At 65.4% G+C, this 56,255-nt stretch carries 51 protein-coding genes and 2 pseudogenes (2 of these 53 cut by a window edge); 37 read left to right on the top strand and 16 right to left on the bottom strand.

The annotated features are described in order from the left end of the window. From cobN to cobJ, 5 genes and pseudogenes are all read left to right on the top strand, one after another. Window positions 1–2,148 (top strand): annotated as a pseudogene (gene cobN / locus ACVW1C_RS05680) (cobaltochelatase subunit CobN) (it extends 1,103 nt beyond the left edge of the window). After that, complete coding sequence (gene cobG / locus ACVW1C_RS05675) at window positions 2,145–3,308, top strand: precorrin-3B synthase (protein ID WP_456757561.1); 1,164 nt, start codon at window positions 2,145–2,147, stop codon at window positions 3,306–3,308. The pseudogene cobN and the gene cobG overlap by 4 nt, the downstream one beginning before the upstream one ends. Continuing rightward, window positions 3,308–3,938: pseudogene (locus ACVW1C_RS05670) on the top strand (precorrin-8X methylmutase). The gene cobG and the pseudogene ACVW1C_RS05670 overlap by 1 nt, the downstream one beginning before the upstream one ends. Window positions 3,939–3,940: 2 nt before the next feature. Beyond that, entirely contained in the window at window positions 3,941–4,672 is a 732-nt protein-coding gene (locus ACVW1C_RS05665; RefSeq protein WP_456757560.1) for a precorrin-2 C(20)-methyltransferase, read from the top strand. Then, window positions 4,669–5,403 carry a precorrin-3B C(17)-methyltransferase gene (cobJ, locus tag ACVW1C_RS05660; RefSeq protein WP_456757559.1) on the top strand — a complete coding sequence of 245 codons (735 nt, stop codon included), beginning with the start codon at window positions 4,669–4,671 and terminating at the stop codon, window positions 5,401–5,403. Before ACVW1C_RS05665 ends, cobJ begins: the two co-directional genes overlap by 4 nt. On the opposite strand, the gene ACVW1C_RS05655 is transcribed toward cobJ, so the two are convergent. Then, on the bottom strand, window positions 5,379–6,128 hold the full coding sequence (locus tag ACVW1C_RS05655; RefSeq protein WP_456757558.1) for a cobalt-precorrin-6A reductase: 750 nt from the start codon (window positions 6,126–6,128) through the stop codon (window positions 5,379–5,381). The genes cobJ and ACVW1C_RS05655 overlap by 25 nt on opposite strands. On the opposite strand from ACVW1C_RS05655, the gene cbiE reads away from it, so the two are divergent. From cbiE to cobF, 6 genes are read left to right on the top strand one after another with little or no spacing between them, the layout of a single operon-like run. After that, window positions 6,127–7,308: a precorrin-6y C5,15-methyltransferase (decarboxylating) subunit CbiE gene (gene cbiE, locus ACVW1C_RS05650; protein WP_456757557.1), complete on the top strand. Its 1,182-nt coding sequence runs from the start codon at window positions 6,127–6,129 to the stop codon at window positions 7,306–7,308. The genes ACVW1C_RS05655 and cbiE overlap by 2 nt on opposite strands. Then, complete coding sequence (locus tag ACVW1C_RS05645; protein ID WP_456757556.1) at window positions 7,305–7,673, top strand: cobalamin biosynthesis protein; 369 nt, start codon at window positions 7,305–7,307, stop codon at window positions 7,671–7,673. The genes cbiE and ACVW1C_RS05645 overlap by 4 nt, the downstream gene beginning before the upstream one ends. Then, window positions 7,670–8,455: a precorrin-4 C(11)-methyltransferase gene (cobM, locus tag ACVW1C_RS05640; protein WP_456757555.1), complete on the top strand. Its 786-nt coding sequence runs from the start codon at window positions 7,670–7,672 to the stop codon at window positions 8,453–8,455. The genes ACVW1C_RS05645 and cobM overlap by 4 nt, the downstream gene beginning before the upstream one ends. Continuing rightward, window positions 8,452–9,762 (top strand): cobyrinate a,c-diamide synthase, encoded by a 1,311-nt coding sequence (locus ACVW1C_RS05635; RefSeq protein ID WP_456757554.1) that lies wholly within the window; start codon window positions 8,452–8,454, stop codon window positions 9,760–9,762. Before cobM ends, ACVW1C_RS05635 begins: the two co-directional genes overlap by 4 nt. Beyond that, window positions 9,759–10,487, top strand: coding sequence for a uroporphyrinogen-III C-methyltransferase (gene cobA, locus ACVW1C_RS05630; protein ID WP_456757553.1), 729 nt, complete (start codon window positions 9,759–9,761; stop codon window positions 10,485–10,487). Before ACVW1C_RS05635 ends, cobA begins: the two co-directional genes overlap by 4 nt. Window positions 10,488–10,494: 7 nt before the next feature. Next, entirely contained in the window at window positions 10,495–11,244 is a 750-nt protein-coding gene (gene cobF / locus ACVW1C_RS05625; RefSeq protein WP_456757552.1) for a precorrin-6A synthase (deacetylating), read from the top strand. Window positions 11,245–11,281: 37 nt separating this feature from the next. Here the strand turns inward: cobF and ACVW1C_RS05620 are convergent, their stop codons facing one another. From ACVW1C_RS05620 to ACVW1C_RS05610, 3 genes are all read right to left on the bottom strand, one after another. Then, window positions 11,282–11,476: a hypothetical protein gene (locus ACVW1C_RS05620; protein WP_456757551.1), complete on the bottom strand. Its 195-nt coding sequence runs from the start codon at window positions 11,474–11,476 to the stop codon at window positions 11,282–11,284. A gap of 84 nt (window positions 11,477–11,560) precedes the next feature. Beyond that, a complete protein-coding gene (locus ACVW1C_RS05615; protein ID WP_456757550.1) occupies window positions 11,561–12,334 on the bottom strand; it encodes a YkgB family protein in 774 nt (257 codons plus the stop codon). Between the two features lie 36 nt (window positions 12,335–12,370). Further along, window positions 12,371–12,907 (bottom strand): carboxymuconolactone decarboxylase family protein, encoded by a 537-nt coding sequence (locus tag ACVW1C_RS05610; protein WP_456757549.1) that lies wholly within the window; start codon window positions 12,905–12,907, stop codon window positions 12,371–12,373. 130 nt (window positions 12,908–13,037) lie between these two features. On the opposite strand from ACVW1C_RS05610, the gene ACVW1C_RS05605 reads away from it, so the two are divergent. Further along, complete coding sequence (locus tag ACVW1C_RS05605) at window positions 13,038–14,024, top strand: AraC family transcriptional regulator (protein ID WP_456757548.1); 987 nt, start codon at window positions 13,038–13,040, stop codon at window positions 14,022–14,024. Between the two features lie 54 nt (window positions 14,025–14,078). On the opposite strand, the gene ACVW1C_RS05600 is transcribed toward ACVW1C_RS05605, so the two are convergent. The 4 genes from ACVW1C_RS05600 to ACVW1C_RS05585 form a co-directional block, all read right to left on the bottom strand. Beyond that, window positions 14,079–14,753: a peroxiredoxin-like family protein gene (locus ACVW1C_RS05600; protein ID WP_456660457.1), complete on the bottom strand. Its 675-nt coding sequence runs from the start codon at window positions 14,751–14,753 to the stop codon at window positions 14,079–14,081. A gap of 166 nt (window positions 14,754–14,919) precedes the next feature. Next, complete coding sequence (locus ACVW1C_RS05595) at window positions 14,920–15,798, bottom strand: LysR family transcriptional regulator (RefSeq protein ID WP_456757547.1); 879 nt, start codon at window positions 15,796–15,798, stop codon at window positions 14,920–14,922. A 98-nt stretch (window positions 15,799–15,896) separates the two neighbouring features. Next, entirely contained in the window at window positions 15,897–16,823 is a 927-nt protein-coding gene (locus ACVW1C_RS05590) for a response regulator (protein WP_456757546.1), read from the bottom strand. Next, a complete protein-coding gene (locus ACVW1C_RS05585) occupies window positions 16,813–20,181 on the bottom strand; it encodes a hybrid sensor histidine kinase/response regulator (RefSeq protein ID WP_456757545.1) in 3,369 nt (1,122 codons plus the stop codon). Before ACVW1C_RS05585 ends, ACVW1C_RS05590 begins: the two co-directional genes overlap by 11 nt. Window positions 20,182–20,348: 167 nt before the next feature. Between ACVW1C_RS05585 and urtA the strand changes: the two genes are divergently transcribed. From urtA to ACVW1C_RS05540, 9 genes are all read left to right on the top strand, one after another. Further along, window positions 20,349–21,611, top strand: coding sequence for an urea ABC transporter substrate-binding protein (gene urtA / locus ACVW1C_RS05580; RefSeq protein WP_456757544.1), 1,263 nt, complete (start codon window positions 20,349–20,351; stop codon window positions 21,609–21,611). A gap of 111 nt (window positions 21,612–21,722) precedes the next feature. Continuing rightward, a complete protein-coding gene (gene urtB, locus ACVW1C_RS05575; RefSeq protein ID WP_456757543.1) occupies window positions 21,723–22,649 on the top strand; it encodes an urea ABC transporter permease subunit UrtB in 927 nt (308 codons plus the stop codon). 17 nt (window positions 22,650–22,666) lie between these two features. Then, entirely contained in the window at window positions 22,667–23,800 is a 1,134-nt protein-coding gene (urtC, locus tag ACVW1C_RS05570; RefSeq protein WP_456757542.1) for an urea ABC transporter permease subunit UrtC, read from the top strand. A gap of 12 nt (window positions 23,801–23,812) precedes the next feature. Then, window positions 23,813–24,568, top strand: a complete 756-nt coding sequence (gene urtD, locus ACVW1C_RS05565) for an urea ABC transporter ATP-binding protein UrtD (protein WP_092125365.1) — start codon at window positions 23,813–23,815, stop codon at window positions 24,566–24,568. Window positions 24,569–24,636: 68 nt separating this feature from the next. Continuing rightward, window positions 24,637–25,326 (top strand): urea ABC transporter ATP-binding subunit UrtE, encoded by a 690-nt coding sequence (urtE, locus tag ACVW1C_RS05560; RefSeq protein WP_050400072.1) that lies wholly within the window; start codon window positions 24,637–24,639, stop codon window positions 25,324–25,326. A gap of 28 nt (window positions 25,327–25,354) precedes the next feature. Beyond that, on the top strand, window positions 25,355–26,584 hold the full coding sequence (fmdA, locus tag ACVW1C_RS05555; RefSeq protein WP_456757541.1) for a formamidase: 1,230 nt from the start codon (window positions 25,355–25,357) through the stop codon (window positions 26,582–26,584). A 99-nt stretch (window positions 26,585–26,683) separates the two neighbouring features. After that, entirely contained in the window at window positions 26,684–27,031 is a 348-nt protein-coding gene (locus ACVW1C_RS05550) for an FmdB family zinc ribbon protein (RefSeq protein ID WP_092125367.1), read from the top strand. 76 nt (window positions 27,032–27,107) lie between these two features. Then, window positions 27,108–28,193 carry an IS5 family transposase gene (locus tag ACVW1C_RS05545; RefSeq protein WP_456757540.1) on the top strand — a complete coding sequence of 362 codons (1,086 nt, stop codon included), beginning with the start codon at window positions 27,108–27,110 and terminating at the stop codon, window positions 28,191–28,193. A 304-nt stretch (window positions 28,194–28,497) separates the two neighbouring features. Beyond that, window positions 28,498–29,583, top strand: coding sequence for an IS5 family transposase (locus tag ACVW1C_RS05540; RefSeq protein ID WP_456757539.1), 1,086 nt, complete (start codon window positions 28,498–28,500; stop codon window positions 29,581–29,583). Window positions 29,584–29,724: 141 nt separating this feature from the next. Here ACVW1C_RS05540 and ACVW1C_RS05535 read toward each other — a convergent pair whose 3' ends face one another. From ACVW1C_RS05535 to ACVW1C_RS05515, 5 genes are all read right to left on the bottom strand, one after another. Further along, complete coding sequence (locus tag ACVW1C_RS05535) at window positions 29,725–30,510, bottom strand: ABC transporter ATP-binding protein (RefSeq protein WP_456757538.1); 786 nt, start codon at window positions 30,508–30,510, stop codon at window positions 29,725–29,727. Continuing rightward, on the bottom strand, window positions 30,507–31,280 hold the full coding sequence (locus tag ACVW1C_RS05530; RefSeq protein ID WP_456757537.1) for an ABC transporter permease: 774 nt from the start codon (window positions 31,278–31,280) through the stop codon (window positions 30,507–30,509). Before ACVW1C_RS05530 ends, ACVW1C_RS05535 begins: the two co-directional genes overlap by 4 nt. A 78-nt stretch (window positions 31,281–31,358) precedes the next feature. Further along, on the bottom strand, window positions 31,359–32,303 hold the full coding sequence (locus ACVW1C_RS05525) for an ABC transporter substrate-binding protein (RefSeq protein ID WP_456757536.1): 945 nt from the start codon (window positions 32,301–32,303) through the stop codon (window positions 31,359–31,361). Between the two features lie 151 nt (window positions 32,304–32,454). After that, window positions 32,455–33,198, bottom strand: coding sequence for a histidine utilization repressor (gene hutC, locus ACVW1C_RS05520; protein WP_092125371.1), 744 nt, complete (start codon window positions 33,196–33,198; stop codon window positions 32,455–32,457). Next, a complete protein-coding gene (locus ACVW1C_RS05515) occupies window positions 33,195–34,553 on the bottom strand; it encodes a formimidoylglutamate deiminase (RefSeq protein ID WP_456757535.1) in 1,359 nt (452 codons plus the stop codon). The genes hutC and ACVW1C_RS05515 overlap by 4 nt, the downstream gene beginning before the upstream one ends. Window positions 34,554–34,638: 85 nt before the next feature. Here ACVW1C_RS05515 and hutI point away from each other — a divergent pair, with 85 nt between their 5' ends. From hutI to hutU, 3 genes are read left to right on the top strand one after another with little or no spacing between them, the layout of a single operon-like run. Then, window positions 34,639–35,853 (top strand): imidazolonepropionase, encoded by a 1,215-nt coding sequence (hutI, locus tag ACVW1C_RS05510; protein WP_456757534.1) that lies wholly within the window; start codon window positions 34,639–34,641, stop codon window positions 35,851–35,853. Further along, complete coding sequence (gene hutH / locus ACVW1C_RS05505) at window positions 35,850–37,409, top strand: histidine ammonia-lyase (RefSeq protein WP_456757533.1); 1,560 nt, start codon at window positions 35,850–35,852, stop codon at window positions 37,407–37,409. The genes hutI and hutH overlap by 4 nt, the downstream gene beginning before the upstream one ends. Before the next feature lie 18 nt (window positions 37,410–37,427). After that, a complete protein-coding gene (hutU, locus tag ACVW1C_RS05500; protein ID WP_456757532.1) occupies window positions 37,428–39,098 on the top strand; it encodes a urocanate hydratase in 1,671 nt (556 codons plus the stop codon). 47 nt (window positions 39,099–39,145) lie between these two features. Here the strand turns inward: hutU and ACVW1C_RS05495 are convergent, their stop codons facing one another. Both ACVW1C_RS05495 and ACVW1C_RS05490 read right to left on the bottom strand, forming a co-directional pair. After that, window positions 39,146–40,348: an ABC transporter substrate-binding protein gene (locus tag ACVW1C_RS05495; protein ID WP_456762999.1), complete on the bottom strand. Its 1,203-nt coding sequence runs from the start codon at window positions 40,346–40,348 to the stop codon at window positions 39,146–39,148. 54 nt (window positions 40,349–40,402) lie between these two features. Continuing rightward, window positions 40,403–41,542 carry an acyl-CoA dehydrogenase family protein gene (locus ACVW1C_RS05490; RefSeq protein WP_456757531.1) on the bottom strand — a complete coding sequence of 380 codons (1,140 nt, stop codon included), beginning with the start codon at window positions 41,540–41,542 and terminating at the stop codon, window positions 40,403–40,405. Window positions 41,543–41,623: 81 nt separating this feature from the next. Between ACVW1C_RS05490 and ACVW1C_RS05485 the strand changes: the two genes are divergently transcribed. Genes ACVW1C_RS05485 through ACVW1C_RS05470 form a run of 4 tightly spaced genes read left to right on the top strand, consistent with a single transcriptional unit; the run spans window position 41,624 to window position 46,811 of the window. Next, the gene (locus ACVW1C_RS05485; RefSeq protein ID WP_456757530.1) at window positions 41,624–42,490 is read left to right on the top strand and encodes a FadR/GntR family transcriptional regulator; all 867 of its coding nucleotides are present in this window, start codon (window positions 41,624–41,626) and stop codon (window positions 42,488–42,490) included. 54 nt (window positions 42,491–42,544) lie between these two features. Next, window positions 42,545–43,354, top strand: coding sequence for an enoyl-CoA hydratase/isomerase family protein (locus tag ACVW1C_RS05480; RefSeq protein WP_224924346.1), 810 nt, complete (start codon window positions 42,545–42,547; stop codon window positions 43,352–43,354). A 15-nt stretch (window positions 43,355–43,369) separates the two neighbouring features. Further along, window positions 43,370–45,607, top strand: coding sequence for an acyl-CoA dehydrogenase family protein (locus ACVW1C_RS05475; RefSeq protein WP_456757529.1), 2,238 nt, complete (start codon window positions 43,370–43,372; stop codon window positions 45,605–45,607). 10 nt (window positions 45,608–45,617) lie between these two features. Beyond that, complete coding sequence (locus ACVW1C_RS05470) at window positions 45,618–46,811, top strand: CaiB/BaiF CoA transferase family protein (RefSeq protein ID WP_456757528.1); 1,194 nt, start codon at window positions 45,618–45,620, stop codon at window positions 46,809–46,811. Between the two features lie 20 nt (window positions 46,812–46,831). Here the strand turns inward: ACVW1C_RS05470 and ACVW1C_RS05465 are convergent, their stop codons facing one another. After that, window positions 46,832–47,326, bottom strand: coding sequence for a MarR family winged helix-turn-helix transcriptional regulator (locus ACVW1C_RS05465; RefSeq protein WP_456757527.1), 495 nt, complete (start codon window positions 47,324–47,326; stop codon window positions 46,832–46,834). 194 nt (window positions 47,327–47,520) lie between these two features. Between ACVW1C_RS05465 and ACVW1C_RS05460 the strand changes: the two genes are divergently transcribed. The 9 genes from ACVW1C_RS05460 to ACVW1C_RS05420 form a co-directional block, all read left to right on the top strand. Beyond that, window positions 47,521–47,847, top strand: coding sequence for a hypothetical protein (locus ACVW1C_RS05460; protein WP_456757526.1), 327 nt, complete (start codon window positions 47,521–47,523; stop codon window positions 47,845–47,847). Between the two features lie 13 nt (window positions 47,848–47,860). After that, a complete protein-coding gene (locus ACVW1C_RS05455) occupies window positions 47,861–49,180 on the top strand; it encodes a Rieske 2Fe-2S domain-containing protein (protein WP_456757525.1) in 1,320 nt (439 codons plus the stop codon). Window positions 49,181–49,192: 12 nt separating this feature from the next. Continuing rightward, the gene (locus ACVW1C_RS05450) at window positions 49,193–50,149 is read left to right on the top strand and encodes a PDR/VanB family oxidoreductase (RefSeq protein WP_456757524.1); all 957 of its coding nucleotides are present in this window, start codon (window positions 49,193–49,195) and stop codon (window positions 50,147–50,149) included. A 29-nt stretch (window positions 50,150–50,178) separates the two neighbouring features. After that, complete coding sequence (locus tag ACVW1C_RS05445) at window positions 50,179–51,402, top strand: ABC transporter substrate-binding protein (protein ID WP_456757523.1); 1,224 nt, start codon at window positions 50,179–50,181, stop codon at window positions 51,400–51,402. Between the two features lie 53 nt (window positions 51,403–51,455). Then, window positions 51,456–52,739 (top strand): CaiB/BaiF CoA transferase family protein, encoded by a 1,284-nt coding sequence (locus ACVW1C_RS05440; RefSeq protein WP_456757522.1) that lies wholly within the window; start codon window positions 51,456–51,458, stop codon window positions 52,737–52,739. Continuing rightward, window positions 52,736–53,932 (top strand): thiolase C-terminal domain-containing protein, encoded by a 1,197-nt coding sequence (locus ACVW1C_RS05435; protein WP_456757521.1) that lies wholly within the window; start codon window positions 52,736–52,738, stop codon window positions 53,930–53,932. Before ACVW1C_RS05440 ends, ACVW1C_RS05435 begins: the two co-directional genes overlap by 4 nt. After that, entirely contained in the window at window positions 53,929–54,378 is a 450-nt protein-coding gene (locus ACVW1C_RS05430; protein WP_456757520.1) for a Zn-ribbon domain-containing OB-fold protein, read from the top strand. The genes ACVW1C_RS05435 and ACVW1C_RS05430 overlap by 4 nt, the downstream gene beginning before the upstream one ends. 273 nt (window positions 54,379–54,651) lie before the next feature. Beyond that, on the top strand, window positions 54,652–55,806 hold the full coding sequence (locus ACVW1C_RS05425; RefSeq protein ID WP_456757519.1) for a transporter substrate-binding domain-containing protein: 1,155 nt from the start codon (window positions 54,652–54,654) through the stop codon (window positions 55,804–55,806). Beyond that, window positions 55,803–56,255: the 5' portion of an ANTAR domain-containing response regulator gene (locus ACVW1C_RS05420; protein ID WP_456757518.1), read on the top strand. It continues 186 nt past the right edge of the window; only the first 453 of its 639 coding nucleotides appear in the window; the start codon lies at window positions 55,803–55,805; its stop codon lies beyond the right edge, outside the window. Before ACVW1C_RS05425 ends, ACVW1C_RS05420 begins: the two co-directional genes overlap by 4 nt.

The raw sequence follows: 56,255 nt of genomic DNA, 5'->3' as shown, positions 1-56,255 counted from the left end.
GCCGCCGCAGGAGAAGCAGCTCGCGCTCGTACTCTCGAACTATCCCGGTCGTCCGCATCAGATCGCGCATGCCGTTGGTCTTGATGCGCTTGCCTCGCTGGAGGTGTTGCTGACCGATCTTGCGGCCGCAGGCTTTGATCTCACGCCAGTGGGGTCCGTGGGCAATGTTCTTTTGCGCCGGACGTTGACGTGGGGCGTGGCCGAATATCGCGCGGCGATGTCCAGCCTTCCGCAGCAGCTCCAGGACGATCTTTCACGCGCATGGGGCGCGCCGGAGGATGATCCCGATTGCCGCGACGGCGCGTTTCATTTCGCGGCGATCCCGAGCGGCAAGTCGATCATCGCGGTTCAGCCGGAACGCGGTGAGGTCGGCCAGCGCGATGCCGACTATCACGATCTCTCGCGCACGCCGCGCCATGCCTATGTCGCGTTCTATCTGTGGCTCAGGCAGCAGGGCATCGATGCCGTCGTCCATATGGGCGCGCATGGAACGCTGGAATGGCTGCCCGGCAAGTCGGTTGCGCTGTCATCCGCATGCTGGCCGGAAGCGCTGATCGGCGATCTGCCGGTTGTCTATCCCTTCATCGTCAACGACCCCGGCGAGGCCGCGCAAGCCAAGCGCCGGATCGGTGCCGTGACGATCGGCCACCTGCCGCCGCCGCTGGCGCAGGCGGCGGTGCCGGAGGCCTTGCGCAGTCTCGAGCGTTTGCTCGATGAATATTCGACTGCGGACGGCCTCGATCCGGCGCGGCGGCAGCGCCTGATTGCCGCGATTCGCGAGGAAGCGCGCATCGCCGGGCTGGAGGACGATCTCGGTCTCGCGGCGTCAGTCTCCGCGGCCGAGGCCATTCCGCAGATTGATCGTTTCGTGTGCGATCTCAAGGAAAGCCAGTTCGGCGACGGCCTGCATGTGTTCGGGCAAGGTGCTTGCGGCGAGGCGGAGAGGGCGGCGCTGCGTGATGCGCTGGCCGGCCGGCGGGTTGCGCCGGGTCCGTCGGGCTCGCCCTATCGCGGACGGAGTGACGTGCTGCCGACCGGACGCAATCTGTTTGCGGTCGATCCGCGCGCGGTGCCGACGCCGTCGGCGCATGCGCAGGGCGTGAAGCTCGCCGAAGAGCTGCTGCGCCGACATTTGCAGGATCACGGCGATTGGCCGAAAGGATTGGTCGTCGATCTCTGGGGATCGTCGACGATGCGCACCGCCGGCGAGGACTTTGCGATGGCGCTGCATCTCGCCGGGATCTCGCGCCGCGCTGGGATCATGGGTCGGGCCGGGTGTCGGGCTACGACATCATCGCGCCGGCAGAGCTCGGCCGTCCGCGCATCGACGTGACGCTGCGCGTGTCGGGGCTGTTCCGCGACGTCTTCTCGGGGCTTGCGCAGTTGTTCGAAGCTGCGACCGAGGCGTTGTCCGAACGCAGCGAGGAGAGCGACGAGAATCCTTACCGGCAGCGTCTCTCGCGCGTGTTCGGGCCTCGTCCCGGACATTATGGCGCCGGCATCGCGTCCGTCCCGGACGTCTTCACGGAGGAGGCGCGCGACGCGGCCGGCGAAGCCTGGCTGTCGGCATCGTCCTGGGCCATTGCATCCGATGGCGAGATCAGGCCTCACCGCGCGGGCATCGAGGCACGGCTCGCCTCTGCCGACAGCTTCGTCCACACCCAGGACTTGCCGGAGACCGACTTGTTGCTGGCGGCGGACTATGCCGCGCATGAGGCCGGCATCGCTGCCGCGGCGCGGCGGCTCGGTGCAAAAGTCCCGTCGCTCTATCACCTCGATGCGACGCGGCCAGATCAGCCGCATGCGCGGTCGTTGACCGAGGAGATCTCGCTTGTGGTGCGGGCGCGCGCCGCCAATCCCGCGTGGATCGCCGGCATGATGCGCCACGGCTTCCGCGGCGCCGCCGAAATCTCGGCGACCCTGGAGCACATGGCGGCGTTCGCGCATCTCGCCGGCGTAGTGCCGCCGCATCTGTTCGACCTCTATTACGACGCGACGCTCGGCAATGACGACGTCCGCGGCTTCATGGCGCGCGAGAATCCGGCTGCGCTAGCCGCGATCGAAACCTGCCTCACCCGGCTGCACGAGGCGTCGCTCTGGCAGACGCGGCGCAATTCGATCGCGGCGGCGCTGCAGGAGGCCTCATGAGCGCGGTCGCGATCAAGGGCTGGTGTCCGGGCGCGCTGCGGCCGATGCTATCAGGCGATGGCCTCGTGGTGCGCATCCGTCCGCGCGGCGGGCGGCTGGACGCGGCGCAGGTGGCGGGAATTGCTGAGCTCGCTGCGCGATACGGCAACGGCCTGATCGATCTGACCAGCCGCGCCAATCTCCAGATCCGCGGCGTCGGCGATGAGGGCTATCCCGCCTTGATCGATGGGCTCGCCGAGCTCGGGTTGCTGGACACGGATTCGGATACCGAGGCGCAGCGCAACGTTCTGGTGACGCCGTTCTGGACCGCCGATGACGACACGCCTTTGCTCGCGGCCGAGCTTGAGCGAGCGCTCGCCAGCGGGTCGCTCGGTCTTCCGACCAAGTTCGGCTTCGCAATCGATGATGGCAGCGAGCGGGTGCTGGCCGGCGCGTCTGCGGATATCAGGATCGAGCGCGATCGCAACGGCGGACTGCTGGTGCGTGCCGATGGCGCGCAACTCGGGCTTTCCGTCACGCGGCGCGAGGCCATGCAAGTCGCGCTGGCGCTGGCCGAATGGTTTGTCGCCTCCGGCGGAGCCAGGGGTGAGAAGCGGCGGATGGCAGCCCACCTTGCGGGCGGCGCGAGCTTGCCCGACTGCCTTCGCGGTGATGCCGAGCCGGCGCCGCGATCAGCAGAGCCCGTGCCCGGCCTCTATCCGACTGGCGCGCTGGTTGGCCTGGCCTTCGGGCAGATGCCGCACCAGACGCTCAGCCATCTTGCCGGATCCGCGCTGGCTCTCCGCATGACGCCGTGGCGGATGGTGCTGGCGGAGGGGATGCATGAGATGCCCTGCGGCGCGGACCTGGTCACCGATCTCGATGATCCGGCGCTTCGCGTGATCGCTTGCAGCGGCGCACCGCGTTGTCGTGAGGCGCATGCCGACACGCGTGCATTGGCATCGGCGCTTGCATCCTTTGTCCCGGCGGATGCCCGGCTTCACGTGTCCGGCTGCGCCAAGGGCTGTGCCCATTCCGGTTCGGCCGACGTCACCCTGGTTGCGTCAAGCGAGGGCTTTGACCTCATCCGTTGCGGCACGACGCGGGATGCGCCGGTCCTGCGAGGGCTCACCCGTTCGGACCTCGTCGCAAATACCTCCGTGCTGATGGGAGGCCATTGATGCCGCACGTCTATGAGACCGATGGTGCGGCGATCTATCGCCAGTCCTTTGCGACGATCCGGTCGGAGGCCGACCTTGCCCGTTTCACGCCCGACGAGGAACCGGTGGTCGTGCGCATGATCCACGCGGCGGGCATGGTGGGCCTGGAAGCGCATGTCCGCTTCACGCCCGGCATGGCCGCGAGTGCACGAGCAGCCTTGCAGAACGGCGCGCCGATTCTTTGCGATGCGCGGATGGTGTCGGAGGGCATCACGCGCGCACGGCTGCCGGCCGGCAACGCCGTGATCTGCACGCTCGGTGATCCCCAGATTCCTGCACTCGTGCAGTCGATGCGCAATACGCGCTCCGCGGCGGCGCTCGAACTGTGGCGGCCGCATCTGGCCGGCGCCATCGTCGCGATCGGCAACGCGCCGACGGCGCTGTTCCACCTGCTCAACAATGCTGGAGGATGCCGACTGTCCACGGCCGGCGGCGATCATCGGCTGTCCGGTCGGCTTCGTCGGTGCCGCCGAATCCAAGGCGGCATTGATGGCTGCGCCGCCGGTGCCGGCGCTGACGGTTGAGGGACGTCTCGGTGGTTCGGCGATCACGGTCGCCGCCGTCAATGCGCTGGCGAGCCGGAGCGAATAGCGATGGGACGCATCATTTGCTGCGGCCTCGGCCCAGGCGATCCGGATTTGATGAGCGTGCGCGCCGACCGCATGGTGCGGACCGCAAAGCATGTCGCCTATTTTCGCAAGAAGGGACAGCTCGGGCAGGCGCGGCGCATCGTCGACGGCATGCTCGCCGCCGACGTCAGCGAATATCCGATGGAATATCCGGTCACCACGGAGATCGGTTTTGACAGTCCCGAATACGCGCGGCTGCTCGCGGGCTTCTATGACGAATGGGCCGAGCGCCTGGCGCGGCTTGCGCGCGCGATCGACGTCGTCGTGCTCTGCGAGGGCGATCCTTATTTCTACGGCTCGTTCATGCACCTGCATGCGCGCCTGCGGGGGCGGGTCGAGGTCGAGATGATCGCCGGCATTCCCGGCATGGTCGGCTGCTGGAATGCGGTCGGCCAGCCGATCGCGCTCGCCGACGATGTGACCACCGTGCTGATGGGCACGCTGCCGGAGGCGGAACTTGCACAGCGGATGCAGAGCTCCGACGCGCTCATCGTGATGAAGACCGGCCGCAATCTTCCGAAGATCCGCCGCGCGCTCGCGTCCGCGGGCCGTCTCGACGACGCGTGGCTCGTCGAACGCGGCACCATGCCCGATCAGCGCGTCGCCCGGCTCGCCGATATCGCCGAGGCCGACTGTCCGTATTTTGCGATCGTGCTGGTGCACGGGCTGGGGCGGCGCAGGGAGGTGGCGCAATGACCGGCACGCTGACCATCGCGGGCCTGGGGCCGGGCGACGAAGCGCTGATCACGCCGGAGGTCTCCGCTGCGCTGGCAATGGCGACCGACATCGTCGGCTATGCGCCGTACGTGACGCGCGTGCCGCCGCGCGAAGGGCTCACGCTGCATCCATCCGACAACCGCGTTGAGTTGCAGCGCGCCGCTGAGGCGCTGCGGCTTGCGGCCGAAGGGCGGCAAGTCGTCGTGGTGTCCTCGGGTGACCCCGGGGTCTTCGCGATGGCATCCGCCGTGTTCGAAGCGCTCGAGGACGCGCCGCAATGGCACGACCTGCCGATCCGCGTTCTGCCCGGCGTAACGGCGATGCTGGCGGCTGCCGCCAGTGCCGGCGCGCCGCTCGGTCATGATTTTTGCGCGATCAATCTGTCCGACAATCTGAAGCCCTGGCCGCTGATCGAGCAGCGCCTGCGGTTCGCGGCCGAAGCCGATTTCGCGATCGCGATGTACAATCCGCGCTCGGCCAGCCGCCCTGATGGCTTTGCGCGGACGCTCGAGATTTTGAAAGAGGCGGGCTGCGGCGAGCGCATTGTGATTTTCGCGCGCGCTGTCAGCACACCCGAGCAGCGGATCGAGGCGGTCGAATTGCGCGACGCGAGGCCCGAGATGGCCGACATGCGGACGCTTGTGATCGTCGGCAATTCGACAACGCGGCGGGTCGGCCGCTGGGTCTATGCGCCGAGGCAGGTTCGATGACCGAGCCATTCCATCACCTCGCTCACGCTTTCGACCCGCGGCCTCTCCGGCAGCAGCGGCCGCGTGATCATGATGACGGGCAGGCCAAGCGCGCGGGCGGCGTCGATCTTGGCGCGCGCGCCACCTCCGCCGGAATTGCGAGCGACGATCCACGCGATGGAGCGCGCACGCATCAGCGCGTGCTCGCTCTCGAGTGTGAATGGGCCGCGCGAGACGATGACGTCGGCACCGGGCAACGGCAGCGTCTCCTCCGGCGGATCGACGAAACGCAACGTATAGGCATGCTGCGGCCGGCTACCGAACGGCGCGATGTGCTGGCGGCCGATCGCGAGGAACACGTTGGCGCGGCTGTCCGGCAACGCCGCGACCGCCGAGACGACGTCCGCGACCTCGATCCAGCGGTCGCCGGAGGTCTTGGCCCAGGGGGCACGTTCGAGCGCGAGCAGCGGCGTTGCGGTTTGCGCGCAGGCGGCGATCGCGTTGCGGCTCATCTCGGCCGCGAAGGGATGCGTCGCGTCGATCACATGCGTGATGCCTTCGCGACGCAGATAGTCGGCGAGACCGCTGACGCCGCCGAAGCCGCCGATCCGGGTCGGCAGAGGTTGTTCCGCGGGAGCGGCGGTGCGCCCGCCATAGGAATAGACCGCGTCGATCCCCGCGCGGGCGATCGCAGCGGCAAGCAAATTGGCGTCGGCCGTTCCGCCCAGGATCAGGGCGCGCATCATGGGTAGTCCCTGGTTGACCATCATCGGCATCGGCGAAGATGGCCTTGCCGGCCTCTCCGACGCAAGCCGAAAGGCGCTTGGTGAAGCCGAAACGGTGTTCGGCGGCGAAAGGCATCTGGCGCTGGCCGGAATCGCCGAGCGCGGCCGCGTTTGGCCGGTGCAGTTCGACGCGGAGATCGTGCTCGAATGCCGCGGTCGCCCGACGGTCGTGCTTGCCTCGGGTGATCCGTTCTGGCATGGCGTCGGCGGAAGCCTCGTCGGGAAATTGCAGCTAGGCGAGTGGGTCGCCCATTCCGCGCCGTCGACGTTCTCGCTGGCGGCGGCACGTTTGGGCTGGCGGCTCGAGAATGTCGTCTGTCTCGGTCTTCATGCCGCACCCTTCGAACGGCTGTTACCGCATCTGGCGCGCGGTGCACGGATCATTTGCCTGGTGCGCGACGGCAGCGCGGCTTCCGATCTCGCGCGCTGGCTCACGGACCATGGCTGGGGGGTGTCGGCGGTGTGGACGCTTTCGGCGCTTGGCGGACCGCGTGAGTCCATCGCGCAGCATCGCGCTGACAGCTATGCCGGCGATTCAAGCGACGGTCTCGTCGCTGTTGCGCTGGAGGCCGCGGGAGCGCAGGGGATCGCGCGCAGCTCGGGTCTGCCCGACGCACTGTTCGTGCATGACGGGCAACTGACCAAGCGGCCGGTCCGCGCGCTTGCGCTGTCGGCGCTTTCGCCGCGGCCGGGTGAGCGGCTGTGGGATATCGGCGCGGGCTCGGGTTCGATCTCGGTCGAATGGGCGCTTTGCGGCGGGACGGCGATCGCCGTCGAGGCCCGCGGCGAACGCGCCGCCAACATCCGCAGCAATGCGGCGAGCTTCGGCTTGACGCATCGGGTCACCGTCATCGAGGGCAAGGCCCCCGGTGCTTTGTCGAGCCTTGAGGTGCCCGATGCGGTGTTCGTCGGTGGTGGCCTCGATGCTGATATGTTCGATGCGATCTGGTCGCGCATTTCATCGGGAACGCGACTGGTTGCGCATGCGGTGACCCTGGAAACCGAGGCGCTGCTTTCCGATCTGCATCAGCGCCTTGGCGGCGAACTGGTGCGGATCGAGATCGCGCAGGCTGAGCCGTTAGGCCGCTATCGCTCCTGGAAAGCCGCGCGGCCGATCGTGCAATGGAGCGCGGTCCGATGAAGGTCGCGGGCTTGGGGTTCAGGAGCAATGCCAGTGTCGCGTCGTTGCGCGAAGCGCTCGACGCGGCCGGCGGGCCAGAAGGCCTTGCGGCGGTTGCGACGGTGAGTGACAAGGCCGGTGCGATGGCATTGCGAGCACTGGCACAGGGACTGGGGTTGCCGATCCGGGGCATTCCCGCCGAAGTACTGGCTGAGGTGCAAACCGCGACACAGTCCGAATTCATCAGGGCCAGGTTCGGGACGGGTTCGGTGGCCGAAGCAGCCGCGGTCGCAGCCGCCGGGCGCGGCGCGCGCCTGATTTCGGTCAGGGCCGTGTCGCAGGATCGGACGGCCACTGCGGCGATCGCAGAAGGAGACGGCGAATGACGGTGCATTTCATCGGCGCGGGGCCGGGCGCCGCCGATCTCTTGACCCTGCGGGGCCGCGATCTCATCGCCGCTTGCCCGGTTTGTCTTTACGCCGGATCGTTGGTCCCCGAGGGCGTGCTGGCGCATTGCCCGAAGGATGCGCGCATCGTCAATACGGCGCCGCTCTCGCTCGACGAGATCATCGCCGAGATCGCCGCGGCGCATGCCGAGGGCAAGGACGTGGCGCGGCTGCATTCGGGTGATCTCTCGATCTGGTCGGCGATGGGGGAGCAGCTGCGCCGGTTGCGCGCGTTGCAGATTCCCTATTCGGTCACGCCCGGCGTGCCGGCGTTCTCGGCGGCCGCTGCGGCACTGGAGGCCGAACTGACGCTGCCGGGCCTCGCGCAATCGGTGGTGCTGACGCGCACGCCGGGCAGGGCGAGCGCGATGCCTGACGGCGAGACGCTCGCGGCCTTTGCCGCGACCGGTGCGGTGCTTGCGATCCATCTGTCGATCCATCTGCTGGACAACGTCATAGCCGAGCTGACGCCGCACTATGGCGCGGATTGTCCGGTGGCGATCGTCTGGCGCGCGAGCTGGCCGGAGCAGCGCATCGTGCGCGCCACGCTTGCGACCCTCGATGCCGCGGTCGGCCCGGAACTCGAACGCACCGCGCTCATCCTGGTCGGCAAGACGCTCGGCGCCGGCGAGTTCGCCGAGAGCCGCCTCTATGCGGCCGACTATGACCGCCGCTACCGGCCGATGGGGCCGGAGCCACGCTTTCCGGAATCATCGCGATGACCGCCGGGCTCGTGATCTCGGCACCGGCATCCGGCGTCGGCAAGACGACGCTGACCCTGGCGCTGGCGCGCGCCTATCGCAATCGCAGCGTGAGGGTGCAATGCCTCAAGAGCGGGCCGGACTATATCGATCCGGCTTTTCACGCGGTCGCGACCGGACGCGCATCCGTCAACATCGACAGCTGGGCGATGTCGCGCGAGGCGATCGCGCGTCTGGCAAGCCGCGGCGCGGACGCCGATCTCGTGCTGGCCGAAGGCTCGATGGGATTGTTTGACGGCGTGGCGATGCACGGCGTTTCGGGTACCGGCGCCACTGCCGATATTGCCGAGATGATGGGATGGCCGGTGCTGCTGGTGATCGACCCCTCCGGCCAGGCACAGACCGCAGCGGCAGTCGCAGCGGGATTGCGCGATTTTCGCGCCGGCGTGCGGCTTGCGGGTGTCGTGCTGAACCGCGTCGCCAGTCCGCGGCACGAAGCGCTGGTGCGCGCCGCCATGGCGGGCGCGGGCATTCCGGTGTTGGGTGCGCTGCCCCGACACGCCGAGATTGCCTTGCCGAAGCGGCATCTCGGCCTGGTGCAGGCCGAAGAGCAGGCCGAGATCGACGGTCTGATCGATGAGGCCGCGCGTTTCGTCGCCGAGCATGTCGATCTCGACGCCGTGCTGAAATCGGCGCGCGCCTGGTCGCCGCAATCGGCCGTGCGGAGCCTCGACATCACGCCGCCAGGCCAGCGCATTGCGCTTGCGCGCGACGCCGCGTTCTCCTTTGTCTACCCGCATATGCTGGAAGCCTGGCGCGCGGCCGGCGCCGAGATCGTGACGTTCTCGCCGCTTGCCGACGAAGCTCCCGACGCGGACGCCGATGCGTGCTGGCTGCCCGGCGGTTATCCTGAACTGCATGCCGCCCGGCTTGCCGCCAACAAGCGGTTTCTTGGGCAGCTGCGTGCCTTTGCGGAGACGAAGCCGGTGCATGGCGAGTGCGGAGGCTACATGGTGCTGGGTGCCGCGTTGACCGATGCCGAAGGCGTGCGCCATGAGATGGCGGGATTGCTCGGCCTTGAGACCAGCTATGCCAAGCGGCGCATGCATCTGGGCTACCGGCTCGCCGAGCTTGCCGCTGCGATGCCCGGGCACGGTCCCGGCGCACGCCTGCGCGGCCACGAATTTCACTATTCGACGATCATCGCGCAGCCGGATACGCCGCTCGCGGTGGTGCGTGATGCGACCGGCGCGATTGTTGCGGAGACGGGGTCGCGGCGCGGCAATGCAACCGGTACATTCTTCCATTTGATTGTGGAGGACCGGTGAGCGGATTCGTTTCCTTCGTGTCGGCCGGCCCAGGCGATCCCGAGCTCCTGACCATGAAGGGAGCCGCCCGGCTGCGCGAGGCCGACGTGGTGCTCTATGATGACCTCGCCTCCGGCGCGATCCTCGATCTCGCACGCCCCGGCGCCAACCTCGTCGCGGTCGGCAAGCGCGCCGGCCGGCTCTCGGCCCGGCAGCATCATGTCAGCCGGCTGCTGGTCGACTATGCGGCGACCGGCGTGCGGGTGGTGCGGCTGAAGTCCGGCGATGCCGGCATCTTTGGACGGCTTGAGGAGGAGATCGAGGCGTTGCGCGCGGCCGGCATCGGCTACGAGATCATTCCCGGCGTGACCTCGGCCTCGGTGGCCACGGCGCGGGCCGGCATTCCGCTGACGCGGCGGCTGACCTCGCGCCGCGTCCAGTTCGTGACCGGTGCCGATGTCACGGGCGAATTGCCCGCGGATTTGAATTGGGCGGCGCTGGCCGATCCGGAAGCCACCACCGTCGTCTATATGGGCCGGCGCACCTTTCCGGCCCTGGCGGCAAGGCTGATCGCGCATGGCCTCGCTCCCGAGACGCCTGCACTGTTGGCGGAGTCGCTCGGCCATGCCGACGAGCGGCTCGTTCGCACCACGATCGCAGAGCTTGCCGAACGGCTCACGCATGCAGGCGCTGCCACCGCGGCTGCCGTTATCCTGTTCGGCGCGCTGGCGCCGGAGCAAGGTTGATACGGCCATGTTGACGCTTTCCCTGATCGGTATCGGATGTGGCGATCCGCAGCAGCTCACGCTTGCTGCGATCACCGCCATCAATGCCGCCGACCTGGTCCTGATCCCGCGCAAGGGGACCGCGAAGTCGGATCTTGCCGACTTGCGCCGAACGATCTGCGCAGAGGCGTTGAACAACGACCGCACGCGGATTGCGGAATTCGACCTGCCGGTGCGTGACGCCGGCGAGGCGGACTATCGCAAGGGCGTCGACGATTGGCACGATGCGGTCGCCCCAACCTGGTCACAGGAAATCGCGCGCCATCTCGGCGGCGAGGGGCGCGTCGCCCTGCTGATCTGGGGCGATCCTTCGCTCTACGATTCGAGCCTGCGGATTGCGCGACGGCTCGATCCGCTGCCGTCGATCGAGGTGATCCCGGGCATCACGTCGATCCAGGCGCTGTGCGCGGCGCATGCGCTGCCGCTCAACGAGATCGGCGAGCCGTTCCTGGTCACGACAGGCAGGCGGCTCCGCGAGGCCGGTTGGCCGCCGGGCGTCGACACCATCGTCGTGATGCTCGACGGCGGCGCGGCATTCCAGACGCTGGATCCGGAGGGCCTGGAGATCTGGTGGGGCGCCTATCTCGGCATGCCCGATCAGATCCTCATGGCGGGCGAGCTGGCCGAGGCAGGCCCTCGCATTGTCGCCGCGCGCTGCGATGCGCGTGAGCGGCACGGCTGGATCATGGACAGCTACGTCCTCAAGCGGCGATCGTGATCGAGGGATCGTGTCGGCGTTCCACGCAGCAGGGCTGCTATCCGTTCTTCAGCCCGCGAATAGAGGGTTGGATCGTCAGGCGGTAGGCGACGAGCGCGTCGCCATCGAACTGCTCAAGGGTTGTCTCGCAGACCGGGCAGCGATACTCGCCCTTGCTTCCTGATCCGGATGCCAGCTCAAGGCGCCGGAATCCAGCCCCGCAGCGCGGACATGTGACGTCGCCCTTCTTCATCAACTCACCCCAGAACAACACCGGCGGTATCTTGTAACCCGGAGCGCGCGGCAGAACTATGGTCATGGCCGGGAGAGCGGCCGATCATTCCTGCATGGCAACGCCGATGCGATCGAGAGAGATCGAACATCCAGACCGCCCGTCCGGTCCCGCACAGGAACGGACCGGCAACTGCAACGGATTCCGCAAACTCGGCAACCGCTTATGGCGTGACGTCGAGGTCCGATCTGAGCTCGCCCGCACCGCAACAATGGCTGCGATGTCGCGAGGCCCGCGCTTTCCCCGCCCCCCGATCAACGCGCGATCGCCGGCGAACCCGAGGTTCGCCGGCGATCCATCAACGGACGCCACCGATTGCCGCGTCAGGCGAACCACGTCCTGCCTCAGAAGGTAGAGCGACACGGCGAGCAGAACGACGTCCTTCATCAGGAAGGGCACGTTGCCGGTCATTGCAGGGAAGCCTCCCGCGGCAACGTCCCAGCCATCAGGCATGAACGGGATGACGGTGACGGTTGCGATGAAAGTGCCGGTCGAGCCGAGGGCGCCGAGCACGCCGAGGCGCTTGTCCCAGAACCCCGCCAGCAGCAGCGAGCCGAACGTCCACTCCGAGGCGCCGAGGAAGTAGCTGGCGCCGGCATGGCCGAGGGCTGGATAGAGCCACCAGATCAGCGGCCCGTTGCTGATGAACGGGACCAGCCGTTCGAATTCGTACGGAAACCACTTCTGGTAACCGAAGAACAGGAACATGATCACCATCGCGGCGCGGACGACGTGGTAGTCGAGATCTTCGGTGAGCAGGCCGGACCTGTACAGCGTGCGGACAAGTGCACTTTGTGTGGTGTTGGAAAGCGTGGTCATGGTCGTGATCCCTTCGTGTGACATCGCGCGGTTGCTCTAGGCGACCGCGGGGAAGTCGATGTCGGTGTCGTTGATGCGGTTGAAGACGTTGGTGAAGACGATGGTCGCGAACGCCAGGCTGATCTCGACCAGCTGCGCGTCGCTGTAGCCGGTGGCCCTGATCGCGGCGAAATCCGCGTCGCTGACGGTGCCGCTCGACTGTGCGAGCTTGCGGACGAAATGCACCAGCGCATCGCGCTTGGCGTCACCGGTCGGCGCGCCGTCGCGGATCTGCTGGAGGACGTCCGCGTTCACGCCGGCCAGCCTGGCGAGATGGGAATGCGCGGCGACACAGTAGTCGCAGCCGCCGGCGGCGCTGACGACGAGCTTGATGATCTCCCGATCGCGCTTGGAAAGGCTTCCGCTGGCGAGCACCGCATCGGCGGCGAGCATCGACTTGAGCGCGGCCGGGCCGTGGGCGGCGATCGCCGCGTAGGCGTTCGGGACGCTGCCGGCCGCCTTCTTGATCTGGGCGTAGATCTGGCCCGAGGGGCCGGTATCGGTTTCGAGATTGGGGACTGAGAGACGGGACATGGTGGCACTCCTTGTTGGGGTTGGTGAACGATTGCGGAGTGACAATAGGAGCGACATGTGAGACAATGAATGTCGATATAGCTCATATGTATGCTCTATCGTCTCAATCCGGTCGCTTTGGGGGACTGCCATGGATTGGCTCAGCCGGCTGTTCGCGATGATGCCGGTACGCGGGCGGCTCGACCTGCGTTGCAGCTACAGCGTGCCCTGGCGCATCGACAAGGGGCCGGGCGCGTCCAACGAGATCCCCTATCATGCGGTGCTTGCCGGCTCGGCGATCCTGGACGATCCCGCAGGCGGTCAGCCGTTGCTGCTGAAGACCGGAGACATTCTCCTGCTGCCAGGTAACCCGCGACACGTGATGCATGACGGCAGCGGGGCGACACCGCTGCCGGCGCGCAACCGGGCGGCACAGAATTTCACGATCAGCGAAAACCTGGGTTCGGACGAACGGCTCGACCTGCTGTGCGGACACTTCGCGATTGCGCCCCCGCACGACCGTCTGTTGCGCACCTACCTTCCGCCGCGTCTTGTCGTGCATGCCGGCCCGCGCACGGGAAAGGGAACGGCCGCACAGCTCGCCGGGCTCGTGTCCCTGATGCGCAGCGAAACGGCCGACGATCATCTGGGCGGCCGCGCCATGCTGGACGCGCTGTCCACGGCGATGTTTGCGCTTGTGCTGCGGCTAGCGAGCGAGACCGATGACAGGTCACACGGTCTGCTTGCACTGGTCGGCGATCCCCGTCTTGCGCCGGCGGTGGCGGCCATGTTCAACCAGCCTGCGCGCGCGTGGTCGCTGCCGGAGCTTGCGCGTCTCTGCAACATGTCGCGCGCCACGCTTGCACGGCAGTTCCAGGAGAAGCTCGGGCGATCGGCCAGCGATCTGCTTACCGATATCAGGATGACGCTTGCGGCGAACGAGTTGAGGAGATCGTCGCTGTCGACCGGCGCCGTTGCGGAGATGGTCGGCTACCAGTCCGAAGCCGCATTTCAGCGCGCCTTCAAGAGCCATATGGGCGTGACGCCGGCGCAGTGGCGAAAGCGGCCACCGTCCGAACCCGATGCCGTGACGGATGTCGTCGCACCGGGTGATCCGCCAGGCGCCGTACAAGTTTGACCCACGACAGGCAAGCGGCCGATGGGCGATCGCCACCGGCCGCACTGCGCGCTGTCATGCCTTCACGGCCGCCGCTTGCTGGAGAACTGCGATCATGTCCTCGGGCTCCGGGCGGCGGGTATAGTCGGGGTTCACCTCCGAGTAGAGGATCACGCCATCCTGTCCGATGACGTAGCGGGCCGGCATCGGCAACGTCCAGCTCGGATCGTCGTTGAAGGTCGGCAGATCGTTCTTCAGCTGCTTGTAAAGTTCGACCAGATAGTCGGGCAGATGGAAGCGCAGTCCGAAGGCGTCGCCGATCTGGCCCTTCACGTCGGACAGGATCGGGAAGGAGAGCTTGTTCTGGCGCACCGACTTCCGGCTGTTCGGCGCGGTCTGCGGCGAGATCGCGACCAGCGAAGCGCCGTATTTGTCGAATTCCGGCTTGGCGGCTTCCAGCGCCTGCAGCTCCATGTTGCAGTACGGGCACCAGACGCCGCGGTAGAAGCTGAGCACCAGCGGGCCGCGCTTCAGCAGGTCGGCCGAGTTGACGATATTGCCGTCGGGATCCCGGAGCGAGAAGGCAGGGGCGACATCGCCCGCCTTCTTGGCGCGCTGGGCGGCACCGGACGCGACAAGCTCCGCGGTGGCGCGGTGCATGATCTCGATGACGGCTGGCGGAACGTTGTAGGGCGGCTTTCCGGCTTCGAAGTCGGCTTTGAAAGCGTCGAGCTTGGCTTGAAGCGACATGGCGATCTCCTTGGGCTTCCGGATGCAGGACGGCGGCGCCGTCGGTCCGGTTGAACTCACACCCAGGAAGCTAAAGGAGATGGCCGCGCGGGGTAGCGCTGCTGCGGGACTAGCGCTTATTCCTGTCTGGAATAAGCGTGAATCACTTCAACCGGCGGATGACGCGTCATGCATTGAAGCTGCGCTCGAAGAAGTTCACGAATGCCCGGGCCTTGGCGGTCGCGGCGCGCCCGGTCGGAAGCACGGCCCAGAGATCGAGCGCGGGCAGGCTCCATTCCGGCAGGACCGCATGCACGGCGCCCGCCTTGAGTTCGGGGCTGAACATCCATTCCGAGGCGATCGCGAGCCCGGCATCGGCGAGCACCGCAGCCCGGACGCCTTCGGCCGCGGTCACCCGCAACCGGCTCCGCACGGTGACGGCCAGTTCGGTGCTCTCGCGCTGAAAGGACCACACGCTGCCCTCGCGCAGATAAACGACGGCCTGGTGCCGGCTCAATTCGCTCGGCGTGGCCGGCGTGCCGGCGCGGTCGAAATAGGCCGGCGTGCCCAGCACGAGGCGCCTGCATCTCGCGACACGGCGGGCAGTCAGCGTCGAATCCGTCATCTTGCCTATCCGCAGGGCGACGTCGATGCCTTCCTGCACGAGATCGATCTGGCGGTCGTCGAGCACGACCTCGAGCTCCAGCTCCGGGTGCTGCGCGAGAAACTTCGGCAGCATCGGAATGAGATGGATCCGGGCGAAGGTGACGGCGGCGCAGACCCGCAATCGTCCCTTGAGGCCGGCACCGGCGCCGCGCGCCGCGATCTCGGCTTCGGCCGCTTCTTCAAGCGCGCGCCTGGCACGCTCGAGATAGCCGAGCCCTGCTTCAGTCGGGGTGAGGCCATGGGTGGAGCGCGTGAGCAGCTTGACCCCGAGAAATTCCTCGAGCTGTGCGACTGATTTCGAGACTGCCGGCTGGCCGACCCGGAGCTGCCGCGCCGCTCCGGAGAACGAGCCGGTCTCGACCACCCGCACGAACGTCTCCATCGCCGCCAGACGATCCATGGCTATTCTCCACAGGAATGAGCGATCATGCCCATCCTGTCACGGTCCGAGGCGATTGGCCATTTCCGGACGCGCGCTTCGGCAGCGGAGCCGGCAGGCTACGACTTGCGATGCCTCGCATTGACCGCGATCGCAGCGGCGGCGGTGCGGTTCTCGACGCCGAGCTTGGCGTAGATCTGCTCGAGGTGCTTGTCGACGGTGCGTGGGCTCAAGCCCAGGATCTGCGCGATGTCGCGGTTGGTCTTGCCCTTGGAGAGCCAGGACAGCACCTCGCCCTCGCGGGTGGTCAGGCCGAGCTCGCTGGAGAACTCGGCCGGCATGTCGCCGTTGGTGTCCTTGGCCAGCCGCAGCAGGAATTCGTTGGGCCCGAGCTTGCCCATGAATTGCAGGCGAAGCTGCTCGCTGCCGGGGAATGACGCCACGGTCGCGGTCTTCGCTCCGGCTTTGCCCTTCTGCGCCTGTTCAAGCCATTGCGGCACCGGCTCCGGCAGGACGAAATTGTCGGCGGCATCGGCGAGCGTATCCGACAGCAGTCGCTGTGCCTGCGGCGTCGCCCATAGCAGCGCGCCTGAGCTGTTGACCGCGAGCAGGTAGCGGCCGGAGACGTCCAGCGCGGCGCGGGCGCTCTGGGTCATCCGGGCGTTGGCGAGATGCACCCGGATGCGCGCCAGCATTTCCTCGACCACGATCGGCTTCGTCACATAATCGACGCCGCCGGCCTCCAGCCCGCGCACGATGTGCTCGGTTTCGGCCAGCCCCGTCATGAAGATGATCGGCACGCCGTCGAGCCCGGCGTCGCGCTTCAGCCGCCGGCAGGTCTCGAAGCCGTCCATGCCGGGCATCACGGCATCGAGCAGCACGATATCGGGCGTGATCTGGTCGACGATGCGCATCGCGGAGGCGCCGTCGAGCGCGACCATCACGGTCATGCCGGCGCCGTCGAGCGCGTCGGTGAGCAGGCGCAACGTCTCGGGCGAGTCGTCGACGACGAGGGCAACGTCGCGCTTCCGCTGTTCAATGGTCATAGCTGTGCAATGTCTTCAACGTCGCCATATATTGATCGAGATCGAACCGGTCGATCAGCGTGCGCATCTGGCCGACGAAATCGGCATGTTCGGGACATTCGTTGCCGATCTCGTCGAGCTTGAGCTGGATCGCCCTGATATAGCCGAGCTGGCCGAGACTGATCAGCTCTTCGACATATTTCACCGGCGGGCGCGAACCAGTGTCGGGCTTCCATTGCGGGGGCGGAATCTGCTCGGCCTCATACTGCCACTCGATCTTGAGCAGCTGGCGGATGCTCTCGAGCAGCCGCGGGATGTCGATCGGCTTCATCAAATAGCCGTCGTGGAACGGTTGCGCCAGCGGCGCCCCATGGGCTTCCAATGCGCTCGCGGATATCATCAGGATGCGGGCCTGGTGATGGCCTTCGGAGCGCAAGGTTTCAGCGACCGTCCAGCCGTCCATGCCCGCCATCGAGATATCGAGCAGGAACAGGTCCGGCCGGCAATGCTGCGCGAGGGCCAGGCAGCCCGGCCCGTCAGGCGCGCTGAGCAGGATGAAGCCGAGCGGCGCCAGGATCTCGCGCAGGAGGTCGCGGTGGGTCGGGTCATCGTCGGTGATCAGGATCGTCTTGCGCGGGCCGTGATAGCCGTACACCGGAGCGTCGACCGGCGCGTCGCGGCGTGGATTGGTGACTTCGGAGAGCAGCAGTTTGACACGGAAGGTGCTGCCGGTGCCGACCGTGCTCGAGACCTTGATGTCGCCGCCCATCACGCCCGCGAGCAGGCGGCTGATGGTGAGGCCGAGCCCGGTGCCGGTCTGCGGCTGGGTGATGCCGAGCGCGCCGCGCTCGAACGGCGCGAAGATCCGTTCGAGATCGTCGGGCTGGATGCCCGGCCCGGTATCGATCACCTCGAACTCGGCAACCGGGCTGCGATAATGCACCACGAATTGCACCTTGCCGGTCTGCGTGAACTTGATCGCATTCGAGAGCAGGTTGATCAGGATTTGCCGCAGCCGCTTCTCGTCGGCATAGACCACGACCGGCAGCAGGGCCGGCCGCCTGAACACGAAGTCGATGCCCTTGGCCGCGGCCTGCAGGCGGAACATGCCGACCAGCTGCTCGAGGAAATCGTTCAGCCGCACCTCGTCGCGCGATAGATAGAGCCGGCCGGCCTCGATCTTGGAGATATCGAGAATGCCATCGATCAGACCCGACAGATGATCGGCGCTGCGGCGGACCACCCGCACTTGCCCGCGTGGCCGCACCGGGAGGCTGTCGTCCTGCTCCAGCAGCTGCGCATAGCCGGAGATCGCATTGAGCGGCGAGCGAAGTTCGTGACTGAGACCCACGACGTATCGGCTCTTGGCGAGATTGGCGGCCTCGGCCACTTCCTTGGCGCGCTGCAGCTCGGCGTCGGTGCGCTTGTGGGCGTCGATCTCCTGGATCAGCAGCGTGGTCTGCCGGCGTGTTTCGTCTTCCGCGGCGCGCCGGCTCTGTTGCGCCAGCACGAACAGCCAGGCGACGACGCCGATGATGAGGGTCAGCGCAAAGAACACCTTCCACAGCACGTCGGCCAATAGCTCGTTGGCATGCACGGCTGCGGTGGTCTGCAGGTAGATCAGGCCGAGCACCAGCGCCACGAGGCCGGCCGAGACCGCGAAAACGCCGAGGTAATGGCCGAGCTGCGAATTGATGCGGGCGTAGATCGGCTGCGGCATCACCTTGCCCAGGGCGTCCGAGACTTGTGCGCCGATCCGTCCATGCGGCTTGCAGAGGTCGTGGCAGCGGGCGTCGAGCGAGCAGCACAATGAGCAGATCGGGCCGGCATAGGCCGGGCAGGCGGCCATGTCCTCGGGCTCGAAAGCATGCTCGCAGATGCAGCACTGGATCGATTCAATGTTCTGCCAGCTCCGCTTCGGCTTGCGGGCGATGTAGTACTTGCCGCCAGTCGCCCAGGCAATGAGGGGAGCCGCGATGAAGGCGACGGCAAGCGCGACGAAGGCCGACAGCGCTTTCGCGGTCGGGCCGAACAGGCCGTAGAACGCGCTGATCGAGACCACGGTCGCGATCGTCATGGCGCCGACGCCGACCGGATTGATGTCGCAGAGATGGGCGCGCTTGAACTCGATATGCTGCGGCCGCAAGCCGAGCGGCTTGTTGATGACGAGATCAGCCACCAGCGCGCCGACCCAGGCGATCGCGACGTTGGAGTAGAGCGCCAGCGTCTGCTCCAGCGCCTTGTAGACGCCGATCTCCATCAACAGCAGCGCGACCACGACATTGAAGACTAGCCAAACCACGCGGCCGGGATGCGAATGGGTGAGGCGGGAGAAGAAGTTCGACCATGCGATCGAGCCGGCATAGGCATTGGTGACGTTGATCTTGACCTGCGACAGGATCACGAACGTCCCGGTCAGCGCCATGGCGAGATCGGGCTGCGAAAGCACGTAGCGGAAGGCTTCGAGGTACATGTTGGCGGGCTCGGCGGCGTGCTCGGCCGAGACGCCGTGGCTCAGCGCGAAGAAGGCCAGGAACGAGCCGGCCAGCAGCTTGAGCGCGCCGAGCACGATCCAGCCGGGACCGGCGCTGAGCAGTGCGATCCACCAGGCCTTTCGCGAGGTGCGGCGGTCGCGCGGCAGGAAGCGCAGGAAGTCGACCTGCTCGCCGATCTGCGCCACCAGCGCGAACACGACCGAGGCCGCCGTGCCGAACAGCAGGAGATCGAGGTTGCCCGCGGGATCGCCGTGCTCGCCGGCGAACTTGCGCCACTCGGTGAACGAATGCGGATTGGCCCAGGCGATCGCCGCGAACGGCATGATGTGGAGGATCACCCACAGCGGCTGGGTCCAGAGCTGAAAGCGGCTGATCAGCGTGATGCCGTAGACGACCAGCGGAATGATCACGACCGCGCTGATCAGGTAGCCGATCGGCCGCGGGATGCCGAAGCACATGTCCAGCGCACTGGCCAGGATCACGGCCTCGATCGCGAAGAAGATGAAGGTGAAGGAGGCGTAGATCAGCGATGTGATGGTCGAGCCGATATAGCCGAAGCCGGCGCCGCGGGTCAGCAGGTCGATGTCGATGCCGCTTTTCGCGGCATGGTAGGCGATCGGCAGTCCGCAGAGGAAGATGATGACGCTGACGACCAGGATGGCGGCAGTCGCATTCATCGCGCCATAGTTCAGCGTGATGGTGCCGCCGATCGCCTCCAGCGCGAGGAAGGAGATCGCCCCTAACGCGGTGTTGGCGACGCGGGCGGCGGACCAGCGCCGCGCGCTCTTGGCGGTGAAGCGCAGCGCGTAGTCTTCCAGCGTCTGGTTGGCGACCCATTGATTATATTGGCGCCTGACGCGGTCGATCCGCTGCCGCCCTGCCACTCGCTCTACTCCTGGTCCACGATGCTCTGATCGCGGGCAAATCCCGTACCAAAAACCTACGTCGCTATTTTGCGGTGCAGTATACGCGATCTCACGTATCAGTGCGCTGCACAAAAGTGAGCAATCCTCGCCTGATCAACAAGCGTTCTCGAACCAATGGGGTGCTCATGTCAGACGAAACCAGACCAGGCCTGAAGTCTCCGCTCCGCCGCAAGCTCTTGATGGGAATGGCGGCTTTGCCGGCCGTTTCGATGCTGGGCCGTCCCGCCTTTGCCGACGTTCCTGCAACCTCCGCGGTCAACACCACGGGTCTTGCAGTCACCGATAGCGAAGTCACGGTCGGCATCCTGCATTCCGTGACCGGCACCATGGCGATCTCGGAGACCGGATCGGTCGAGGCCGAGAAGCTCGCGATCGAGCAGATCAACGCCGCCGGCGGCGTGCTGGGCCGCAAGATCAAGTTCATCCAGGAAGACGGCGCGAGCGACTGGCCGACCTTCGCGGAAAAGGCCAAGAAGCTCCTGGTCAATGACAAATGCGCGGCCGTTATGGGCTGCTGGACCTCGGCCTCGCGCAAGGCGGTGCTGCCGGTGTTCGAGCAGTACAACGGCATGCTGTACTACCCGACCTTCTATGAAGGTCTCGAGCAGTCCAAGAACGTGATCTACACCGGCCAGGAGGCGACGCAGCAGATCATCGCCGGCCTCGACTGGGTCAACAAGACCAAGGGCGCCAAGAGCTTCTATCTGCTCGGCTCGGACTACATCTGGCCGCGCACCTCGAACAAGATCGCGCGCAAGCACATCGAGAACCATCTGCAGGGCTGCAAGGTCGTCGGCGAGGAGTACTTCCCGCTCGGCTCGACCCAGTTCAACTCGGTCATCAACAAGATCAAGCTGACCAAGCCGGACGTGATCTACGCGATCATCGTCGGCGGCTCCAACGTCGCGTTCTACAAGCAGCTCAAGGCGGCCGGCATCGACCTGTCGAAGCAGACACTGCTGACCATCTCGGTCACCGAGGACGAGATCGACGGCATCGGCGGTGAGAACATCGCGGGCGCCTATGCCTGCATGAAGTACTTCCAGTCGCTCGACAATCCGAACAACAAGGCCTTCGTGCCCGCGTTCAAGAAGATGTGGGGCGAGAAGACCGTGATCGGAGACGTCACCCAGGCTGCCTATCTCGGCCCGTGGCTGTGGAAGTTGACGGTGGAGAAGGCGGGCTCCTTCGACATCGACAAGGTGGCGGCGGCTTCCCCCGGCGTCGAGTTCAAGGGCGCGCCGGAAGGCTATGTCCGGATACACGAGAACCATCATCTGTGGTCGAGGACCCGCGTCGGACGCGCCAAGGCCGATGGCCAGTATGAGCTGATCTACGAGACCGCCGATCTCGTCGAGCCTAATCCGTTCCCGAAGGGCTACCAGTGAGGCCAAGCGCCTAAGGCGCAAGCTCTCAACGCATCGCGGCGTGGATGCCATCGTCCACGCCGCATCGGACGCCGCTGCGTCGCGGCGCATGCCCCTGGACTGGAGGACATCATGTTCGGCGACTATTCGATCAGCGATCTCGGCGCCATCCTGGCGATGCAGGGATTTGCCGGGCTCATCCTGTTCTCCGTCTATGTGCTGATGGCGCTCGGGCTTGCCATCATCTTCGGCCAGATGGGCGTCATCAACATGGCCCATGGCGAGTTCATGATCCTCGGGGCCTACGTCACCTGGATGACGTCGAACGCCGTGCAGAGCTTCGCGCCCTCGCTATTTCCGGGTTATTTCTTCATCGCGATGATCCTGGCGTTCATCGCCTCCGGCTCACTTGGCATGCTGGTCGAATGGGCGCTGATACGCCATCTCTACAAGCGGCCGCTCGATACGCTGCTGGCGACCTGGGGCCTCAGCCTGATCCTGCAGCAGGCCTATCGCTCGATCTTCGGCGCGCGTGAAGTCGGCGTCGAGTTGCCGGAATGGATGATGGGCTCCTGGCAGGCGACCGACTCGATCCAGATCCCGATCAACGGCATGTTCGTGATGGCGCTGACCATGCTGATCACGATCGCGGTCGCCTACGTGCTGTTCTGGTCGAGCTGGGGCAAGCAGGTGCGGGCCGTGGTGCAGAACCGCGTCATGGCAGGCGCCGTCGGCATCAATACCGAGAAGGTCGATCGCTACACCTTTGGTCTGGGCTGCGGCATCGCCGGCATTGCAGGCTCGGCCTTCACCATGATCGGCTCGACCGGGCCGACCGCCGGCCAGCTCTACATCGTCGACACCTTCCTGGTCGTCGTGTTCGGCGGCGCCGCCTCGCTGTTCGGCACCATCGCCTCGGCCTTCTCGATCTCGCAGACCCAGTCGACGCTGGAGTTCTTCCTGTCGGGATCGATGGCCAAGGTGATCACGCTCTTGACCATCGTCGCGATCCTGATGGTGCGTCCGCAGGGGCTGTTCGCGCTCAAGGTCCGCAAATAAGAACAAGCAGGCAGGTCATGGTCATCAACTCGCGCTTTTTCAATCGCTCCGAACTGCTCGGCTTCCTTGCGCTCGCGGTGCTGCTGCTACTCATCCTGCCGCTGTCGCTGGATATCTTCCGCCTCAACCTGGTCGCCAAATACCTGACCTACGCCTTCGTCGGCATCGGCCTCGTGCTGTGCTGGGGCTATGGCGGCATCCTGAGCCTGGGGCAGGGCGTGTTCTTCGGCCTCGGCGGCTACTGCATGGCGATGTACCTCAAGCTCGAGGCTTCCTCGGTCGCGAACACCAAGATCCAGTCGACGCCCGGCATTCCCGACTTCATGGACTGGAACCAGATCACGCAGCTTCCGCTGTTCTGGAAGCCGTTCCACAGCTTTCCAGTCACATTGCTGGCGATCTTGCTGGTGCCCGCCTTGTTCGCGCTGATCATCGGCGCCGCGATGTTCAAGCGCCGGGTCGGCGGCGTGTACTTTGCGATCATCACGCAGGCGATCGCCGCGATCCTCACCATCCTGATCGTGGGGCAGCAGGGTTACACCGGCGGCATCAACGGCATTACCGACTTGCGCACGCTGCACGGCTGGGACATCCGCACCGATCACGCCAAGTTCGTTCTGTATTTTGTCGAGGTTGTGTTGCTGTTCGGATGCATCGTTGCCGCGCAATTCATCCGGCTGACAAAACTCGGGCGCATCCTGGTGGCGATGAGGGAGCAGGAGGATCGCGTGCGCTTCTCCGGTTACAGCGTCGCCAACTTCAAGATCTTCGCGTTCTGTGCCGCGGCGGTGTTCGCTGCGATCGGCGGCGCCATGTTCACGCTCGAGGTCGGCTTCATGTCGCCGTCCTTCGTCGGCATCGTGCCGTCGATCGAGATGGTGATCTACACCGCGGTCGGCGGTCGGATGTCGATCTTCGGCGCTGTCTGGGGCGCGCTGCTGGTCAATTTCGCCAAGACCAGCCTTTCGGAATCCTTCCCGCAGCTCTGGCTGTTCGGCCTCGGCGCGCTGTTCATCGCGGTGGTGCTGGCCTTCCCGAACGGGCTCTCCGGGATCTGGGCCGACCACGTCCAGCCCCGCATCGATCGTCTGCTTGCGTCGCGAAGATCAAAATCGGCGGGCCTTGTCGCCGACGGCGCACCAGCCGAGTGAGGAGGGACCATCATGCTCGTCGGCCATCAGCCCAAGGACTTCCTGCTCGCGGTCTCCGGACTCACCGTGTCCTTTGACGGCTTCAAGGCGGTGAACGATCTCTCCTTCTATGTCGAGGAGAACGAGATCCGCGTCATCATCGGCCCGAACGGCGCCGGCAAGACCACCGTGCTCGACCTGATCTGCGGCAAGACGCGGGCCACGTCAGGCTCGATCCAGTTCCGCGGCCAGGAGCTGACAAGGTTGCGCGAGAACGAGATCGTGCAGGCCGGCGTCGGCCGCAAGTTCCAGACGCCGTCGGTGTTCGAGGACCTCACCGTGTTCGAGAACCTCGAAATCTCCTACCCGCGCGGCCGCACCGTGTTCGGCTCGCTGACTTTCCAGCGCGATGACGCGGTCAAGCAGCGGGTCGAGGAGGTCGCGGAGATGATCTTCCTGAAGGACCGCCTCAACACCTATGCCGACCAGCTCAGCCATGGCCAGAAGCAGTGGCTCGAGATCGGCATGCTGCTGATCCAGGACCCGGACCTCTTGATGCTGGACGAGCCGGTGGCCGGCATGAGCGTCTCGGAGCGCGCCAAGACCGCCGAGCTGCTCAACCGGATCATCAAGGACCGCTCGGTGCTGGTGATCGAGCACGACATGAAGTTCGTCGAGGACATCGCGCACAAGGTCACGGTGCTGCATCAGGGCCAGATCCTGTCCGAGGGGACGATGGACCACGTCAAGAACGATCCAAAAGTGATCGAAGTTTACCTGGGCCACTAGCCCATGATCCCGGAAAGTGGCGTCCGGTTTCCGGACAAGATCATGGGCAAGAACTAAGGAACACCGCGATGCTGGCAATCAATGATCTTCACGTCGCCTACGGCCAGAGCGAGGTACTGCACGGCCTCAACGTCTCAGTCGCGCCGAACGAGATCGTCGCCATCATGGGCCGCAACGGCATGGGCAAGACCACGCTGATGAAGTCGCTGATGGGCATCTTGCCGGCCAAGAGCGGCAAGGTGACCATGGATGGCACCGAGCTCGGCGCGATGAAGAGCTACGAGCGGGTGGCGAAGGGGCTCGCTTACGTGCCGCAGGGCCGCATGATCTTCTCAACCATGACCGTGAAGGAGAACATCGAGACCGGGCTCGTGGTGTCAGGCGGCTCCGAGGTGCCCGGCGATATCTACGAGCTGTTTCCGGTGCTGCTCGAGATGAAGGGCCGTCGCGGCGGCAATCTCTCGGGTGGGCAGCAGCAGCAGCTCGCGATCGCCCGCGCGCTGGCGACCAAGCCGAAGGTGCTGCTGCTGGACGAGCCGACCGAAGGCATCCAGCCGTCGATCATCAAGGACATGGCGCGCACCCTGAAGCGGATCCGCGATGAACGGGGGCTGTCGATCGTTGTCTCCGAGCAGGTCCTGAGCTTCGCGCTCGACATCGCCGACCGCGTGCTCGTCATCGAGAACGGCGAGATCGTCCGCGACGATCCGCGCGCCAGCGTCGATGCCGCGCAGATTTCCAAGTACCTGTCCGTCTAACTATCAGTAACCCAAGGGGAGCATCGCGATGCCAGATACACTGATCAAGGTCGACCTCAGCAAATCGGCCTATGAAAACGACAAGATTCACAACCGCTGGCACCCGGAGGTTCCGATCGTCGAGTGGGTCAGCCCCGGCGACGATTTCATCATCGAGACCGTCGACTGGACCGGCGGCTTCATCAAGAACAACGATTCCGCCGATGACGTGCGCGACATCGATCTGTCGATCGTGCACTTCCTGTCCGGCCCGATCGGCGTCAAGGGCGCCGAGCCCGGCGATCTCCTCGTCGTCGACCTGCTTGACGTCGGTCCCTTGAAGGAGAGCCTGTGGGGCTTCAACGGCTTCTTCTCCAAGCAGAATGGCGGCGGCTTCCTCACCGATCATTTCCCGCTGGCGCAGAAGTCGATCTGGGACATCAAGGGCCTTTACACCTCGTCGCGTCACGTGCCCGGCGTCAACTTCGCCGGCCTGATCCATCCCGGCCTGATCGGCTGTCTGCCCGATGCCAAGATGCTGGCGGCCTGGAACAAGCGCGAAGCCGAGCTGATCGCGACCAACCCGACCCGCGTGCCGGGCCTCGCCAATCCGCCGTTCGCGCCGACCGCGCATGCCGGCCAGGCCAAGGGCGACGTCAAGGCCAAGATCGGTCTTGAGGGCGCACGCACCGTACCGCCGCGCGAGCATGGCGGCAATTGCGACATCAAGGATCTCTCGCGCGGCTCGAAGATCTACTTCCCGGTCTACGTGCCGGGCGGCGGGCTCTCGATGGGCGACTTGCATTTCAGCCAGGGCGACGGCGAGATCACCTTCTGCGGCGCCATCGAGATGGCCGGCTGGCTGCACATCAAGGTCGACATCATCAAGGACGGTGTGTCGAAGTACGGCATCAAGAACCCCGTGTTCAAGCCGTCGCCGATCACGCCGAACTACAAGGACTATCTGATCTTCGAGGGCATCTCGGTCGACGAGGCCGGCAATCAGCACTATCTCGACGTCCACATCGCCTATCGCCAGGCCTGCTTGAACGCGATCGAGTATCTGAAGAAGTTCGGCTACTCCGGCGCCCAGGCCTATTCGATCCTCGGCACCGCGCCGTGCCAGGGCCACATCTCCGGCGTGGTCGACGTGCCCAACGCCTGCGCCACGCTGTGGCTGCCGACGGAGATCTTCGACTTCGACGTCATGCCGTCGTCGGCGGGACCGATCAAGCACATCAAGGGCGACGTGCAGATGCCGATCTCGCCCGACAAGTGATCCTTTAGGTGATCCCTGCGCGAAGGGTGCGGGACGGCAGCGTATTGGCCGCCCCGCATCCATCGCCGGACTTCACACCACTGCGCAAGGATTAAGGAAATGCCGATCTACGAATATCTCTGCAACGATTGTGGTCCCTTCACCGACATGCGGCCGATGGCGGAATGCGACCTGCCGCAGGATTGCCCTCAATGCGATACGACGTCGCCGCGCGTGATCCTCACTGCGCCGGCGTTCTTCTGCATGCCCTCGGACAAGCGCAAGGCGCACGCCACCAACGAGCAGAGCCGGCACGCGCCGAAGACGCTCGATCAGTACAAGGCCGCGCACGGCCCGGGCTGCGGCTGTTGCTCCACGGGCAAGAAGAAGCCGGCACGGTTGATGACCAAGACGAAGAGCGGCGCCAAGGGCTTTCCGACCGCGCGTCCCTGGATGATCAGCCACTAGCAGTCTGCTGAAGAACCCCTCGCCACGGAGGGGGCTTGATGATTCACTTTATCATCTCGATTCGGTGGAGATGATGATGCGCGGCAGGTTTACGGATCAGGGCGGCCTGTTTTCGTACATTGCGCCGGATAAGCGTGTGCCAGCGAACCATCCGCTGCGGCAGGTTCGGGAACTTGTCCGGGACGTTTTGAGTGATTTGAACCGCAGCCTTGGGAGGCTCTACGCCAGCGAGGGACGCCCTTCGATCCCTCCAGAGCAATTGTTGAGCGCCTTGCTGCTGCAGGTGTTCTACGGCATCCGCTCGGAACGCCAGTTGATGGAGCAACTGGACTACAATCTTTTGTACCGCTGGTTCGTGGGACTGTCGCCGGACGATCCGGTGTGGGACCCGACCACCTTCACCAAGAACCGGGAGCGGCTGCAGAACGGCGATGTGTTCACGAAGTTCATGACCAGGCTTCTGAACCATCCGCAGGTCAAACCGCTGCTGTCGGACGAGCACTTCTCGGTGGATGGAACGCTGATCGAAGCCTGGGCTTCACAGAAGAGCTTTCGCCCCAAGGACGGCAGCGGCGACGATGATGACGGCGCCAACTTCCACGGCCAGAAGCGCAAGAACGACACCCATGCGAGCACCAGCGATCCGGACAGCAGGCTTTATCGCAAGGCGGCCGGACGGGAGGCCAAGCTTTGCTATATGGGCCACGTCACCATGGAGAATCGGCATGGGCTGGCGGTGGCCGGCAGGGTCACACATGCCGATGGCACCGCCGAACGCCGGGCTTCGGAGACCATGCTGAGGGCGAGACGCAAAGCCGCAGGCCGCCGTATCACCGCCGGTGAGGACAAGGCGTACGATACCGTCGATCATGTCGCCAATCTTCGCGCCATCGGCGTGACGCCGCATGTGACGCAGAACCAGGCCGTCACCAAAACCGGCAAGACCCGCAACAGCGCCATCGACGAACGAACCACGCGGCATCCGGGATATGGCATGTCGCAATCACGCCGGGCGATGGTCGAGTGCATCTTCGGATGGGGCAAGCAGCACGGCACCATGCGCAAGACCAAACATCGTGGCATCGGCCGCGTCGCCGCCGATTTCCTGCTCAATCTGATCGCCTATAACCTGATCCGCATTCCCAAACTGCTTGCCGCCTAGCCACCCCGCGTCAGGGTACACCCAACACCAGCCTGGAAAACTATAACCAACTCCACCGCGCCGACCCAACAACGGCCGCAACAACAAGAAAGCTCTCCATTTCAAGGTTTTTCAGCAGACTGCTAGAGCGTTTTCGAGCGAAGTGGATACCGGTTCGCGTTGAGAAAGCGCGTCAAGACAAAAGCCTGGAGTCCCGTTCCGATCCAATCGGAACGGGAAGGGCTCTAGCAGTCTGCTGAAGAACCCCTCGCCACGGAGGGGGCTTGATGATTCACTTTATCATCTCGATTCGGTGGAGATGATGATGCGCGGCAGGTTTACGGATCAGGGCGGCCTGTTTTCGTACATTGCGCCGGATAAGCGTGTGCCAGCGAACCATCCGCTGCGGCAGGTTCGGGAACTTGTCCGGGACGTTTTGAGTGATTTGAACCGCAGCCTTGGGAGGCTCTACGCCAGCGAGGGACGCCCTTCGATCCCTCCAGAGCAATTGTTGAGCGCCTTGCTGCTGCAGGTGTTCTACGGCATCCGCTCGGAACGCCAGTTGATGGAGCAACTGGACTACAATCTTTTGTACCGCTGGTTCGTGGGACTGTCGCCGGACGATCCGGTGTGGGACCCGACCACCTTCATCAAGAACCGGGAGCGGCTGCAGAACGGCGATGTGTTCACGAAGTTCATGACCAGGCTTCTGAACCATCCGCAGGTCAAACCGCTGCTGTCGGACGAGCACTTCTCGGTGGATGGAACGCTGATCGAAGCCTGGGCTTCACAGAAGAGCTTTCGCCCCAAGGACGGCAGCGGCGACGATGAGGACGGCGCCAACTTCCACGGCCAGAAGCGCAAGAACGACACCCATGCGAGCACCAGCGATCCGGACAGCAGGCTTTATCGCAAGGCGGCCGGACGGGAGGCCAAGCTTTGCTATATGGGCCACGTCACCATGGAGAATCGGCATGGGCTGGCGGTGGCCGGCAGGGTCACACATGCCGATGGCACCGCCGAACGCCGGGCTTCGGAGACCATGCTGAGGGCGAGACGCAAAGCCGCAGGCCGCCGTATCACCGCCGGTGAGGACAAGGCGTACGATACCGTCGATCATGTCGCCAATCTTCGCGCCATCGGCGTGACGCCGCATGTGACGCAGAACCAGGCCGTCACCAAAACCGGCAAGACCCGCAACAGCGCCATCGACGAACGAACCACGCGGCATCCGGGATATGGCATGTCGCAATCACGCCGGGCGATGGTCGAGTGCATCTTCGGATGGGGCAAGCAGCACGGCACCATGCGCAAGACCAAACATCGTGGCATCGGCCGCGTCGCCGCCGATTTCCTGCTCAATCTGATCGCCTATAACCTGATCCGCATTCCCAAACTGCTTGCCGCCTAGCCACCCCGCGTCAGGGTACACCCAACACCAGCCTGGAAAACTATAACCAACTCCACCGCGCCGACCCAACAACGGCCGCAACAACAAGAAAGCTCTCCATTTCAAGGTTTTTCAGCAGACTGCTAGAGGGGTGGCTGATCGTCAGGCCTGTTCGGCGACCTTCAGGGCCTCGGTGCGAATCTCCTCGACCAGCCGCTCCTTCAGTGCGACGAATTCGGGCGTGGTCTTGATCTTGTAGGAGCGCGGATGCGGCAGGTCGACCACGATCTCGGCCTTGATGCGGCCGGGACGCGCGCTCATCACGATGACGCGGCTGCCGAGGAAGATCGCTTCCTCGATGTCGTGGGTGACGAACAGCACCGTCTTCTGGTCGCGCTCCCAGATTCCGAGCAGCAACTCCTGCATCAGCGCACGCGTCTGATTGTCGAGCGCGCCGAACGGCTCGTCGAGCAGCAGGATCTTCGGATCATTGGCCAGCGCCCGGGCGATCGCGGTGCGCTGCTGCATGCCGCCCGACAGCTGCTTGGGCCAGTGGTTCTCGAAGCCGGATAATCCGACTCGGCGAATGAAGGCGTCGGCGATGTCATGGCGCTCCGCCTGCGACGCGCCGCGCTCGCGCAGGCCGAAGGCGATGTTCTCCCGCACGGTCAGCCACGGAAACAGGGTGTAGGACTGAAACACCATGCCGCGATCGGCGCCGGGGCCGGTGACCTCGCGCCCGTCGAGCGTGACGCGCCCGCTGGTCGGCCGGTCGAGCCCGGCGATGATCCGGAGCAGGGTGGACTTTCCGCAGCCTGAGGGGCCGAGGATAGTGACGAAGTCATTGTCGCCGACGTCGAGCGTGGTCGGCTCGAGCGCCCTTGTCGGCGCGTTGCCGGCGCGGGCGGGGAAGGTTCGCGAGACCTGATCGATCCTGAGCAAGGTCATGCGAGTTTCCACGGGAACAGCCAGGCGTTGAACGCCTTGAACAGGAAATCGGAAATCAGGCCGATCAGCCCGATGACGATGATGCCGAAGATGATCTGGCCGGTGTTGAGCAGCGCCTGGCTGTCGGTGATCATGTGCCCGATGCCGGACGATGAGCCGATCAATTCGGCCACGATGACGTAGGTCCAGGCCCAGCCGAGCACCAGCCTGAGGATCTCGGCGATCTCGGGCGCGGCGGAAGGCAGCAGCACGCGGCGAATGACGCCGCTGTCGCCGGCGCCGAGCGTGTAGGCGGCTTCGACCAGGTCGCGCCGCGTGGCGCCGACGGTCACGGCGACCATCAGGACGATCTGAAACACCGCGCCGATGAAGATCACGAGCAGCTTCTGCAGCTCGCCGATGCCCGCCCACAGGATCAATAGTGGGATGAAGGCCGATGCCGGCAGATAGCGCGCAAAGGACACGAACGGTTCGAGAAAGGCCTCGACCGGCTTGTAGGCGCCCATCAGCACGCCGAGCGGCACCGCGATGATAGCGGCAAGGGCAAAGCCGCCGATGACGCGCCAGATCGTCATGCCGATGTCGAACAGGAAGCCCTGCTTGGCGAGCAGCTCATAGCCTTCCTGCATCATGGTGAGCGGGTTGGCGAGGAATGTCTTCGACACATGGCCGCCGAACGTCGCCCAGGACCAGAGGGCGACGAACAGCACGAAGAAGGCGAGGCCGTAGGCCACGCGCTGCGTCGATGTTGTGGGTTCGAGGGGACGCATCAAATTTGTCCAGGCGTATCTCATGCGCCAGTCCCCCCGGCTTGTCGCGGGGCGGGACCGGCCGAAATGATGGCTGCATTACTTGATGAAGCTGGCGTCGTAGATGTCCTCGACCTTCGGCGCGGCCTTGATGATGCCGACCTCGAGCAGGAGTTCCGCGGCATCCTTGTTGAAGGTGAGGAAGTCGCCGGCGAAGAATTTCTGGTTGGCGGCCTTGTCCTGCCAGCGCAGGTACTTTGCCGAGTTGCCGAACTGCTCGCCGGACTGCTTCACGTCAGCGCCCATGATCTCGTAAGCCTTGGCCTGGTCCTTGGCGATCATGTCGAGCGCCTCGAAATAGCTGTCGGCCAGCGCCTGCGCCGCCTTCGGATTGTCGGTCAGGAATTTCGGTGTGCAGCCGAACGTATCCATCACGATCGGATAGTCGAGCGTGGTCGCGATGATCTTGCCCTTGTCGGGGGCGGCGCGCACCGTCGACAGGTAAGGCTCGTAGGTCATAGCGGCGTCGTTCTGGCCGGAGACGAAAGCCTGCGCCGCGGCGGCGGGCTCCAGATTGACCACGGTGACGTCCTTCACCGAGAGGCCGTTTTTCTTCAGCATCCAGGCCAATGCGAAGTAGGGCGAGGTGCCCGGCGCTGATGCAGCGACGGTCTTGCCCTTGAGGTCCTTGATCGCGGCGACGTCGTTGCGCACGGCCATGCCGTCGGCGCCATAGCTCTTGTCGAGCTGGAAGATCTGCTTGGTCGCGACGCCATTGGCGTTCCAGGAAATCCACGTCTCCACCGTCGTCGCCGCGCACTGGATGTCGCCCGAGGCGATCGCGAGATGGCGGTCCTTCTGCGGAATCTTCTTCAAGGTCACGTCGAGGCCGTTCTTTTTGAAGATGCCGGCCTCCTTGGCGAGCGTCAGCGGCGCGAAGCCGGTCCACCCGGAAATGCCGACGCCGACCTTGACGTCATCCGCGAACGCGGCGGTGGACGCGAGCAAGGCTGCGATTGCGGGCAATAGCTTGAAGGAACGCATGATTGTCGACCCCTTGGACGATGGATTGAACCCTGTTGATGTCTTCACGGCAGTGATGTCTTCACGTCAGTCGCGGCGGATTGCCGCATGAGAGATGTTGGTGGATGGGTAGCCCATGATGCATTGCATGAAATATGCCGCGCAAGCCATCTCAGCCTCCCTTGAAGCGAGCCACCAGCCGGTGCGTCTCGCCTGGATAATGCAACCGCACCGCCGTTACTGTGCGCGCGCTGCGCCAGGTGTAGCGGTCGATCACGAGGCAGGGCGCGCCGACTGCGATGTCGAGCGCCTTCGCGGTGCGATCGTCCGCAACGACCGCGCTGATTGTATGTTCGGCCTCGGTCCACGGCACATGGTGCAGCAGCCATGATCCCGGAGGTTCGCGCGCAAAGTCTGCCGTCGCGGCCTCCGGAACCGTGGAGAGATCGATCAGCCTGTCCTCGACGGCAAACGGTACATTGTCGGCGCTGTGCCGGCAGGCAATCGCGATCACCTTGCCGGCCGTGCTCACGCCGAGCCGGGCGCGATCGGCCGCGGTCGCGGTGCGTCGCCGGCAATCGATCAGCTGATAGCCGTAGCTGCGGCCGAGCGCCGTGATCTCGGCGCGCATGTCGGCAATCTTGAGCACCGCCGAAAGATGCTGTGGACGGCGTACGAATGAGCCGGCACGCCGCCGCCGCTCGATCAGGTCGGCCTGCGCCAGTTCCGACAGCGCCTTGTTCACGGTCATGCGCGAGCAATGATAGCGCTCCATGAGCTGGTGTTCGAAGGGGATGCGGTGGCCCGGTGGCCATTCGCCGGTCAGGATCCGTGTCTCGATATCGAGCCGGATCCGCTTGTAGAGCGTCGGCTTTTCGGCTGCGCGCGGCTTGGCTCGATCGGAAGCGAGGCTCATGCGACGAGCCTCCGGACGCTGGCATTGAACCGCTCGCGCGCCTTGTCGCGCAGCCGGTGCCGGCCGCCTATGACCAGTTTGTCGCCGCCGGCCCAGACGCAGTCGATCGCGTCGCTTCCGGACGCAAACAGCCAGCCGTCGAGCACGGCGTCGCCCGACCGTCCCGCCAGGGATGGGTGCGCGGTATCGAGGCTGACGATATCGGCGCGCGCGCCGGGTACGAGGCCGGCGTTGGGCCGCGCCAGAGCTTGCGCGCCGCCCGCGAGCGCGTGATCGAACAGGGCGCGGCCGGTGGATGCACCGGGTTTTCCGGAGAGCACGTTGCGCTCGCGGTGCTTCAGGCGCTGACTGTATTCGAGTTGACGAAGTTCGTCGGCGACCCCGACCAGCACGTTGGAATCGGTCCCGATGCCGAACCGGCCGCCTGCGGCAAGGAATTCGCGCGCCGAAAAGATGCCGTCGCCGAGGCTTGCTTCGGTGACCGGGCAGAGGCCGGCAACCGCGCCGCTGCCGGCGAGCGCAGCAACTTCCCGTTCCGTCATGTGGGTCGCGTGAATCAGGCACCAGCGACGATCGACGGGCGCGTTTTCCAGCAGCCATTGCACCGGCCGCTGCCCCGACCAGGCCATGCAATCCTCAACTTCGCGCACCTGCTCGGCGGCGTGGATGTGGATTGGATCCGTCCCGGCAAGCGGAATGATCGCCGCGAGCTCATCGGGCGCCACTGCGCGCAGGCTGTGCGGAGCGATGCCGATGTTGGCACCGGGGAGTGCTCGGATTGCCTCGCGCGAAGCCGCCATCAGCGCGGCGAACTGATCGACCGAACAGATGAAGCGACGCTGCCCGGCATGCGGCGCCGCGCCGCCGAAAGTGCCGTGGGCATAAAAGCTCGGCAGCAGCGTGAGCCCGATGCCGGTGGCCTCGGTCGCTTCCGCGATGCGCACGGCCATCTCGGCTGGATTGGCGTAAGGCGAGCCGTCCCGATCATGATGGAGATAGTGAAACTCCCCGACCCGAGTAAAGCCGCGCTCGAGCATCTCGATATAGAGCAGGGTCGCAACGGAAGCGACGTCGTCCGGCGTCATCGTCAGCGCGAAGCGATACATCGTCTCGCGCCAGGTCCAGAACGTATCGGTGGTGTCGCCGCGCAGTTCGGCAAGGCCGGCCATGCCGCGCTGAAACGCGTGGCAGTGGAGGCTCGCCAATCCCGGAACCGCCAATTGATGACGTTCGTCGCCCGCGGCGGGGGGCACGCCTGCCGTCACCGAGGCGATCGCGCGGTCGGCGACCACGATTTGCACGTCATTGGCCCAGCCCGAGGGCAGCAGCGCGAATGCGAAATGCAGTCGTGTCATTTTTCCATGCCGGCTGGACAGAACCCCGACACGATTATATGTCTAGACATATAAGTCAAGCATCCCACCTTAAGGGGACGATCGCATGGCAGAGCGTTTCGACCGCATCTGGCACAACGCCCGGCTCGCCACGGTGCGCGGCGATCGCGCCGATCTCGGCGAGATCGAGCGCGGCCTGGTCGCGGCGCGCGACGGCCGCATCGTCTACGCAGGCACGCAGTCCGATTTTCCTGTGGATGCGGACGCCGGGGAGCGGATCGATTGCGGCGGCCGCTGGATCACGCCCGGGCTGGTCGATTGTCACACCCATCTGGTCTTTGGCGGCAATCGCGCGCATGAGTTCGAGCTTCGCCTGAAAGGTGCGAGCTATGAGGAGATCGCGCGCGCGGGCGGCGGCATCGTCTCGACCGTTGCCGCAACGCGCAGCGCGACCGAGGCCGAGCTTGTCGCCGGCGCGTTGCCACGGCTGGACGCGCTGATCGGCGAGGGCGCGACCACCGTCGAGATCAAGTCCGGCTATGGCCTCAATGCGGAGACCGAGATGCGGCAGCTGGCAGCCGCACGCAGCCTCGGCCGCTTGCGGCCGGTTGCGATCCGCACATCTTTTTTAGGTGCACACGCATTGCCGCCCGAAGCCAATGGCGACAAGGACCGCTACATCGATCGGGTCTGCAACGACATGCTGCCGGCGGTGGCCAAGGCCGGCCTTGCCGATGCTGTCGATGCTTTTATGGAGGGCATCGCATTTTCCGGAGAGCAGACGGCCCGGGTCTTCGCGGCGGCGCGTGCGCTGGGGCTGCCTGTCAAGCTGCATGCGGACCAGCTGTCAAATCTCGGCGGCGCGGCACTCGCCGCGGAGTTTTCCGCGCTCTCGGCCGATCATCTGGAGCACACCGATGAAGCCGGTGCTGTCGCGATGGCGAAGAGCGGGACGGTCGCGGTGCTGCTGCCCGGTGCGTTCTATTTCATTCGCGAAACCCAGAAGCCGCCGGTCGAGTTGTTCCGCGCCCACGGCGTGAACATGGCGCTGGCGACCGACTGCAATCCCGGCAGCTCGCCGCTGACCTCGCTTCTGCTTACCATGAACATGGGCGCAACGTTGTTCCGGATGACGGTTGCCGAATGTCTCGCCGGGGTGACGCGGGAAGGGGCGCGTGCGCTCGGCCTGCTCGCCGAGACCGGGACGCTGGAGGCCGGCAAATGGTGCGATCTGGCGATCTGGGACATCGAGCGCCCCGCCGAGCTGGTCTACCGCATCGGCTTCAATCCGTTGCACCGACGGGTGTGGAGGGGGCAATGAACGATCCGGATGTCCCCATTGTCGTGAAGCCTGGAACAGTCGGCCTCGACGTGCTGGCGCGCGTGCTCGCCGGCGCGTCCATCGTGCTCGATCCATCCTTCTGGCCGCGCGTCGAGGCGGCCGCAGGGATCGTCGCGAAAGCAGCGCAAATTGCTGTTCCCGTCTACGGCATCAATACCGGTTTCGGAAAGCTGGCCTCGACGCGCATCGCCCCCGACCAGACCGCCCTGCTTCAACGCAACCTCATCCTGTCGCATTGCTGCGGCGTTGGACCGGCCACGCCAGAACCGATCGTGCGCCTGATGATGGCGTTGAAGGTGATCTCGCTCGGGCGCGGCGCATCCGGCGTGCGGCGTGATGTGATCGAGCAGTTGCAGGGCATGCTGGCGCGCGGCGTCTCACCGCTGGTGCCGCAGCAGGGCTCGGTCGGCGCCTCCGGCGATCTGGCGCCGCTCGCCCATATGACCGCCGTCATGATCGGGGAGGGGCAGGCATTCCTTGATGGCAAGATCGTGCCGGGTCGTGATGCGCTTGCTGCTGCCGGCCTCGCGCCGCTGACGCTCGGTCCCAAGGAAGGGCTCGCGCTGATCAACGGCACGCAGTTTTCGACGGCCTATGCGATTTCCGGCCTGCTGCGCGCGCATCGTCTGGCGTGTGCCGCGCTGGTGACCGGTGCGCTGTCGGTCGATGCGGCGATGGCCTCCACGGTGCCGTTTCGTCCTGAAATCCAGGCGTTACGCGGCCATGATGGACAGATCGCTGCGGCTGCCACCCTGACCGCCCTGCTCGACGGCAGCGACATCAGGCAATCGCATCTCGAAGGCGACGAGCGGGTTCAGGACCCGTATTGCCTGCGCTGCCAGCCGCAAGTTGCGGGCGCCGTGCTCGACCTGCTCGTGCACGCCGCGCGCGTGCTGACCATTGAAGCCAATGCCGTGACGGATAACCCGCTCGTCCTGGTCGATACAGGCGAGATCGTCTCGGGCGGCAATTTTCATGCTGAGCCGGTGGCGTTCGCTGCCGACCAGATCGCGCTTGCGCTCTCGGAGATCGGCGCCACCAGCGAGCGCCGGATCGCGACCCTCGTCGACCCTGCTTTGAACTTCGGCCTGCCGCCGTTCCTGACGCCCGAGCCCGGCATCAATTCCGGGTTCATGATCGCCGAGGTGACGGCGGCGGCGCTCTATGCCGAGAACAAGCAGCGCGCGATGCCGTGCTCGATCGATTCCACGCCGACCAGCGCCAACCAGGAGGATCATGTCTCGATGGCCGCGCATGCCGCGCGTCGGCTGTCCGATATGGCCGACAACCTCGCGGCCATCCTCGGCATCGAGCTTCTGGTCGCCGCGCAAGGCATCACGCTGCGTGCGCCGCATGCGACCAGCGCGCCACTCGCTGCGGTCATTGCCGCGTTGCGTGCGCACGTTCCGGCGCTCGCCGCGGACCGCTACATGGCCGACGATCTCGCGCGGGCCGCGTCGCTGATCGAAGCCGACGCGTTGCCCGCCGCTGCGCTCGCGGTCCGTTCGTCCGATCCGTTTCCAAAACTTGCTTAGCCGACAGGGACATCCGTCATGAACCGCCGACTGGATAACGAACGCATCATCCGTGCTCCCCGCGGCACCGACATCAGCGCGAAGAGCTGGCTGACGGAAGCGCCGTTGCGCATGCTGATGAACAATCTGGACCCCGATGTCGCCGAGCGCCCGAGCGAGCTCGTGGTCTATGGCGGTATCGGCCGTGCGGCGCGCGACTGGGAGAGCTTCGACCGGATTGCCGCGTCCTTGCGCAAGCTCGAAGGCGATCAAACGCTGCTGGTGCAATCCGGCAAGCCGGTCGGCATTTTCCGCACCCATGCGGACGCACCGCGCGTGCTGATCGCGAATTCGAACCTGGTGCCGCATTGGGCGACGCTCGATCATTTCAACGAGCTCGATCGCCAGGGCCTGATGATGTTCGGCCAGATGACGGCGGGCTCGTGGATCTATATCGGCAGCCAGGGGATCGTGCAGGGGACGTACGAGACGTTCGTCGAGGTCGGCCGCCGGCACTATGGCGGCAGCCTCGCCGGCAAATGGATCCTGACGGCGGGCCTCGGCGGCATGGGCGGCGCCCAGCCGCTGGCCGCGACCATGGCCGGCGCCTCGATGCTTGCCGTCGAATGCCAGCCGAGCCGCATCGAGATGCGGCTGCGCACGGGCTACCTCGACCGCCAGGCTGCGACGCTCGACGAAGCGCTCGCGATCATTGCCGAAGCGGCCAAGAGCGGGAAGCCGGTGTCGGTCGGCCTGCTCGGCAATGCGGCCGAGATCTTTCCCGAACTGGTGCGCCGCGGCGTGTGCCCGGACATCGTCACCGATCAGACCAGCGCGCATGATCCGATCAACGGCTATCTGCCCAAGGGGTGGACGCTTGGCGAATGGGAGGCGCGGCGTGCTGCCGATCCCAAGGCGGTCGAGACGGCCGCCAAGACCTCGATGGTCGATCACGTCCAGGCCATGCTGGATTTCCACGCGCGGGGAATCCCGACGCTCGACTACGGCAACAACATCCGCCAGATGGCCAAGGACATGGGCCTTAAGCAGGCGTTCGATTTTCCGGGCTTCGTTCCGGCCTATATCCGTCCGCTGTTCTGCCGCGGCGTCGGTCCGTTCCGCTGGGCGGCGCTGTCGGGCGATCCCGAGGACATCTTCAGGACCGATGCCAGGGTCAAGGAGCTGATGCCGAACGACGGCCATCTGCACAACTGGCTCGACATGGCGAAGGCGCGCATCAAGTTTCAGGGGTTGCCGGCGCGGATTTGCTGGGTCGGGCTCGGCGACCGCCATCGCCTCGGCCTGGCCTTCAACGAGATGGTGGCGCGCGGTGAGCTGAAGGCGCCGATCGTGATCGGGCGCGATCATCTCGACAGCGGATCGGTGGCAAGCCCGAACCGCGAGACCGAGGCGATGCGCGACGGCTCGGATGCGGTGTCCGACTGGCCGCTGCTCAATGCGCTGCTCAACTGCGCGAGCGGCGCCACCTGGGTGTCGCTGCACCATGGCGGCGGGGTCGGCATCGGCTATTCGCAGCACGCCGGCATGGTCATTGTTGCGGACGGTACGCCGGAGGCGGCGCGCCGGCTCGAGCGCGTGCTGTGGAACGACCCGGCGACGGGTGTCATGCGCCACGCCGACGCCGGCTATGAAACCGCGATCGAATGCGCCCGCGCCAATGGCCTCGATCTGCCGAGCCTGCGCGCGTGAGTTGACGTTGGCGAGACGCCGCTGATGACGGTTCTCGCCAGCCCGGCTCAATCGGCCGACAGCGGCTCGCCGGTCAGCGACCAGCTCTCGCCATCAAACGTCGCGATCCGCAAGGTCCTAAACGGCGTGTAGTCGCCGGGCCGGGTGCCGATCGAGACGCCCGGCAGCATCATCGGCAGCCGCTCGCCGTTCAGCGACGTCGCCTGCTTAATCAGGTTTTCGCGGGTCAGGTCGTCGCCGCATTTGCGCAAGGCCAGCTCCACGGCGTGCACGTTCATATAGGCAACCAGCACGGAATAGTCGTCCGGATTGGCCGACGCTGCGTACGCCTTCAGAAAGTCCTTGTAGGCCTTGACCTCTTCGTCATTGGCCCAGGCCGGGTCGCCCGGCTGCTTGAGGAATTGGGTGGTGACCAGCCCCTTCGATGCCTCGAGGCCCGCGGGCTTCAGGATGGTTTCGACCGATGCCGTGGAGCCGCCGATCACGTGCAGCGGCTTCCAGCCGAGCTCGTAGACCTTGCGGATCGATTGCGCGGCGGCCTTCGACGACGACTGCTCGATCAGCGTGTCGACGCCGGCGGCCTTCAGCTGGACGATCTGCGAGTCGATCGTCGGGTCGGCAAGTTCGTAGGAGGCCTGGGCGACGATCAGCTCGGCCTTCGGACCGAGACCTGCGCGCAGGCCCTTGAGATAGTCTTTGCCGTAGTCGTCATTCTGGTAGAGCACGCCGATTTTGGCGTCGGCCTTTGCCTTCAGGATGTACTTGGCGACGACGCGGCCTTCGGTTTCGAAGTCCGGATAGAGCGGGATTGTCCATGGGAACGTCTTGGGATCGTTGAAGCGGCGTCCTCCGGCGGTGATGAAGAGCTGTGGCACCTGCTTGCCGTTGAGATATTTCTGGATCGCGACGTTGGGCGCGGTGCCGATCGTACCGACCTCGGCCAGAATGCCGACGTCCTCGATCAGCTTGCGGGATTGCTCGACCGCTTTCGGTGCGCTGTAGGCATTGTCGAGCTGGGTGAAGTTGATCTTGCGGCCATTGATGCCGCCCTTCGCATTCAGCATCTCGAAATAGCCGACTACGGCGCGCCCGGCGCCGGCGCCGAAGGCGGAGGCGGGGCCGCTCAGCGGCGTCGATTGTCCGAGTTTGATCTCGGTATCGCTGGCGCCGGGTCCATAGGCTTTCTGCGCGTAGGCAGGCGCCGCCAGCAGGGCTGACAGCGCGACGGCCGCCAACGCCCGGTCGATGATGTGGTTCAAGGTCGTTCCTCCCTGTAATTCGTTTCTTGCTGCAATCGATCTGCGCTAGCGCAGCAACTCGCGGGCGATCACCACGCGCTGGATCTGGTTGGTGCCTTCGAAGATCTGGGTCAGCTTGGCGTCGCGCATCATGCGTTCGACCGGGTAGTCCATGGTGTAGCCGTAGCCGCCGAAGATCTGCACCGCGTCGGTCGTGACCTTCATGGCCATGTCGCTGCCGACGCATTTGGCCATGCTGGCCAGCACGTTGAGCCGCTTCCAGTCGCCGGCATCGCCGGCGCGGGCGCATTCATAGACCAGCGCACGGGCCGCCTCGATCTGCATCGCCATGTCGGCGAGCATGAACTGCACGCCCTGGAATTCGGCGATCGGTTGCTTGAACTGCCTGCGTTCCTTGGCGTAGGCGACGCAGGCATCGAGCGCGCCCTGAGCGAGGCCGACCGACTGGGCGCCGATGGTCGGGCGATTGAGGTCGAGCGCGCGCATCGACGCGCGAAAACCCTTGCCTTCCTCGCCGACGAGGTTTTCGGCCGGCACCCGCACATTATCGAAGAAGATCGGGGTATTGGGAGCGCCGCGAAAGCCCATCTTGCGCTCATGGCGGCCGAACGTAATGCCCGGCATCTTCTTCGGCTCGACGATGAAGGCGCTGATTCCGTCCGCGCCGGCGCCGTCACTGGTCCGCGCCATCACCACGATGTAGTCGGCAACGACGCCGTAGCTGCACCACTGCTTGCGGCCGTGCAGGACATAGCTGTCGCCGTCCTTGCGGGCGCGGGTGTTGAGCGCGGCGACGTCTGAGCCGGCCTGCGGCTCCGAGATCGCGATCGCCGTAACCACACCGCCTTGGGCGATGATCGGCAAATATTTCTGGCGCTGCTCCTCCGAGCCGAAATGCAGCAACGGCATGATAAACATGGTGTTGAGCGCCGCGATCGATGCGCAGGCAGGCGAGACCTTCGAGATTTCCTCGCGCGCGATGCAGGCCATGGTGAGGTTGCCGTTCGGGCCGCCGTAGCGCTCGGGCACCCAGAGCTGCATCAATCCCATCTCGCCGAACAGCTTGACCAGCTCGAGCGGGAAGCGGTCGGTCTCGTCGATTTCGGCGGCGATCGGCGCCACGTGCCTGGCGACCATCCTGCGGACGCTGTCGCTGAAGGCGACCTGCTCCTCGGAAAAACTCATACGGACTCCCCGTCTGTTTTCTTTGCCGGAAGCCAAAAAGGGGCTTCCATTGAATGGGTGATCCATTTAATAATTCACCGCATGAGCACCAAGTCAAGCCCTCGCGCGCCGCAGCGCCCCCGTACCGCCTCGCCGAACCGCAGGGAGCGGGCAACCGATCTCCGTGCGGCCGGCTCCGCGGCCCCGCCGACATTCAAGCCGATCCACACCAGGCGGACGTTCGAGGAGATCTGCGAGCGCATTCGCGAGCAGCTGGCGCTCGGCGTGCTGAAGCCCGGCGACAAGCTGCCGGCCGAGCGCGAACTGGCACAGCAGCTTGGGGTCAGCCGCAATGTGCTGCGGGAGGCGCTGCGCAGCCTGGAGATGGCCGGCGTGTTGCGGCTGCAGAAGGGCGTCAAGGGCGGCGCCTTTATCCAGCAGGGCGACACCCGCCGCATGAACGAGGTCATGCGCGACATGCTGAGCCTCGGGACGATTTCGGTGCGGGAATTGTCGGAGGCGCGGGTCCACGTCCTCGATCTCGTGGTGCAGCTGGCGTGCGCAAATGCCCGGCGGGCCGACCTCGATGCGCTGGAAGCCAATATCGTGCGGACCGAGCTTGCCACGAAAGAAGGCCGGCTGCTCGATCGGGTCGAATGCTCGCGCGAGTTCTACAAGCTGCTCGCGGCCTCGACCGGCAACAAGGTGATCGCGATGATCGTGGACTCGGTCACCGAGATCCACATGCGCTTCGTCTACGCCAAGGTCGCCTCCAGCGGGGTCGCGATGGCGCGGCTCGCGGAGAAGCGGCGCCAGTTCCTGGCGGCGCTGAGCGAGCGAGACGTGGCGCTGGCAAGCCGGCTGCTGCGGTCGCACCTGGAATCCGTGCAGCGCATGCTGGAGCAGGATCCGGGTGCGATGTCGCTTCACGTCGCATTGGCCGACGTGCAGCCCGGGCTGCGCCGGTAGCGCGCCGCGCCGGCGAATAGATCAACACTCACAGCAACAACAATGGAGGCAAACGTGTCCAATTACGCCAAGTATGAGTGCCTGACGGTCGAGGTCGCGGACAAGGTCGCGACCGTGACCTTGAATCGCCCGCAGGCGCGCAATGCCATCAACCAGAAGCTGATCCGCGAGCTGCGGACGATCTGGGACGACCTCGCCGACGACCATGCCGTCAATGCCGTGGTGCTGACCGGCGCCGGCGACTTTTTCAGCGTCGGCGGTGACGTGAAGGCGATGTCCGAGCGGCCGGGCGGCGACGTGCTCGAGGAGGGCGAGGTGCACGACCCCATGATCAGCCGGCGCGGCGTTACTCGGCAGCTCGAGCTCGACAAGCCGATCATCGCGGCGATCAACGGCGACGCCATCGGCCTGGCGGCGACCCATGCGCTGCTCTGCGACATCACCGTGATGGCGGAAGATGCGCGGATCGGCGACACCCACGTCTCGCGCGTCGGCCTGGTCGCGGGCGACGGCGGCACGGTGATCTGGCCGCTGCTGGTCGGCATCAACAAGGCCAAGGAGTTCCTGATCCGCGGCACGCTGCTGAAGGGCAAGGAGGCGGAGCGGATCGGGCTGGTCAACCATGTCGCGCCGCGCGCGGAGGTGCTGGCCAAGGCCCGCGAGATCGCGGTCGAGCTCGCCAACGGTCCGACCTGGGCCATTCGCTGGACCAAGCTGTCGATCAACCAGATCGTTAAGGAGCGCGTGAACATGTTGCTGGAGGCCTCGATGGCGCTGGAGCAGGTGACGTTCGAGACCGCAGACCACAAGGAAGCGACGATGTCGTTCAAGGAGAAGCGCAAGCCGAGGTTCGGCCAGGCATAGCTCGGGGGCTGGGCAATGTCGGCGACCGAAGCATCGAATGACGATGTCGCGGGGATGCTGCGCGACTCCTTGCGCGGCTTCCTGGACGAGCATTGGCGTCCGCGCGGCGCAACGGCGTCGTCCTCGCCGGACGAGGTGTCGGCGATCTGGCGCAAGTTGGTCGGGCAGGGCGTCGCCGCGCTCGGAGCGGAAGGCGGCGAAGGCGGGCTCGCCGAGATTCTCGTCGTCATGGCGGAGCTCGGCCGCGCCGGGTGTCCGGCGCCGATGTGGTCTGCGGCGCTCGCCAATCTGGCGATCGCCGGATCGCAGGACGACGTCGTGGTGGATCTGCTGGAGCGGCTGCATTCTGGAAAGGCGATCGTCGCCTTCTCGTTCGGGGCGCTGGATCGCGATCCGGGGGCGGGCTCGATCGAGGTCACGGACCTCAAGGCAACGGGCGTGCTCCGCTTCGTCGAGGCTGCGGGAGCCGCCACGCATCTTCTGGTCGCGCTCGATCAGGCTCATCTTGCGTTGATCGATCTTGCCGGACCTGGTGTCGAATGCGTCGCGACCCGCGCGATGGGGGCATGGGGGCTCTCCGAGGTCAGGCTGAACGCAGCGCCGCTCATGCGCATCCCCGTCGGGACGGTCGATCTGGACGGTCTCCGCATCAAGGGCAAGGCGGCGTTGACCGCGCGCGCTTACGGCGCGGCGCGGCGGGCGTTTGAGCTGGCGGTGGACTACGCCAAGGAGCGGCACCAGTTCGGACAACCGATCGGCAAGTTCCAGGCCATTCAGCACAAGCTGGCCAACTGCCTGATCGCGCTCGAAGGCGTCAGGCTGATCCTCGAGCATGCCGCCGGACTGCATGATGGCGGCGACGACGACTGGCGCTACTTCGCCGATTGCGCATCGGCGTTTTCCGGCAATGCGCTGCGGCAGGTCTCGCTGGAGACCCAGCATACATTCGGTGCGATCGGCTATGCCGAGGAGCACGAGGCGCCGATCCATTTCAAGCGCGTACACCTCGATACGATCGCGCTCGGCGGCGCCTCGGATGCGAAGTGCAGACTTGCCGCGCGACTGCTGGATGCGGGTGGCGCCGGGTTGCCGCAATACGACCTCGGGCCCGCCGGAAATGCGTTTCGCGAGCAGGTCCGGCGCTGGCTCGAACAAAACTGGACCGGAGACACAAAGCAGGCGTTCGACCAGAGGCCGTTTGCCAAGCGCGAGTTCGATGCGAGCTTCGCCCGAAATATCGGCGAGGCCGGATGGATTGGCCTCGGATGGCCGGAGCAGTTCGGCGGCCAGGCGCGCTCTCCACTGGAGCAGATCGCTTTCATGGAGACGATGGAGCGCGGCGAGGCACCACGGATCGGGGCGGCGATCCAGGCCAACGCGTTGATAATGTTCGGCACGGCAGAGCAGCAGCAAAAATATCTTCCGGAAATCCTGCGCGGCGAAGCCATGCACGGCATGGGCTACAGCGAACCGCAGGCGGGCTCGGACCTCGCGGCGCTGCGCACCACTGCGATCAGGGATGGCGATCACTGGGTGATCAACGGCCAGAAGATCTGGACCACCACCTGGTGGGGCAAATACATGTTCCTCGCCGCGCGAACCGACAAGGACGCGAGGCCACCGCATGCCGGCATCAGCATGTTCATCGTGCCGATGGATGCGCCGGGTATCACCATCCGTCCATCCGTCACCATGTATGATGGCACGTTTGCCAACATCTTCTACGACAACGTCCGCATTCCCGCCGAGAATTTGGTTGGCGAGGTCAATGGCGGCTGGAAGGTGCTGACCGGCGCGCTCGCCTTCGAGCGAGGGCTGGTCGGCGGCGGGATCGTCCTGAAGGTCGCGCACGCCTTCGAGCAGCTGCGTTTGCATGTGATGGCGAGACAAGGTGAGCGGTCTCTCGCCGATGACCCTATCGTCCGCGACAGGATGGCGACCCTGGCATCCGAGATCGAGATCGGTCGTCTATTAATGATGCATTGTGCCGAGCTTGCCGCCGACGGCATGACGCCGCCGGAATATGGCGCGATCAGCAAGGTGTTTTCCGGAGAGCTGATGGAGCGTTTCGGCGAGGCGGCGCTCGACATTCTCGGCATGCGCGCCGCGCTGTCCGAACAGATGCCGGGCGCGATCGACAATGGCCGCTTCGAGCAGAACCTGCGGCATTCGCTGATGTGGGTCATCAGCATCGGGACCAATGAGATTCAGCGCAGCCTGATCGCGCAACGCGCGCTCGGGCTGCCGAGATAGGAGAGATCTGATGCAAAAAGATGGCGACAGGGCGCCGCTCGCCGGGGTGCGCGTGCTGGATTTTTCCATCATGGTGGCGGGGCCGTATTGCGCGCGGCTGCTCGCTGACGTCGGCGCCGAGGTGATCAAGATCGAGCCGCCGGAAGGCGACGACATGCGGCTGCGGACGCCGCTGCGCGAAGGCCACAGCACCTATTTCGGCCAGCTCAATGCCGGCAAGCGCAGCCTGGCGCTGGACCTGAAGAACGCCGAGGCCATCAAGCTCGTGCATCGCATGGTCGCGGAGGCGGACATTCTCGTCGAGAATTTCCGTCCTAGAGTAATGGACCGGCTCGGCCTTGGCTACGACGCGCTTCGCGAGATCAACCCGCGCCTGATCTATTGCTCGATCTCGGGCTATGGCCAGTCCGGCCCCGCCGCCGAGCGTGCGGCCTACGCCATGATCGTGCACGCCGAAAGCGGATTCGATACCTCGCTGATGCGCTATGCCGGCGACCGGGAGCGTCCCGCAGCCGGCGCGATCTTTGTCGCCGACATCCTCGGCGGCATCTTCGGCTATTCCGCGATCCAGACCGCGATGGTCCAGCGCGAACGCACCGGGAAGGGGCAGCGCGTCGATGTGGCGTTGATGGATTGCATGCTCAACCTGCTGGTCTACGAGCTCCAGGAAGCGCAATTCCCGATCCGCTCGCCGCGTCCGACCTATGGGCCGGTGCGCACGCGCGATGGCGATATCCTGATCGCCCCGGTGACGCCGCGCAACTTTGCGGCGCTATGTGAGGTGACGGGGCAGGACGAACTGGCAAACGATCCGCGCTTTGCGACCATTCCGGCGCGCGGTGCCAACTGGACCGCTATGATGCAGGTGATCGAAAAATGGACCGAGCGTCACACCGTCGCTGAATGCATTGCGGCGCTGGATCGCGCCGGTGTGCCCTGCGCCGAGTACCGGACGCCGGGCGCGGCGCTGACCGATGCCCATCTGCGTCAACGTGGCGTGTTTGGGACGGTCTCGGATGGTGCCGGCGAATTCGTCGGCGTCAATGCGCCATGGCAGATGTCCGGGGCCGACATCTCGATCGGAAGTCACGTTCCCGGGATCGGCGCGCAGCGCGACGATGTGCTGTCGCGGATCCTCGGATTGTCGCCGGACGCAATCGCGGCGCTCGCCGCTGCGGGCACGTTTGGCAGGGCGCAGGCCTAGAGAGCCGGACGCCGGCGGTCTCAGGTATCGGACGGAGCGTCCGGCGGCGGTGCCTTCGCGATCGCGAGCAGGCATTTGAGGAAATGCGCGCGGTCTTCCTTGCGCAGGGGAGCCAGCATGATGTTTTGCAGCTCGGCGGCCGCCGGGATGACGGCGAGAAGCGCTTCCTCTCCCTTGGCGGTGATCTGCACCTGGAGCGAGCGGCGGTCGTCCGGATTGTTCTTCTTCGAGACCAGCCGGCGCGCCACCATCCGCTTCAGCATCTCGCTGAGCGTGTTGCGGTCGCAGCTGATCCGTTCCGCCAGTACCGAGGGGGTGAGAGGACCCAATTGGTACAGCGCCATCAGCACGCCGAACTGCCGCGGCGTGATGTCGCTCTGACGCGTCATGCTTTGATAGAGCCCGTCGTAGCGGGCCTCCAGCAGCCGCAGCAGAAATCCGACGCCGCCTTCGAGTTGCCAGTCGCGCGCGACGTCTGCGGCCGAGCTGGTCTTCTTTGCCTTGTTGGCTGCCATGCCGTCGTTGGACCCCGATTCACGAATTCGCGCTAGCCCGTAGCAGCTTGGCCTGACGTGCTCAACCCTGCGGTGAACCGCGGCCAAGCTGTTCCGGCACGATGCAATCCTCTTGGGCTCTTGTCAGGCATTTGGCAATATAGTACGTATACGTATCACATGCGACGCGAAGACGTCGTTCAGGGAGGTTGCTTTTGGACCTGCGCGAGCTGCTGTCGATTCCCTATCTGCTTGAGGCTGAGGCGGTCGAAACCGAGCCGGGACATTGGCGGGTTCGTCTCGCCTATCCGGAGCTGCCGGGATGCACGGCGGAGTCCGCCGTCGTCGAGGACGCACTGCGGGAGCTCGAGCGGCGCCGCATCGAATTGATCGTCGGCCTGGTGGAGGACGGCAAGCAACCTCCCATTCCACGCGAGCCGCTCGCCGCATCCGATCCGCTTTGGACCGCACAGGATCTCGGGCTTTCCGACCGCGTCGCCGCGCTGTTGGGCAACGCGACCGGTCCGACCACCGGCAATTGAAGGAGGCAAACCCATGCTCTCGCGCGAAGATAATGAACGGCTGGTGAGGGTCGGCAAAGGCGCGCCGCTCGGCGATCTGTTTCGTCTGTACTGGATTCCGTTCCTGCCGTCGGCGGATCTCGCCAAGGACGGGCAACCAAAGCGCATCCGTTTGCTTGGCGAAGATCTGGTCGCCTTCCGCGACACCGAGGGACGCGTCGGGCTGGTCGACCAGGCCTGTCCGCATCGCGGCGCGCCGCTGATCTTTGCGCGAAACGAGGATTGCGGGCTGCGCTGCGTCTATCACGGCTGGAAATTCGACGTCACCGGCGCGGTGACGGACATGCCGGCCGAGCCGGTGCGCAGCCGCCTCAAGGAGCGGGTGCGGATCAAGGCCTATCCCTGCAAGGAGCGCAACGGGATGATCTGGACCTATATGGGTCCCGACCAGGCCGAACTTCCGCCGCTGCCGAACCTCGAATGGAATCTGGTGCCGGCCGAGCAGGTGCACATCTCGGTTCGCGTCCAGGAGTGCAACTGGCTGCAGGCGGTCGAGGGCGAGATCGACTCGGCGCACGCCCCGCTGCTGCACGGCCGGCTGGACGCCCAGGGCACGACGAGCGCCTGGATCCAGAAGCGCGACCTGCGGCCGACCTTCGAATGCATCAAGCAGGACTTCGGCATGAGCATCGCCGCGCGGCGCAATTACGATGCCAACACGCTGTACTGGCGCGTCAACCAGTTCCTGCTGCCGTTCTATACGCTGGTGCCGCCGCTGTCGCCGTTCCCGGATCTGAGCGGGCACGCCTGGGTGCCGATCGATGACGAGAACACGCTCTGCATCATGTTCTCCTATCATCCGTCGGAGCCGCTGCTGGAGAAAACGCGGCAGGTCTTCGCCGAAGGACACAAGGGCCGCGAGAGCGGCCATGCCAGCCGCCACGCGCTGGTCCAGCATCCGGTGACGGTCCCGTATGCGGGCTACTGGACCAAATACAATCCGCAGAACGGTTTTCAATTCGACTACGAGGCGCAGCGCACCACCTGGTTCTCGGGCCTGCCGGGGCTCTGGGTGCAGGACGGCGCCTGCCAGAGCGGGGTCTCGCCGATCTTCGATCGCACCAGGGAGACGCTCTGCTCGAGCGATACCGGCATCGCGATGACGCGGCGTTTCATTCTGGAAGCGCTCGGCGCCTATCGCGATCACGCGATCAAGCCCAAGGGTGTCCTGGACCCCGACGTGTTCATGGTGCGGGCGGTGTCGCTGCGGCTGCCGCCGGAGGATTCCTGGGTCGATGTCGGCGCGCCGTTCATGCGGGCGAAGCTCGGCGCCGATTTCGGGTACGAGCTGTGAGCGCATCCCGCCATGGTTGACGTGATGCAGGACGTGCTGGTCAAGCGCATCGGCTACGAGGCCGAGCGGATCAATTCCTATGAGCTGATCGCGCGGACGGGCAGCGAGCTTGCTCCGTTCACGGCCGGCAGCCATATCGATCTGCATCTGCCGAACGGCATGATCCGCAGCTACTCGCTGGTGAACGACCAACGCGAGCGGCAGCGGTATGTGATCGCGGTCAACAAGGATGGCGAGAGTCGCGGTGGCTCCAGCTTCATCCACGACTCCGTGAAGGTCGGGGACATCATGACGATCTCCGGGCCGCGCAACAACTTCGCGCTGCACGAAGAGGCGGATCACTCGGTCCTGGTCGCCGGCGGCATCGGCATCACGCCATTGCTGTCGATGATCCGGCGGCTGGAGGCGCTCGGACGCCGCTGGGAGCTGTTCTACGCAGCGAGGACGCGCACCGCCGCCGCATTCCTCGACGAGCTCGACGCACCTGATCTTCGCTCCAAGATGCATCTCGATTTCGACGACGAGCGATCGGGGCGTCTGTTCGACCTGCCGGCAATTGTCGGAAACGCGCCGGTGCGGGCGCATCTCTATTGCTGCGGTCCGGTGCCGATGCTCGCGGCATTCGAGGCGGCGACGGCCGATCGGCCGGCCGATCGCGTGCACGTCGAATACTTCCAGGCGCGGGAAGCACCCGCTACCGAGGGCGGCTTCGACGTCAAGCTCGCGCGAAGCAACCGCACGATTGCGGTCGAGCCCGGTAAGACGATCCTCGATGCGTTGCTGGATGCCGGCATCACCGCGAACTACGCCTGCACCGAGGGGGTCTGCGGCACCTGCGAGACGCGCGTGCTTGAGGGCACGCCGGATCATCGCGACCAGTTTCTGAGCAAGGAAGAGCAGGCGGCGAACAAGAGCGTCATGATCTGCTGCTCGGGCGCCAAGTCCGGCATGCTCGTGCTCGATCTCTGAAAACAACTACACAAAATGGGTGGAAACAAGTGAACTATCTCTCTCGCATTCTCGCGCTGTCGCTGCTGGCCGTTTGCGCTACCTCGCCGGCGTCGGCGGACGCCGCGCGCTCCCTGAAGATCGGCGTGCTCAACGACGCGTCCGGCCCATATTCGGACAATGCCGGCGAGGGGTCGGTGACGGCGGCCAGGATGGCGGCCGAGGACTTCATGCGGCTGCATCCCGACTTCAAGGTCGAGATCGTCTCGGCCGACCATCAGAACAAGGCTGACGTCGGAGCCGCGATCGCGCGCCGCTGGATCGATCAGGAGAAGGTCGATGCGGTCGCCGACGTGCCGAACTCGGCTGTCGGGCTTGCCGTCAACGAGGTCGTGCGCGGCAGCAAGGCGGCGCTGATCGCATCGAGCGCGGCGTCCTCGGACCTGACCGGAAAATACTGCTCGCCCAACACGATCCAGTGGACCTTCGATACCTGGGCGGCCTCGCACACCATCGGTGCCTATCTCGTGCGTCACGGCGGCAAGAAATGGTACTTCATCGCGACCGACAATGCGCTCGGCAAGTCGATGGTGCGCGACGGGACGGCCGTGATCGGCGCCGGCGGCGGCACCGTGCTCGGGTCGGTCAATGTGCCGATCAACAATGCGGACTATGCGTCGTTCATCCTGCAGGCCGAGAGCTCCGGCGCCGATGTGATCGCGTTCGCGACCGCCGGCGGCGACACGGTCAGCCTGATCAAGCAATCCGCCGAGTTCGGGCTGAAGCAGAGCGGACGCACCTTCGCGGCGCTGTTGACCACCACCAACGATGTCGAGTCCAGCGGCCTTGCGGTCGGCGAGGGGCTGATCATCACCCAGCCGTTCTATTGGGACCTGAATGATGCCAGCCGTGCCTGGTCGGCCAAGTTCAGCGCGCGTCAGCACGGGCAATCGCCGACCGCCTTCCACGCCGGCGTCTACTCCTCCGTGTTGGCCTATTTGAACGCAGCACTGGCGGCGGGAACCAATGACGCGCCGGCCGTGATCCAGAAGTTGAAGGAGAAGCCGATCGACGACGCCTTGTTCGGGCCGGTCGTGGTGCGCGCGGACGGCCGCGCCATTCACAACATGTACATCTTCAAAGTGAAGCGCCCGAATGCCTCGAAGAGCAAGTGGGACCTGCTGGAGCAGGTCGGCGTGCTCACAGGGCCGGAGGCGTTTCGGCCGCTCGACCAGGGCGGATGCTCGCTCGTCGAGCCGCCGAAGAGCAATTGACGACGACCGCCGCGCCCCTCGGACCAACCCTTCTCAAACTGACGGACCTCCCGATGCTGGATCAGCTTGAAGCCGACTTCCCCGAGCACACGCCGCGCCCCGTCGATGCGCCAAGGGCGCTCGAGGGGGTCCGGGTGATCGATTTCTCGCATTTCATCGCGGGACCGTTTGCGACCATGATCCTCGCCGACATGGGCGCCGAGGTGATCAAGATCGAAGCGCCGGGCCGCGGTGACGATTTGCGCCGATATCCCCCGGTGCATCCCGATCTCAGGCACGGTGCGCCGTTCCTCTGGACCAACCGCAACAAGCGCAGCGTCGCCCTCGATCTCAAGTCCCCAGAGGGCCTGAAGGTCGCGCGCGAGCTGATCGCGACGGCGGACGTCCTGGTCGAGAATTTTTCGGCTGATGTGATGACACGGCTGGGGCTCGACTACGAGAGCTGCCGCAAGATCAAGCCCGAGATCATCTATTGCTCGGTGTCGGCGTATGGCCGAGAGGGGGCGTTTGCGGACCGGCTCGGTTTCGATCCGATCGCGCAGGTCGAGAGCGGCTTCGTGTCGATGAACGGCTATGCCGACCGCGAGGGCGTGCGGGCATTGTCGCCGGTGATGGATATCAGCACCGCGATGATGGCGAGCAATGCAATCCTCGGCGCATTGTTCGCGCGGGAACGCAGCGGGCAGGGCCAGGCCATCGAAGTGTCGTTGTTCGAGAATGCCGTCCTGATGACCGGCTACGCGACCATGCAGTCGCTGTTCAGCGGCGCCGATCCGAAGCGAAGCGGCAATACCAGTCCGGATACGTGTCCGTCGGGTGTGTTTCAGGCCAGCGATTGCGCCTTCTATATCAACTGCGGCAACGACAAGATTTTCCAACGCCTGATGGCGCAGGTTCTCGAGCGCGAAGATCTCGCCGCGGCCGAGATCTATGCAACCGGCCCCGATCGGATCCGCCGGCGCGAGGAGTTGTTTGCGATTCTTGGCGACGTCTTTGCCCGGCAGCCCTGGTCGCACTGGCAGTCGCGGATGCGGGCGGCCGGGGTGCCCTGCGGTCAGGTGCGCACCGTCGGCGAGGCGATCCGTTCCCCGGAGGCAAGGGAGCGCGGGATCGTCACCCGGATCCCGCACGAGACGCTGGGTTGGCTGCCGAACGTGAACCTGCCGATCCGCTATTCCCGAACACCGATCGTCGATCCTGTTGCGGCGCCAGCCGTTGGGCAGCACACCGAGAATGTCCTGCGTGAGTTGCTCGACTACGACGAGGTGGAGATTGCGCGCCTCGCTGCAGGCGGGGCTTTCGGCAGCCAGCCCGCGCGACAGGATGCCAAGTCGTGACGGCGCGCGCGCGAGACGAGCGGACGCTGCGGGGCCGTGTGGCTGTCATCGGGATCGGTGAAACGGATTATTATCGCCACGGCGCTTCTCCCGACCCGGAATTCAAGCTCGCGCTGAAAGCCATTCTGGCGGCGAGCGAAGATGCCGGGCTCGATCCGCGCGAGATCGACGGCTTCTCGTCCTACAGCGACGATCGCAGCGAGGCCTCGCGGCTGGCCGCGGCGCTGGGTACGTATCGACTGCGTTCAGCAACCATGCAATGGGGCGGAGGCGGCGGCGGCTGCTGTGCCGCGGTTGCCAACGCGGCGGCCTCGATCGTCGCGGGCCTCGCCGATTGTGTCGTGGTGTTCCGCTCATTGGCGCAGGGCCAGTATGGCCGCTTCGGGCAGGCGGGCGGGATGCACACGGTTTCGGGCGAGTGGTCCTACCTGATGCCTTATGGTGTGCTGGCGCCGCCGCAGCGTTTTGCCATGCGGGTGCAGCGCTACATGCACGAGCATGGCGTGCGGCAAGAGGCGCTCCGCGCGATTGCGCTCGCCTCCTATCACCACGCCCAGGCCAACCCGCGTGCCGTGATGCACGGCAGGCCGCTGGATATCGAGAAATACGATGCCTCGCGCTGGATCGTGGAGCCCTTCCATCTCTACGATTGCTGCATGGAAAATGACGGCGCGGCGGCATTGTTGCTGGTATCGGCAGAGCGCGCCGCAGAATTCCGCCACAAGCCGGCCTATCTGCTCGGTGCGGCCTTCGGATCCGGACATCGCGCGGCGGCGATGGCGCACAACGCGCCGCTCTACGCCACGGCGAGCTTCGACACCGTCGCGCCTGACCTTTACCGCATGGCCGGAGTAGGGGCGTCCGATGTCGGCGTGGTCCAGGCGTATGAGAATTTCACCGGCGGTGTCGTGATGGCGCTGGCGGAGCACGGCTTCTTCAAGCCGGAGGAGGCCAACGACTTCCTGACATTCGAGAACCTGATCGCGCCGTCCGGGCGGCTGCCGCTCAACACCAGCGGCGGCAACCTCGCCGAATGCTACATGCACGGTTTTGAGCTCGTGCTGGAAGCGGTTCGCCAGGTGCGCGGCACCTCGACGAGCCAGGCTCAACGCAGCGACGTCGCAATGGTCATCGGAGGTCCGATGGTCTCTCCCGCGAGCAACCTCATCTTGGGTTCGGAGGCCACCTTATGAGCAAGCCGAGCGCGCGCTATCTCCCGGCAGGCCTGCCGATCCCGGTTGCAGAACCTCACGGCCTCTCCGCGCCTTACTGGGAAGGATTGCGTCAGGGCAAGCTGCTGGTGCAACGCTGCGGCCGCTGCGACACGTGGCAGTTCGGGCCCGAATGGCTCTGCCACCGCTGCCACGCCTTCGACCCGGTCTGGACCGAGGTCGCGCCGCGCGGCCGGATCTTCAGCTGGGAGCGGGTGTGGCATCCGTCGCATGCGGCGCTGAAAGGGCATGGACCGTACATCGCGGTGCTTGTCGAACTGCCGCATGCCGGCGGCATTCGCATGGTCGGCAATCTGCTCGGCGATCCCGAGCAGGCGGTTGCAATCGGCACAGATGTCGAAGGGGTCTTCGAGCATCATCCGGAGTCAAATCCGCCTTACTCCCTGCTGCAATGGCGCCGGCCGTAGGTTTCCCCGGAGTTACTATCGATCCCTGCGCTCGATACGGGCAATCGATCGCGCGTCTACCGGAGATAGACGGTCCGTGGATCGCTGCACCTGTGATCCGTCGCGGGTGACATCCGGTTTGCCTGGTTTCGCGTCAGCTCGCTGACAGGATGAGCTTCGTGGGTCCTTGTCTCGCGGCAGATGACATGCAATCTTCCGCCCCCGGCAATGCTGTTCGAGAGCAACAAGAACAATAATCCCTCTCGTCCCTCCAATTCTGTCGAGGGCCTGACCATGTCGAATCCTACCCAAGCGACCTCCGCTCCATGGCGGATAGGCGTGCTGTTCTCGCGAACCGGCTTCATGTCGGTGATCGAGGAGACCCAGTATCAGGGCACGCAGCTTGCGATCGAGGAGGTGAATGAGGCGGGCGGGGTCTGCGGCCGCGAACTGGTTCCCGTCGCCTACGACCCTGGCTCGGATTCGGCCGCCTATGGCCACTACGCCAAACGGTTGATGGTGGAGGATCAGGTCAGCACTATATTCGGCTGCTATACCTCGTCGAGCCGCAAGGCGGTGCTGCCGGTGGTCGAACGGCTAAACGGCCTGCTGTGGTACCCGACGCTCTATGAGGGTTTCGAGGCGTCGCCGAACGTCATCTACACCGGCGCCTCGCCGAATCAGAACAGCCTCGCGCTGTGCCGCTATCTGATGGATACGTTCGGAACACGATTCTATTTCGTGGGATCGGACTACATCTATCCGCGCGAGTCGAACCGGGTGATGCGGGAACTGCTGAAGAGCAATGGCGGCTCGGTCGTGGGCGAGCGCTACGTCAATGTCTACGCGCGCTGGCAGGACTTTGTCCCGATCATCCAGGACATCAAGCGGGTCAGGCCCGACGTGATCTTCTCGACCGTCGTGGGGGAAGGCACGGTCTTCCTGTATCAGGCCTACGCCAATGTCGGGCTCGATCCAAAGCAGACGCCGATCGCCAGCCTGACCACGACGGAAGCCGAAATCGCCGCCATGGGCTTCGACGTCGGCGAAGGACACGTCACCGCGGCATCCTACTTCCAGGGCGTCGAGGGCAGCGCCAACAGCGCGTTTGTGCAGCGCTTCAAGAAGCGGTTCGGCGCCGACATCTCGACCAACATGTGCGCAGAGGCGTCCTATTTCCAGCTGCATCTGTTTGCAAAGGCGCTCGAGCAGGTCAATTCGCTCGACACCGAAGTGCTCCGCTCGATGGTGTTCGGCACCAGCTTTGATGCACCGCAAGGTGCCGTCACCGTCAACCCGATGTCGGGCCACACCGATCTGTGGACGCGCATCGGACGCGCCAACCGCCAGGGGCAGTTCGATGTGGTCAGCCAGTCGAAGGAGCCGGTGCATGCGGATCCGTTCCTGATCGGGTATGGTCGTGCAACGCAAACAGGAAGCGTCCAATGAACGAGCAGTCGCGTAAGCCGCAGCTGAGCCGAGACGTCGGCGGACGCAAGACCATGGTTCAGGAACTTGCCGATCTGTCGGCTGTCGTGGTCGCGCCGGTCGACGATCAGGTCGGCATGTTGCTCCGCGAATTGCAGCGATTCAGGATGCGGGTGCGCCAGGTCTGGCCGATGCCGGAGAGCGTGCCGGCCGATGCAGACGTGGTGTACTGCGAATACTCGCCGGATCTGGCGCGGCGCCTGCCGTGGATTCCAGGCGATGCGCGTTCCGCGCTGGTCGTGATCCTGCCGGCGACGGAAACCGTTCACGCCGATGCGCTGTGTCACGCCACGCCCAACGCCGTTCTGCCGCGGCCGTTCACGCAGAATGCAGTGTTGTCCAGCCTCGTGCTGGCGCGCAGCCAGTTCAGCTACGAACGGCGGCTGCGCAGCAAGATCGAGAAGCTCGAC

The sequence above is a fragment of the Bradyrhizobium sp. USDA 4011 genome, assembly GCF_054063415.1.
This window is presented reverse-complemented; position numbering and strand designations above follow the sequence as displayed.

What these genes read in the sequence shown, in the direction of transcription:
- cobG (WP_456757561.1), top strand. Translation starts at nt 2,145, where the DNA reads ATGAGCGCGGTCGCGATCAAGGGCTGGTGTCCGGGCGCGCTGCGGCCG.
- ACVW1C_RS05665 (WP_456757560.1), top strand. Translation starts at nt 3,941, where the DNA reads ATGGGACGCATCATTTGCTGCGGCCTCGGCCCAGGCGATCCGGATTTG.
- cobJ (WP_456757559.1), top strand. Translation starts at nt 4,669, where the DNA reads ATGACCGGCACGCTGACCATCGCGGGCCTGGGGCCGGGCGACGAAGCG.
- cbiE (WP_456757557.1), top strand. Translation starts at nt 6,127, where the DNA reads ATGGGTAGTCCCTGGTTGACCATCATCGGCATCGGCGAAGATGGCCTT.
- ACVW1C_RS05655 (WP_456757558.1), bottom strand. Translation starts at nt 6,128, where the DNA reads ATGATGCGCGCCCTGATCCTGGGCGGAACGGCCGACGCCAATTTGCTT.
- ACVW1C_RS05645 (WP_456757556.1), top strand. Translation starts at nt 7,305, where the DNA reads ATGAAGGTCGCGGGCTTGGGGTTCAGGAGCAATGCCAGTGTCGCGTCG.
- cobM (WP_456757555.1), top strand. Translation starts at nt 7,670, where the DNA reads ATGACGGTGCATTTCATCGGCGCGGGGCCGGGCGCCGCCGATCTCTTG.
- ACVW1C_RS05635 (WP_456757554.1), top strand. Translation starts at nt 8,452, where the DNA reads ATGACCGCCGGGCTCGTGATCTCGGCACCGGCATCCGGCGTCGGCAAG.
- cobF (WP_456757552.1), top strand. Translation starts at nt 10,495, where the DNA reads ATGTTGACGCTTTCCCTGATCGGTATCGGATGTGGCGATCCGCAGCAG.
- ACVW1C_RS05620 (WP_456757551.1), bottom strand. Translation starts at nt 11,476, where the DNA reads ATGAAGAAGGGCGACGTCACATGTCCGCGCTGCGGGGCTGGATTCCGG.
- ACVW1C_RS05615 (WP_456757550.1), bottom strand. Translation starts at nt 12,334, where the DNA reads ATGACCACGCTTTCCAACACCACACAAAGTGCACTTGTCCGCACGCTG.
- ACVW1C_RS05610 (WP_456757549.1), bottom strand. Translation starts at nt 12,907, where the DNA reads ATGTCCCGTCTCTCAGTCCCCAATCTCGAAACCGATACCGGCCCCTCG.
- ACVW1C_RS05605 (WP_456757548.1), top strand. Translation starts at nt 13,038, where the DNA reads ATGGATTGGCTCAGCCGGCTGTTCGCGATGATGCCGGTACGCGGGCGG.
- ACVW1C_RS05600 (WP_456660457.1), bottom strand. Translation starts at nt 14,753, where the DNA reads ATGTCGCTTCAAGCCAAGCTCGACGCTTTCAAAGCCGACTTCGAAGCC.
- ACVW1C_RS05595 (WP_456757547.1), bottom strand. Translation starts at nt 15,798, where the DNA reads ATGGATCGTCTGGCGGCGATGGAGACGTTCGTGCGGGTGGTCGAGACC.
- ACVW1C_RS05590 (WP_456757546.1), bottom strand. Translation starts at nt 16,823, where the DNA reads ATGACCATTGAACAGCGGAAGCGCGACGTTGCCCTCGTCGTCGACGAC.
- urtA (WP_456757544.1), top strand. Translation starts at nt 20,349, where the DNA reads ATGTCAGACGAAACCAGACCAGGCCTGAAGTCTCCGCTCCGCCGCAAG.
- urtB (WP_456757543.1), top strand. Translation starts at nt 21,723, where the DNA reads ATGTTCGGCGACTATTCGATCAGCGATCTCGGCGCCATCCTGGCGATG.
- urtC (WP_456757542.1), top strand. Translation starts at nt 22,667, where the DNA reads ATGGTCATCAACTCGCGCTTTTTCAATCGCTCCGAACTGCTCGGCTTC.
- urtD (WP_092125365.1), top strand. Translation starts at nt 23,813, where the DNA reads ATGCTCGTCGGCCATCAGCCCAAGGACTTCCTGCTCGCGGTCTCCGGA.
- urtE (WP_050400072.1), top strand. Translation starts at nt 24,637, where the DNA reads ATGCTGGCAATCAATGATCTTCACGTCGCCTACGGCCAGAGCGAGGTA.
- fmdA (WP_456757541.1), top strand. Translation starts at nt 25,355, where the DNA reads ATGCCAGATACACTGATCAAGGTCGACCTCAGCAAATCGGCCTATGAA.
- ACVW1C_RS05550 (WP_092125367.1), top strand. Translation starts at nt 26,684, where the DNA reads ATGCCGATCTACGAATATCTCTGCAACGATTGTGGTCCCTTCACCGAC.
- ACVW1C_RS05545 (WP_456757540.1), top strand. Translation starts at nt 27,108, where the DNA reads ATGCGCGGCAGGTTTACGGATCAGGGCGGCCTGTTTTCGTACATTGCG.
- ACVW1C_RS05540 (WP_456757539.1), top strand. Translation starts at nt 28,498, where the DNA reads ATGCGCGGCAGGTTTACGGATCAGGGCGGCCTGTTTTCGTACATTGCG.
- ACVW1C_RS05535 (WP_456757538.1), bottom strand. Translation starts at nt 30,510, where the DNA reads ATGACCTTGCTCAGGATCGATCAGGTCTCGCGAACCTTCCCCGCCCGC.
- ACVW1C_RS05530 (WP_456757537.1), bottom strand. Translation starts at nt 31,280, where the DNA reads ATGCGTCCCCTCGAACCCACAACATCGACGCAGCGCGTGGCCTACGGC.
- ACVW1C_RS05525 (WP_456757536.1), bottom strand. Translation starts at nt 32,303, where the DNA reads ATGCGTTCCTTCAAGCTATTGCCCGCAATCGCAGCCTTGCTCGCGTCC.
- hutC (WP_092125371.1), bottom strand. Translation starts at nt 33,198, where the DNA reads ATGAGCCTCGCTTCCGATCGAGCCAAGCCGCGCGCAGCCGAAAAGCCG.
- ACVW1C_RS05515 (WP_456757535.1), bottom strand. Translation starts at nt 34,553, where the DNA reads ATGACACGACTGCATTTCGCATTCGCGCTGCTGCCCTCGGGCTGGGCC.
- hutI (WP_456757534.1), top strand. Translation starts at nt 34,639, where the DNA reads ATGGCAGAGCGTTTCGACCGCATCTGGCACAACGCCCGGCTCGCCACG.
- hutH (WP_456757533.1), top strand. Translation starts at nt 35,850, where the DNA reads ATGAACGATCCGGATGTCCCCATTGTCGTGAAGCCTGGAACAGTCGGC.
- hutU (WP_456757532.1), top strand. Translation starts at nt 37,428, where the DNA reads ATGAACCGCCGACTGGATAACGAACGCATCATCCGTGCTCCCCGCGGC.
- ACVW1C_RS05490 (WP_456757531.1), bottom strand. Translation starts at nt 41,542, where the DNA reads ATGAGTTTTTCCGAGGAGCAGGTCGCCTTCAGCGACAGCGTCCGCAGG.
- ACVW1C_RS05485 (WP_456757530.1), top strand. Translation starts at nt 41,624, where the DNA reads ATGAGCACCAAGTCAAGCCCTCGCGCGCCGCAGCGCCCCCGTACCGCC.
- ACVW1C_RS05475 (WP_456757529.1), top strand. Translation starts at nt 43,370, where the DNA reads ATGTCGGCGACCGAAGCATCGAATGACGATGTCGCGGGGATGCTGCGC.
- ACVW1C_RS05470 (WP_456757528.1), top strand. Translation starts at nt 45,618, where the DNA reads ATGCAAAAAGATGGCGACAGGGCGCCGCTCGCCGGGGTGCGCGTGCTG.
- ACVW1C_RS05465 (WP_456757527.1), bottom strand. Translation starts at nt 47,326, where the DNA reads ATGGCAGCCAACAAGGCAAAGAAGACCAGCTCGGCCGCAGACGTCGCG.
- ACVW1C_RS05455 (WP_456757525.1), top strand. Translation starts at nt 47,861, where the DNA reads ATGCTCTCGCGCGAAGATAATGAACGGCTGGTGAGGGTCGGCAAAGGC.
- ACVW1C_RS05450 (WP_456757524.1), top strand. Translation starts at nt 49,193, where the DNA reads ATGGTTGACGTGATGCAGGACGTGCTGGTCAAGCGCATCGGCTACGAG.
- ACVW1C_RS05440 (WP_456757522.1), top strand. Translation starts at nt 51,456, where the DNA reads ATGCTGGATCAGCTTGAAGCCGACTTCCCCGAGCACACGCCGCGCCCC.
- ACVW1C_RS05430 (WP_456757520.1), top strand. Translation starts at nt 53,929, where the DNA reads ATGAGCAAGCCGAGCGCGCGCTATCTCCCGGCAGGCCTGCCGATCCCG.
- ACVW1C_RS05425 (WP_456757519.1), top strand. Translation starts at nt 54,652, where the DNA reads ATGTCGAATCCTACCCAAGCGACCTCCGCTCCATGGCGGATAGGCGTG.